Origin of the sequence: Rathayibacter sp. SD072, from assembly GCF_017355185.1 — a bacterium.
In the GTDB taxonomy this organism is placed as follows: Bacteria; Actinomycetota; Actinomycetes; order Actinomycetales; family Microbacteriaceae; genus Rathayibacter.
Map to the genome: position 1 here is coordinate 1 of NZ_JADILJ010000002.1, position 57012 is coordinate 57012.

Consider the following 57012-nt stretch of genomic DNA (forward strand, 5'->3'; position numbering starts at 1 on the left):
GGGGAAGGAGCACCCGGCATGGACGCCGTGATGCAGTACGCGTGGATCCTCTGGCTCGCACTGATCCTGATCTTCGTGGTCGTCGAGACGATCACCCTCGAGTTCACCTTCCTGATGCTCGCCGTCGGAAGCGTCGGCGGCCTCGTGGCCGCGCTGGTCGGAGCACCCTTCTGGGTGCAGGTGCCGGTCGCGGCCGTCCTCGCCGTGCTGCTGCTGCTCACGGTCCGGCCTCCGCTGCTCCGCCTCCTCGCCCGCGGCGGCGACCCCGCGCCGACCGGCGCCGACGCCCTGCTGGGCCTCGGCGGCAGCGTGGTGGTCGCCGGGCCCGGGCCCGGTCAGGTGAAGCTCGTGAACGGCGAGACGTGGACAGCGCGACTGTCCCCCCTCGTCGAGGAGCGTCCACTGGGTGTCGGCGAACGCGTCGTCGTCACCGCCATCGACGGCGCGACCGCTGTCGTCGTCCCCGCCGAAAGGAGCCGCTCGTGAATCCCTCCGCCGCAGTGACACTGGTGATCGTCGCGGTCATCGTCGTCCTCGCACTCGTCGTCCTCTTCAAGGCGATCCGGATCGTCCCGCAGGCGACCGCCGGCGTGGTCGAACGGCTCGGCAAGTACCACCGCACCCTGCTCCCCGGTCTGAACCTCGTCATCCCGTTCATCGACCGGGTGCGTCCGTCGGTCGATCTGCGTGAGCAGGTCGTGTCTTTCCCGCCGCAGCCGGTGATCACCGAGGACAACCTGGTCGTCTCCATCGACACGGTCGTCTACTTCCAGGTGACCGACGCCCGTGCCGCCACCTACGAGATCGCGAACTACCTCGGCGCGGTCGAGCAGCTCACGACCACCACCCTGCGCAACGTCGTGGGCGGGCTGAACCTCGAGGAGGCGCTGACCTCCCGCGACAACATCAACGGCCAGCTGCGCATCGTCCTCGACGAGGCCACCGGCAAATGGGGCATCCGCGTCGGTCGCGTCGAGCTGAAGGCGATCGACCCGCCGCTCTCCATCCAGGACTCCATGGAGAAGCAGATGCGCGCCGAGCGCGATCGCCGCGCGGTGATCCTCACCGCGGAGGGCACGAAGCAGTCGCAGATCCTCAACGCGGAGGGGCACCGCCAGGCCGCGATCCTGGCCGCCGAGGGTGACGCCAAGGCCGCCGTCCTCCGCGCCGAGGGCGAGGCGAAGGCCATCACCACCGTGTTCGAGGCGATCCACCAGGGTCGGCCCGACAAGGAGCTGCTCGCCTACCAGTATCTGCAGACGCTGCCGAAGATCGCCGAGGGAACCGCGAACAAGCTCTGGATCGTGCCGAGCGAGCTCACCGAGGCGCTCAAGGGCATCGGCACCGCGTTCGGTCAGAACGCCCAGCGCGCGGACCGCCCGCAGGACAGCGAGGCCGCTCCCCCGGCCCCGGGCTTCTAGAGCGCGCACGTGATCGATCGACGGCCGCCGTTCCTCGAGGGACAGCGGCCGCGCGTCATCGCCCACCGCGGCTTCGGCCCCGACCGGATCGGCAACACGCTCGAGTCCTTCGAGCGCGCGATCGCCGCCGGGGCGGATCTGCTCGAGACGGATGTGCGCGCCACTGTCGACGGCATCGCCGTGCTCGTGCACGACGCGGAGGTCCTCGACGGCAGCGGCATCGTCCACCGGATCGCCGACGAGCGGTGGGAGGACCTGGCGCGCGTGGTCCTGCCGGGAGGAGAGCGCCTGGTGAGCCTCGAGGACGCGCTCCGACGACTACCGCAGGCCCGCTTCAACGTCGACGTGAAAGCGCGCGAGGCCGTCGTCCCGACGGCGGACGCCGTCGGTCGTCTCGCGGCCGCCGATCGCGTCCTGCTGACCTCGTTCTCGGAGCGGCGTCGCGCCGCCGCGGTGCGGCTGCTGCCGGGAGTCGCGACGTCGGCCTCGGCGCCCCGGTTCGTCGCGGCCCTCCTCGGTGCGCACCTGGGGGCGCCGCTCCCCGTGCGCCTCGCCCTCGCGGGCATCGACGCTCTGCAGGTCCCGGAGTCCGCCCTCGGGCTCCGCGTCGCCACTCCCCCGGTCCTCGCCCGTCTGCGCGCCTCCGGAGCCGAGATCCACCTGTGGACGATCAACGATCCGGAGCGGATGCGGCACCTCCTCGCCCTCGGCGTGGACGGCCTGGTCACCGACCGGACCGACCTCGCTCGCGCGGCCGTCGACTCCCTCCGCGGCCGGGAACCGGAACTACCCCGATGACCTGAAGGTTCTCTGGCAAAGGTCCGGACCGCAAGACCACCTCCAGGTACGCGGTCGACACTTGTCGGAGCACAGCGAGAGGAGACCACACAATGGCAGATCGAAGCTTGCGCGGAATGAGGTTGGGCTCTCAGAGCCTGCAGAGCGAGGAAGGCGTCGTCTTCTCACCGCGGTCGACGCACACCTATCACTGCACCAACTGCGGCCACGACACCGACATGGTGTTCTCGGCCGACGCCGAAGCGCCGGAGACCTGGGAGTGCCGCTCCTGCGGTCACGAGGCCACCCTCCTGGTGGACTCGAAGCCCGTCGTGGTGGATCGCGGAGAGCAGAAGGCTCCCCGCACCCACTGGGACATGCTGCTCGAGCGCCGGACCCGTGCGGAGCTGGAGGAGCTGCTCGAGGAGCGGCTCGCCTATCTCCGTGCCCGTCGAGGCGAGCACAAGATCGGCGCTTAGCGCCGACCTGCGTCCCGGGGTCGGGGATCGCGCGTCCGCAGGACGAACGAGACCAGACCCGCGAGACCTGCGGCGAGGAAGTACCAGCCCAGGTTCCGGGACCACACGAGAGCCGGGGTCGTGGTGGAGGCGAGGGGGACCTCGTCCACCATGGCACCCGGCTCGAACCATGTCAGGGAGTCGAGCGTCGAGCCGTCGGGCGCGATGATGGCGCTCGTTCCCACCGTCGAGATGTTGACCACGCTGCGGCCCGTCTCGATCGCCCGCAGCCGGGCGATGGCCAGTTGCTGCACGCTCTCGTCGGTGCGGCCGAAGTCGGCGTTGTTCGTCTGCGCGAGGATGATCTCGGCGTCGCCGTCGATCATGGCGTTGGTCAGGGCGTCGTCCGAGATGTCGAAGCAGATCGCGATGCCAGCGAGCACACCGTCGATGTCGAAGACGTTGGGCTTCGTGCCGATCGAGTAGTCGCGGCTCACCAGGTCGACGAGGTCGGGCGCGAACATCCGCCAGAACGCCCGATCGGGCATGTACTCGGCGAAGGGCACGGGGTGCACCTTGTCGTAGACCTGGGTCGCCCCCTCCCCCGCCTTCCAGAGCAGCGAGCTGTTGTAGAAGACGTCCTCCTCGGGATTCGTGATGGTCCCGACGATGAAGGGCGCGTCCATGGTGCGGCTGAGGTAGTCGAGCACGGCGGCGGACTGGGCGTTCCTGGTCGGGTCGATGTCGACCCCGTTCTCGGGCCAGACGACCATGTCGACGTCCTCGTCGAGGACCGGCAGGGTGGCCGAGGTGTGATCCTCCAGGATCTGCCCCCGATAGCTCGCCGAGAAGAGCCCGGCGTCGGAGTCGCCCTGGATCGCGGCGATCCGCGTCGTGCCGTCGGTCGGCGCCGGCCACGCCGGGAAGACGAGCGCCGCGATCGCGAAACCGGCCACCGTCGCGACCCGCGCGCTCGCGGGCACGGTGATCTCGCGCACCGCCTGCGCGAGCACGGCCGCGAGGAAGGCGACCACGAAGCTCAGCCCGGTGAAGCCCACCCACGCCGCGAGATCGGCGAGCGGACCCGTCGACTGCGAGAGCGCGAGCCGCCCCCAGGCGAAGCCGCCGTACGGCCAGACGCTCGTGATCGTCTCGCGTCCCGCCCAGAGAGCGGCCAGCAGGGCGGGGATGCCGACCATCCGCCCGAGCGGACCGGTCCAGACCCGGTGCCCGCGGGTCGAGAGCATCGCCATGAGCCCCGCCGACAGGGCGAAGAAGATCGCCTGAAGACCGGCGAGAGCGAGCCACGGGACCGGGCCGAGGTAGAGCGTCAGCCACTCTATGTGCACGCCCCAGAAGACGCCGCCGCCGACGAGGCCGACCAGGGCTCCGCTCCAGAAGCCCCGGCCGGCCAGGGCGAAGAGGATCGCCGCGGCACCGAGGATCGCGAGCGGCCAGAGGTCGGTGTCCGGGAAGCCCCGATCCAGGACCGCTCCCCCGAGTCCGGCGAGGATCACTGCCGGCCACAGCGGTGCCGTGCGCCCGAGGGGCGCGGGAGTCGCTGCGATCATGCGACCGTCGAGTAGGCGACGATGCCCCGGCGGACGGAGTCGAGCGCCGTGCGTGCGGCACGGCCCACCTTGCCGTCGGCGACGACCGAGAGCTGGTCGAGGAGGTCGATGGTCTGCTTGGCCCAGCGCACGAAGTCCCCGGCGGCCATGTCGGCCTCGCGCAGCACCGCGTCCAGCGGCATCCCCCTGGCCCACATGTTCATGGCGAGCGCGAGACTCGTCGAGATCGGGTTGCTGCCGGGCAGCCGGTGGTCGCGCTCGACGTCGTCGAGGTGCGCCCACAGCAGCTGCGTCTTCTCGAGCGCCTCGGGGAACCCGCCGCGCGGCAGGAACTTCTCGTTGAGCGTGCCCTCCTCGCGTCGCGGCTCGAAGACGAGGCAGCAGGCCATGGCGGCGAGCCCCGCGGGGTCGAGCTCCGTCCAGGCCTGCTTGCGGAGGCACTCGGCGACCAGGAGGTCCCGCTCGCCGTAGATCCGGCGCAGCGTCCGCCCGTTCGGAGTCAGCGAGAGCTCGCCGGCCTCGTCGCGGCGGAAGTACCCCAGCTCGAGGAGCACCTCGGTGATCCGGTCGAAGACCTTCGCGACGGCACCGGTCCGCGAGCGGATCTGACGCTCGATCTCGTCCGTCTCCCGGCGGAGCTTCCACCAGCGCTCGGCCCAGCGGGCGTGCTGCTCGCGATCGGAGCAGGCGTGGCACGGATGGGCCTTCATCCGGCGGCGCAGGGAGTTCAGCTGGCCCTGACGCTTCTCGCGCTCGGCGTGCGAGGCCGATTCACCGCGGACGGCGCCCCGACGCTCGAGCTCGCCGATCTCGCGGCGGATCGCCGCGTACTGCTCGAAGTCGCCGAGGTGGCACTGCATCGCGGTCACGTACCCCGCGAGCGACTCCTCCTGCTGTCGCACCCGGCGGGCGAGGTCGACGACGGAGCGGTCGGCCTGGAACTGCGCGAACGACGACTCGAGGATCTCGCGGGTGCGCGTGCGGCCGAACTGCTCGATCAGGTTGCAGGCCATGTTGTAGCTGGGACGGAAGCTCGAGTTGAGCGGGTAGGTGCGGCGGGAGGCGAGGGAGGCGACCGCCTGCGGGTTCATCCCGGCCCGCCACTGGATGACGGAGTGCCCCTCGACGTCGATCCCGCGGCGACCGGCGCGGCCGGTCAGCTGCGTGTACTCACCCGGAGTGATCGGGACGCGCGCCTCGCCGTTGAACTTCTCGAGCTTCTCGAGCACGACCGTGCGCGCCGGCATGTTGATGCCGAGGGCGAGCGTCTCGGTCGCGAAGACCACCCGGACGAGCTTGCGGAGGAAGAGCTCCTCCACGACCTCCTTGAACGCGGGCAGCATGCCCGCGTGGTGGGCGGCGACGCCGCGCTGCAGGCCGTCGAGCCACTCCCAGTACCCGAGCACCGCGAGGTCCTCGTCGCGGATGGTTCGGCACCGCTCCTCGACGATCGCGCGGATCTCATCGCGCTCGTGCCGCTCGGTGAGACGGACACCGGAGCGGAGGACCTGCCGGACCGCCTGGTCGCAGCCGGCCCGGCTGAAGACGAAGAAGATGGCCGGGAGCAGGTTCTTGCCCTCGAGGATCTCGACCACCTCGGAGCGCGGCACGAGCTCCTCGGCCGGGCGGGTGTCGGCGAACCGCCCGCGGCCGCGGCCGCGCGGGCCCCCGCGCCCGCCCCGCTCGACGCGGGAGCCGCCCTGGGCCATCCTCGCCAGCTCGGGGTTGACCCGGTTGGTCGCTGCACGCCCGGACGAGTCGAAGAGGTCGACCAGCTTGCCGCCGACGAGCACGTGCTGGTCGAGCGGCACGGGCCGCTCCTCCGACACGATGACCTCGGTCTCACCCCGCACGGTCTGCAGCCAGTCGCCGAACTCCTCCGCGTTCGAGACGGTGGCGCTCAGCGACACCAGCCGCACCCGCTGCGGGAGGTGGATGATGACCTCCTCCCATACCGCCCCGCGGAAGCGGTCGGCGAGGTAGTGCACCTCGTCCATGACGACGTAGGCGAGGTCGCGCAGCAGATCGGAATCGGCGTAGAGCATGTTGCGCAGCACCTCTGTCGTCATGACGACCACGCGGGCGCGCGCGTTGATGTTCGAGTCCCCCGTGAGGAGTCCGACCTCGGAGGCCCCGTAGTCCTCGACGAACTCCTGGAACTTCTGGTTGCTGAGCGCCTTCATCGGCGTCGTGTAGAAGACCTTCGCCGTCGGGTCCTGCATCGCGAGGTGGATCGCGAACTCCGCCACCGCGGTCTTGCCCGCGCCCGTGGGCGCCGCGACGAGCACGCTGCGCCCGTCGTCGAGCGCGCTGCACGCCTCGTACTGGAACGGATCGAGATCGAAGGCGAGGGTCGAGCGGAACGACTCGACCCTCGCGTGGCCCTGACGGGTGCGGAAGGCGGCGAAGCGCTCCGCGGGGGACTGCTCGCTCACGCGGGCAGGTCGGAGGCGGTGCCGTCGTAGACCGGGATGCGCTTCGCCGCGCGCCGGTCGTGGAGGATCGCGATCCCGCAGGCGAGGAAGAACAGGAAGATGATCGGGATGGCCAGGAGGAACATCGAGATCGGGTCGGCGGCCGGGGTCGCGATGGCGGTGAAGACCACGATGACCATGATGGCGATGCGCCACGACTTCAGGATCAGCATCCCGGGCAGGATCCCGAGGAAGTTCAGCAGCACCAGGAAGACCGGCAGCACGAAGGCGATGCCGACCATCAGGACGAGCTTGAGGACGAAGTCGTAGTAGTACTTCGCATCGATGAAGCTCGCGGCGTTGTCACCGGTGAACCCGGTGAGCAGCTCCACGATGTGCGGGAAGACCAACCAGCCCGCGGCGCAGCCCGCGAAGAAGAGCGGGATCGCGGTCAGGATGAACCCGAGGCCGTACCGCATCTCCTTCTTGGTGAGACCGGGCACGAGGAACGCCCAGATCTGATAGAGCCACACCGGGCTCGCGATGACGATGCCGACGGTCATGGCGATCTGCAGCCGCAGATCGAAGGCACCGGCGATGGTCGGGAAGTTGAGGATCGCCTCTTTGCCCTGGGAGGACGCCACCTCGAGGATGGGCGCCTTGAGGGATTCGAAGACCCACTCCGAGACGAACCATCCGGCGATGCAGCCGAGGACGATCGCGATTGCCGACTTGAAGAGCCTGTTGCGAAGCTCGATCAGGTGAGCCCCGAGTGACATGCGCCCCTCGGGATCCTTCCCCGCTCGCTTCGTCCGTGGCTTCTTCGCTGCCACGGAGGTCATTACTTGAGCGGTGACTCGGGCGGCGTGGTCGTGCCGGTGCCGGTGGTCGATCCGGAGGTGGTGCCGGTCGTCGACGCGGGACCCTCGGTGGAGTCGCGGCGCTCGGGGCCGTCCTCCTCCTTCATGGTCTTGACCTCGCTCTTGAAGATGCGCATCGACTGTCCGACGCTGCGCGCGAGCTGGGGAAGCTTGGGCGCACCGAAGAGCAGGAGGATCACAGCGAGGATGATGAGGAGGTGCCACCCCTGGAGGCCAGCGAACATTGCAGACTCACTTTGCTTGTCGGTTGCGGTGTACGAGGAGCTTACCCCGTTCGACCCTCGCGGACCGTCGATCCTCGGACCTGTCACGGCGGGAGTCGCGACGCGACTCGTGGGCCCTGCGCACCGCATCGCGGTCGGCGAAGAGGGAGGACGGCGGCCGCTGCACCTGCGGAGCACCGTCGTCCGGCTGGATCTCGTCGAGCTTCGCCGTGAGCTCCTCGAGCTGCCGGAGGAGGACCCTTCCCTTGCGCCAGTACGAGACGAGGAACAGCGCGAGCACCGTCAGGGCGCCGATCGCGAGCAGCGTCCAGATCAGGATCCAGGACCACCAGGTCATGACCCGGCCTCCCCGTTCGCCCGGAGCGCGGCGCGCGTCCACTGGGCCACGGCCTCCCGCGCCGCCGGCGGAGCGACGACGGTGACGAGGCCGGGCAGGGACGCGACGAGGCGCGTGAGCCCCTCGAGGTGCGCGACGCGGATCCGCACGAGCACCCCTCGCCCTGCCTCATCGGCGGGAACGGGCGGGAACTCGGCGTCGACGGCGTAGTCCCCCAGGAGCGCCACCGAGCTCGGCGCCACGCGCAGGTCGACGAGCAGATCGCTGTCCGACGCCTCGAAGAGCCTCTCGGGCAGCGTCACCTCGTGCCGACGGCGCACGATCGGCGCTCCTGTGTCGGTGAGCGAGCGCATCCGATCGACGCGGAAGGTCCTCACCCCTTCCCGGAGGTGGCACCAGCCGCGGAGGTACCAGTCCCGGTCGACCGACTCGAGGAGGAACGGATCGACGAGGCGCGACTCCGTCTCGCCCCGCGCGTTGCGGTAGTCGAACGCGAGCTGCGTGCCGGCCGCCACTGCGGCCCGGATCACCTCGAGCCCGGCGTCCGCGCCGGTGCCGCGCGCGACGGCGACGGCGCTCGGGGCCGATGACGCTCCGCGCGACAGCTTGCCCATCAGGGTGGCGATGCGGTCGTTGCCCTGGTTCTCGGGCAGCGCGGCGAGGTACTGCATCCCGGCGATCAGCGCGGCCGCCTCCCTCGCCGAGAAGCGCGGGGAGTCGTCGATGGCCACCTGCTGGGTGAGCTCGACGTGGTCGTTCTCCTCGAAGTCGTCCCAGCTGATGTCGAAGAGGTCGTTGGCCTGGTACTGGGACGTCTCGCCGGGGATGCCGGAGACGGCGATGAGGCGGACCGCCCGGCGGACCTCCTCCGGCGAGATGTCGAAGTGCTCGGCGACCTCCTCGACCGCGACGCGGCCGCGGTCGAGGAGGTAGGGGACGAGCGAGAGCAGGACCGCGAGCCGATCGCGGGCCTGGAGCGTGCGGGGCCTAGCCATCGTGGCTCCCTCCGGAGTCGGACGCGGACTCGTGATCGGACAGGGAGCGCCGGAGGCGCCGGACCACCGCATCGCGGAGTTCGACCGGTTCGAGGACGACGACCTCGGGTCCGTATCCCGCCAACTCGTCGGCGAGGATGTCGGCGTCGGTGTAGTGCAGGCGGAGCACGTGCTCCCCCTCCCCCGACGTCTCTGCTCGGCGGCCGAGGCGCAGCGCCGCGTCGGAGTCGGCGGCGACCCGCAGGAGTGCGCTCGTGCGGCTCAGCACCTCGTCCAGCTGGGCGAGTGCCAGGACGGCCTGGTCCCCCTCCTCCGGCTCGAACGTCCGTCCGGTCGAGGAGACCGGTCCGACGATGCGCGCGAGCAGGAACGTGCGGGTCCCCTCGGCGCTCTCATCCCAGGCGTGTAGGTGCCAGCGACCCTGGTGGTTGACCAGCGCCCGCGGCCGGACGGTGCGGAGCCGCGGTTCGGCGCCGCCCGGCTTGAGGTAGGGGAACCGGACGACCTGGTTGCGGTCGAGCGCTGTGCTCAGCGGTTCGAACGATGCCTCGCGCACCCGGATCGAGGGGCTGATGCCGATGACCGGGTCCACGGACTCGACGCCGATGGAGCGCAGCTTGATCAGCGCGCGACGGGACTCGGCCGACAGGGTCCCCTCGCGCCACACCGCACCGGCGAGGCGGAGCAGCGCGACCTCCTCCGGGTCGAACGCGATGTCGGCGGGGAGGTCGTAGCTGCGCTTGGCGATCCGGTAGCGCACGGTCTGGGTGTTCCCGGGGTCGCCCGGGGCGTCGACCGTCTCGATCGGGATCCCGAGCTCGCGGAGGTCGTCCTTGTCGCGCTCGAACTGGCGCTCGAGGGAGGACCGGTCCCCCCGGTCGGAGCGCTGGCGGTAGCCCTGCACGGTCGAGAGCACGTCCGACTTCGTCAGCCCGTTCTCGGCCGCCACGAGGGCGAGCACGAGGTTGAACAGACGCTCCTCGGCCGGGATGCGGCTCGAGGGAGAGGCGTCGGCGGGCACGCCCTCCAGTCTAGGGCGCGGCCGACTCAGGCGATCCCGAGCACGTCGGCGACGAAGACCAGCGTCGAGCCGGCGGGGATCGTCGACTGCTCGGTGTCGCCGTAGCCCTGCTCGGGCGGGATGACCGCGATGACCTGCGAGCCGACGGGCTGGCCGATGAGCGCGTCGGCGAAGCCGGGGATCACGCCGCCCTGCGCGGTCGATCCGTCGGCCGCGGTGAAGACGACGGGCGCGCCCTTCTCCCAGCTCGAGTCGAACGACTCGCCGGTGCTCCAGAGCCAGCCGGTGTACGCGACGACGACCTGGTCGCCCTCCTCGACGACCTGCCCGTCGCCCTTCTTGAGCTGCGCGATCTCCAGCTCGGTCGGAGCGTCGCCCGAGGGCTTGGCGAGTCCCGGGGTGCCGTTCTCGTCGAGGGTGACCGTCGGGAAGCCGTTGGGGGCGGGCTGCTGGTCGCCGTCCGCACGAGCGAGGGACGCGCTCTGCACGTCGGCCACCAGCACGAGCGTGTCGTCGGGCGCGATGCCGAGCTGCGCGGAGGACTCGCCGAAGCCGTCCTCCGGAGCGATGGCGATCGCGACGCGGGAGCCGACCTGCGTGCAGAGGAGCCCGTCGTTCAGTCCGACGAGCCCGGAGCCGCCCACGGCGAAGCGCGCGGTGCTCTCGCCGTCGTAGGGCGAGGCCTCGAGGACGCTGCCGTCGGCGCCGTTGACGAGGGTGTAGTCGATCGTGACGAGCTGCCCCTTCTCGAGCGGGGCGCCCGTCCCCTCGATCAGGGTGCTGACCTGCGACGTGGTCGCCTTCAGCGGGCTGGGCACCGAGACCTCGGGCTGCGCACCGAAGTCGCCGCTGGCCTCGACCGCCGACGAGGAGTCCCCGGCGGTGAAGGGGGCGTCGCAGTCGGCGGTCGGCGAGGACGCGGAGCATCCCGCGAGGGCGACGACGATGCCGATGCTGGCGATGAGCGCGGTGGTGCGGCGCACGGGTCCTCTATTCGACGGGGTGGAGCGGAGCAGGAGGGGCCCGGCGGCGGGAGGACCGGGCAGCGGCCCGGAGGCCGCATCCATCTTAGACGATGCCCTCATCGCCCTCGGGGACCTCGTCGGACTCCTCGGCGCCGAAGCCGCGGGCGCGGGAGAGCTCGGCGCTGGTCGCCGACTCGCGCACGCGCTTGCGCAGGCTCTTGGGGCTCACGGCGCGCTCGCCGAGGGCGCCGGGCGTCCACGCCTCGACGTCCTCGTCGCTGAAGTCCGTCTTCGACGGACGGCGCTTGAGCTCGGGCAGCACGGTGTCCGGGGCGAGCCGGCGCGCGGTGATGAGGAAGCCGGTGTGCCCGATCATCCGGTGATCCGGGCGGACGGCCAGGCCCTCGACGTGCCAGCCGCGGACCATCGTCTCGTTCGACGACGGGTTGGTGAACAGCCCGGAGGCGCGGATCGCCTCCGCGACACGGGAGAGCTGCGTGACGGTCGCGACGTAGCAGAGCAGGACGCCGCCCGGGGTGAGCGCGTCGGCGGCGACGTCGAGGCACTCCCAGGGGGCGAGCATGTCGAGGACGACGCGGTCGGCCTCTCCCGGCGCGACCGCTCCGGGCAGTTCGTCGACGAGATCGCCGACGGTGACGCTCCAGTTGTCCGGGGTGTACCCGAGGAACGTCTCGACGTTCGCGCGGGCGACATCGGCGAACTCGTCGCGGCGCTCGAAGGACGACAAGCGCCCCGTCGGGCCGACCGCGCGCAGCAGCCACAGGGAGAGGGCGCCGGAGCCCACCCCCGCCTCGACGACGCGGGCTCCCGGGAACACGTCCGCCAGAGCGAGGATCTGCGCAGCGTCCTTCGGGTAGACGATCGCCGCGCCCCGGGGCATCGACATCACGAAGTCGGCGAGCAGCGGCCGCAGCGCGAGGTGCTCGACACCGACGGTGTTCACCACCACCGATCCGTCGGGGAGGCCGATGATCGTGTCGTGCTCGATGCCGCCCCGGTGCGTGTGGAAGACCTTGCCCGGGATCAGCGTGATGGTGTTCATCCGCCCCTTGGGGCCGGTCAGCTGGACGCGGTCGCCCGCGCGGAAGGGTCCGGAATGCTGCAGTGCCTCACCGGTCATCGGAGGGCCTCCGTCTCGGTCGTGCGCGGCCGGTCGCCGCGGTGCTCGGAGGACACCAGCGCGAGGTCCGCGAGAGTGCGGCCCGCGAGGGTGGGCCAGAGGGCGTAGGGGGCGCGCGCGTCGAGCTCGAGCTGGTGCGGGACGCCGATCGCGGCGGCGCCCGAGGCGACGGCGGCGGCGAGTCCGGCATGGGAGTCCTCGATGGCGACGCACTCGCCCACCTCGACTCCCAGAGTGCTCGCGGCGAGGAGGTACGCCTCGGGGTCGGGCTTGCTGCGCTGGACCATGTCCCCGCTGACGATCGTGGCGAAGGCGGGGAACGGCAGGCGGTCGACGACGGCGCGCGCCATGCGCCCGATCGACATGGTGACCAGCGCCTGCGGGACACCGGCCTCCCGGACGGCCGAGAGCAGCTCCAGGGCGCCGGGACGCCACGGGATCTCGACGGCGAGCTGCGCGACGACCTCGTCGGTCATGCGGTCGATGATCGCGTCGACGCTCAGATCGACGCCCTTGCCCTGCAGGATCCGCGCGGAGGCGGGGAGTCCGGAGCCGACGAGGCTCATCGCGTCCTCGTGGGTCCAGACGCCGCCGAACGACTCGACGAGCGCGTGCTCGGAGGCCATCCAGTAGGGCTCGGTGTCGACGAGGGTGCCGTCCATGTCCCAGAGGACGGCGGCCGGCGCCTCGGGGACGGCGTGCGCCCGGGGGGCGGAGGTGTCGGAAGTCACGAGCGACCATCGTACCGGCAGGCCCGGGAGCGGGCCCCGTACGCGGACAGCGGAAAGCGTCTGGCCCGCGCAGCCCCGGGTGGGCCGGGTCCTATCCTTGTGCAACGGGTGCCCGCGGACCGCGGGGAACCGGACCTCGAGCCGAACGCGGAGATCGTGCCTATGAACGTGATCAAGGGAAACGTCCTCGTCGTGGCCTTCGAAGGCTGGAACGACGCGGGAGACGCCGCGAGCGGAGCCGTCCGGCTCGTCAAGGACGACGGCGACTACGTGCCCCTGTTCGCGGTCGACGCCGAGCAGTACTACGACTTCCAGTACACCCGTCCGATGCTCTCGATCGGCGAGGACGGACGACGCACCCTCGCGTGGCCCGGCACGCAGATCTTCGGACCCGCCGACACCTCGGTCGACGCCGAGAGCGCCCTCTACGTGATGATCGGCACCGAGCCGTCGCGGAGCTGGAAGAGCTTCGCCGCGGAGGTGGTCGACGCCATGCTCGCGATCGACATCTCCTCCGTCGTGTTCCTCGGCGCGATGCTCGCCGACGTCCCGCACACCCGGCCGATCTCGATCTTCGCGTCGAGCGAGAACGCCGAGCTGCGCTCCGAGCTCGATCTGGAGCGCTCGAGCTACGAGGGTCCGGTGGGGATCCTCAGCGTGATCGGCGAGGCCGCGCAGAAGGTCGGCATCCCCGCCGTCTCGATCTGGGCATCCGTTCCGCACTACGTGCACAACGCCCCCTCTCCCAAGGCGATGCTGGCGCTGCTGGAGAAGCTCGAGGAGGTCGTGGGCCTGGTGATCCCCCGCGGCGACCTGGTCGAGGATGCCGAGGAGTGGGAGCGCGGGATCGACGCTCTCGCGAACGACGACGAGGAGATGGCCGCCTACATCGCGCAGCTCGAGCAGGCGCGCGACACCGTCGACTCCCCCGAGGCGAGCGGCGAGGCCATCGCGCAGGAGTTCGAGCGCTACCTGCGCCGCCGAGGCGACGGGCGCTCCGGCGAGGAGCCCTGGCGCCCGTGACCCGCTGACCCGCTCCCGCGAGCGGATCAGCCGAGCCTGACTCCCAGGAGGGCGTCGACCGCGTCGCGCAGCAGCGCCGGGTCGTCCACCCCGGTCGCCGCCACGGCGTCCAGGAGGGCGAGTGCCCCGGGGGTGTCCATGTCCTCCCGGAGGACGGCGCGCAGGCGCGCGAGGACCTCGACGGCCGACGCCGTCCCCGACTCGGCGAGCGACGCCTCCCACCGCTCCAGGCGCTCGATCGCGGCGGGCAGGTCCTCGGGCAGCCACTCCCAGTCGGAGCGGTAGTGGTGCGCGAGGAGCGCGAGACGGACGGCGCGCGGATCCGTGCCCTCTGCGCGCAGCCGCGAGACCAGCACCAGGTTGCCCAGCGACTTGCTCATCTTCTCGCCCTCGTAGGCGACCATGCCCGCGTGCGCGTACGCGCGGGCGAGCGGGCGGCCCGAGAGCGACGCGGCGTGCCCGGCACTGAACTCGTGGTGGGGGAAGACGAGGTCGCTGCCCCCGCCCTGCAGCGTGAAGTCGGGACCGAGGCGGTCGAGGGCGATCACCGAGCACTCGATGTGCCAGCCGGGCCGTCCGCGCCCGACGGCGGAATCCCACGCCGGCTCCCCCGGTCGCTCCGCCCGCCACAGCAGCGGATCGAGCGGGTGCCGCTTGCCGGAACGATCGGGATCGCCGCCGCGGGCCGCGAAGAGCTCGGCCATCGTCACCGGATCGAGCCCGCTCTCGCTGCCCAGGTGCCACACCTCGCCCTCGGCCGCCGAGATGTCGTAGTAGAGGTCGTCGGCGCCGTCGGCCGCGCCCTCGGGGGCCGGCACGCGGTACGCGACGCCGTCGCGCTCGAGACGGGCGACGGCCTCGGCGATCGGCTCGATCGTCTCGGTCACGCCGACGTAGTGGGCGGGCGGCAGGATGCGCAGCGCCGCCATGTCGCCGCGGAACAGCTCCACCTGCTCCTCGGCGAGCTCGCGCCAGTCGACGCCGGTCGCCGTGGCGCGCTCGAGCAGCGGGTCGTCGACATCGGTGATGTTCTGCGCGTACTCCACGGTGATACCCGCATCGAGCCACAGCCGCTGGACGATGTCGAAGGCGAGGTACGTGGAGGCGTGGCCGAGGTGGGTGGCGTCGTAGGGCGTGATGCCGCAGACGTAGAGGCGGGCCGTGCCCTCCTCGGCCGCGAGTTCGACGAGACCGCCGGTGGCGGTGTCGCGGACGCGGGGCACGGGTCCGGTGCCGGGGAGAGCGGGGACGGACGGGGAGTTCCAGGCGCGCATCTAGGCCGCGATGAGTCCGGTGCTGAGCGCGACCATGAGGACGCCGCCGAGCAGGATCCGGTAGATCACGAACGGGAGGAAGCTGCGGCGGGAGATGTAGCCCATGAAGAACGCGATCACGACGAAGCCGACCACGAAGGCGACGATGGTCGCGACCAGCGTCTCCATGCCGCCCACCTGGATCTGGTTGGGCAGCACCTCGGGATCGCTGATGCTCTTGTAGAGCTGGTAGAGACCGCTGCCGAAGACGGCCGGGATCGCCAGGAGGAACGAGTACCGCGCCGCGGCCTTGCGCTCGTAGCCCATGAAGAGGCCGGCCGTGATGGTGCCGCCCGAGCGGGAGACGCCGGGGATGAGCGCGAGCGCCTGGGCGCCTCCGTAGATGAGGCCGTCGCGGCCGTTGAGATCGCGCAGACGGCGCTTCTTCGCTCCGACGTGGTCCGCGATGCCGAGCAGGATGCCGAAGAGGATCAGCGTCGTCGCGACCACCCAGAGCGAGCGGAGCGTCGTCTCGATCGCGTCCTGGAAGATCAGGCCGAGCACGATGATCGGGAGGCTGCCGATGATGATCAGCCAGCCCATCCGGGCGTTCGGGTCGGAGCGGGGCACCCGGCCGACGAGCGACCGGCACCAGTTGCCGACGATCTTCACGATGTCGCGCCAGAAGTAGATGATGACCGCGGTCTCGGTGCCCAGCTGGGTGATGGCGGTGAACGCCGCTCCGGTGTCCCGGCCGTCGAGCCCCGGCAGCAGTTCGCTGACGATGCGCAGGTGGGCGCTGGAGGAGATGGGGAGGAATTCGGTCAGACCCTGGACGAGTCCCAGGATCAGCGCTTCGAGCAGGCCCATGCGTCACTTTCGAGGAGGGCTGGGGCGTCGTCGGCCAGCAGGCGGTCGGTGGCGGTCGGGAGGCTGACCTCAGGATCGCAGGAGCAGATCGGTCAGGACCTTCCTCCCGAAGACTAGTGCGTCGAGCGGAACCCGCTCATCGACCCCGTGGAACAGCGCCGGGAAGTCGAGCGACCCGGGCAGCTGCAGCGGAGCGAAGCCGTAGCCGGTGATGCCGAGCGTCGAGAGGGCCTTGTTGTCGGTCCCTCCGGAGAGCAGGTAGGGCAGCACCTCCGCGTCGGGGTCGAAGCGCCGGAGGGACGCGGCCATGCTCTCGACGAGAGGGCCGGCGAAGGGGACCTCGAGTCCGATGTCGCGGTGCTGCACCTCGATCTCGATGTGCTCGCCCGCGAGCTCGCGGATCCGCTCGAGCACCGCGTCCTCCTCGCCCGGCAGCACGCGGACGTCGACGACCGCCTCCGCGAACTCGGGGATCACGTTCGCCTTGTAGCCGGCGCTCAGCATCGAGGGGTTCGCGGTGGTGCGCAGCGTCGCCGCGATGAAGCGCGAGGCGGTTCCGGTGGCGATCGCGAGCTCCTCCGGAGTGCTGCGCTGGGGGTCGCGGCCGAGGATGCGGGCGACCTCGCCGAGGAGCTCCCGCGTGGTGTCGGTGAGGCGGGTCGGCCACTCCTCGCTGCCGATGCGCGCGATCGCCTCGGCGAGGCGGGTCACCGCGTTCTCGCGGTTGATCTGCGAGCCGTGCCCGGCGGTGCCGCGCGCCCGGAGCTTCAGCCACAGGAGCGCCTTCTCGCCGGTCTGCACGAGGTAGGCGCGCGTCCCGTCGAGGTCGATGGAGTAGCCGCCGACCTCGCTGATCGCCTCGGTGGCGCCGGCGAACAGGTCGGGGCGCGTCTTCACGAGGTGACCGGATCCGCGGACACCGCCCGCCTCCTCGTCGGCGAAGAACGCGATGACGAGGTCCCGCGACGGGCGCCGACCGGAGCGCAGCACGTCGCCGAGGGAGGCGAGGATCATCGCGTCCATGTTCTTCATGTCGACGGCGCCTCGACCCCAGAGCATGCCGTCCTTGATCACTCCGCCGAACGGATCGACGCTCCAGTCCTCGGCGATCGCCGGGACGACGTCGAGGTGGCCGTGGACGACGAGCGCGCCGCGGTCGCGGTCCTCCCCCGCGACCCGGGCGACCACGCTGGTGCGGCCGGGGTCGGAGTCCAGGAGCACCGGCTCGAGGCCGAGATCGCGCAGGTGCGAGGCGACGTACTCGGCGGCCTCCCGCTCGGGCTCCGCTCGGCCCTCGCCGTAGTTGCTCGTGTCGAAGCGGATGAGGTCGCGCGCGATCAGCGCGGTCTCGTCGAGATCCTGCTCGGGGACGGAGGAGGCGGAGGCGCTGGTCATGTCCCCACGCTACCGGCGGGGGCCTCCCTGCGCGGTGTCATCCACCCCTCTGAAACCGTGCTAATGTCTTCTTCGGCCGCGGAAACGCAGGTCGGAAAGCAACACTCGTCCGGGTGGCGGAAATGGCAGACGCGCTAGCTTGAGGTGCTAGTGCCCGTATAGGGCGTGGGGGTTCAAGTCCCCCCTCGGACACAGAAGGAAATCCCCGTCTCTCCTCGGAGAGGCGGGGATTTCGTCGTTCCCGGGTGCGGTTCGTCGGCCGGATGAGGCGGTCCGTGCGGCGGCGAGGCGGTTCCTGCGGCGGCGAGGCGGTTCGTCCGGCGGCGGCATCACTCCGTCGGGATCGTGCGCACCGCCCACTCGCTCACGGCGCGGTCGAACCTCTCGGGATCCAGGTTGTACTCGCCGCCGTGTGCGGCATCAGGGAAGGCGACCACCTCGACGACGCCGGGGTTCGCCGCGGCGAACCGCTCGGTGAGGGCGAACGGCACCTCCGGATCCCCGACCGAGTGCAGGACGAGAGTCGGCACCTCGACCCGCAGCCCCGAGACCCAGTCCAGAGCGTCGAGATCGATCGGCTCCGCGAGTCCGACGAGACGATGCAGGATCGGATCGCCGAGCGCCCACTCCGCAAGACGAGCCGCGACGACCGGCAGACCCGCGCGTCGGGCGCCGTGGCGGATCGCTCCGCGCCAGTCGGTCGCCGGGGAGACGAGCACGAGACCCGCGATGCGCCCCCGGTGCGGGGAGCGCTCGGCGAGCAGCAGCGCGATCTGAGCTCCCAGAGACCAGCCGACGAGGACGAGCGACCGTGCGCCGTGCGCGACGGCGTACTGCAGCGCTGCATCGACGTCCCTCCACTCGGTCTGCCCGAGGGTGGAGGCGCCCCGGGGAACATCCGGACCGTCGCCGTCCCCCCGGAACGAGGGGACGATCGACGTGGCGCCGAGGTGCTGGGCGACCGGCACCGATCGCAGGGCGGTGACCCTGCTCGTCCGGATGCCGTGCACGTGCACGAACCAGACGTCGGAACCGGAGAGCAGCCAGGCCGGAGCAGCCCCTCCTGGCACGGCGAGCTCGACGGTGAGGACCCCCGGGTCGACCTCCGAGGGGCCGGCGAAGACGTGGCCCGTCCAGCGCACCGGACCGGCTCGGAGCGGTAGACCCGTGGAGGTGAGGACCTCCCGCTCCACCCGGTTCCGCGTCTCATCGCGGCGGAGGACCGCTCCCACGCGCAGGTGTCCGTCGCGCTCGGGGGACCAGAGTCCGAAGGTCCCCGGGCGCACGGTCGAGGAGTCGGCGTCGAGCACCACCGTGGTCGCGGTCGCCGAGTGGAGGCGCACGAACCGCGGCCGGCCGGGGAGCACCACCCGGCGGGCGAGCAGGACGCCGAGCGCGGCCGCCCCTGCCGCCGTCGCCGCGACCGCTGCCGCCGTATCCGCGAGTCTCATCGCCTCCTCCGTCCCCGCGTCAGGACGCGGTGACCACCCGAGCGGATGTCCAGCCCAGCGCCGGGGCGACGGACTCCGCGATCGTCTGCAGGAGCCGGGCGTTGTACTCGACGCCGAGCTGATTGGGGACCGTCAGGAGGAGCGTGTCCGCCTCCTGCACCGCGACGTCGGCGGCCAGCTCCGCGGCGATCAGATCGGGCTCGCCCGTGTAGCTGCGGCCGAAGCGGGCCGCGACCCCCTCGAGCGACGCGACCTGGTCCTCTCCCCCGCGGCCGCCGAAGTAGAGGCGGTCGAGCTCGCTGGTGATCGGCAGGACGCTGCGCGAGACGGAGACGCGCGGCTCGCGCTGCCAGCCGGCGTCGGCCCAGGCGGAGCGGTACTCGCGGATCTGCCGGGCCTGCAGCTCGTCGAAGGGGATCCCCTCCTCTTCGAGGAGGAGCGTCGAGGACTGCAGGTTCATCCCCTGCTCTGCCGCCCAGCGCGCGGTGGCGAAGCTGCCCGCTCCCCACCAGATGCGGTCCTCGAGCCCCGGCGAGCGCGGCTCGATCGACAGCGGGATCGACTGACGCGTCATCGCCGGATCGGACTGGGCGACGGGCGCGCCGGCGAGCGCCTCGCGGAAGAGCTGGACCTTGTGCCGGGCCAGATCGGCGTCGGTCATGCCCTCGGGCGGCACGAACCCGAAGGCCTCCGAGCCGCGCAGAGCGGTCTCGGGCGATCCCCGGCTCACGCCGAGCTCGAGCCTGCCGCCCGAGATGAGGTCGGTCGCCGCCGCCTCCTCCGCCATGTAGAGCGGGTTCTCGTAGCGCATGTCGATGACGCCGGTGCCGATCTCGATCCGGCGGGTCCGCGCGGCGATGGCCGCCAGGAGCGGGAAGGGCGAGGCGAGCTGCGGCGCGAAGTGGTGCACCCGGACATAGGCACCGTCCAGCCCGATCTCCTCGGCCGCCTCGGCGAGCTCGATGGTCTGCAGCAGGACGTCGCGCGCGGTGTGCGTCATCGACCCCGGAACCGACTGGTAGTGACCGAAGGAGAGGAAGCCGATGCGCGAGACCATGCGTGCTTCAGCGTCGGAGAGGGCCGGGGTATTCCTCAGACCTCCGCCGACCGGTCACTACCGCCCTCACACCCGCGGCCATCCCCGGATTCTCCACAGTTCCACTCCCGCGCTTCCCGACCGCTCGCGAGGCTTCCTACAGTCGCTGGCACGAGCCGCTCGGACGACCACCATCCCGGTATGGTCTCCTTTGATGTGAGCCATGCTCATCACTCGTCGCATCGACCGACAGGAACACAGGTTGACCTCCCTTCTCCTCGCCCTCACCTCCGCCGTGGCCTACCGCGTCAGCGACTTCCTCGGCGGGTTCGCCTCTCGCGGCGTCGCCGCTCTGCGCGTCATCCTGGTGTCGTATCCGGTCTCGGCCGTCGTCATCGCGGTGATCGCTCCCCTTGCAGGAGGGTCGCCCAGCGGCTCCTCGCTCCTGTGGGGAGCCGCCTCCGGAGCCGTCATGGCGGTCGCGATGTGGTGGTTCTACCTCGCCCTCGCAGAGGGACCCATGAGCATCGTCTCCCCGCTGACCGCGGTCCTGGTGGCCGGCGTGCCTGTCGCTGTCGGACTCGCTCTCGGCGAACGGCCGTCGATGGTCTCGGGCGTCGGCGTTCTGCTGGCGATCGTCGCGATCGTCCTCGTGAGTCGCGAGTCCGCTCCGGCGCGGGACGGCCGCCGATTCACTCGGCGCGTCGCCCTCCTGACTCTCGGCGCCGGCACGTGCTTCGCCCTCAGCTTCGTTTTCACGGACCGCATCGACAGCGCTTCTGGTCTGTGGCCCCTCGTCGCCGCGCGGGTGACCGCATCCGCCCTCGTCCTGGCCGGCGCAGTGCTCGTCCGGCCGACCGGCGTCCTGCGCGGCCGGATGCTGCTCCTCGTCGTCGGCATCGGCCTCCTCGACGTCGTCGCGAACGTGACGATGCTCTCGGCCTTCCGAGGAGGGATGCTGTCGATCGTGAGCGTGCTGATCGCGCTCTATCCCGCCGTCACCGTCGCACTCGCCGTCGTGGTGATCCGAGAGCGGATCGGCATCGGGCAGGCTGCGGGCTTCGTTCTGGCAGCAGGCGCTGTGACCCTGATCGCGGTCGCGTCATGAGCGGCGCGCGGATCGGCGCAGATCTGGAATCGGTGGTCGTCGAGCACCGCCCTCTCACCAGGTCGGAAGCTCATCTCGTCGTCGAGGAGATCCGGTCGTCGACCACGATCACCGGCTACAGCCTGGAGGAGTGGTGCGGCCGTCGCGAGACTTTCGTCGCGCTCGATCGCCGATCAGGCGACGTGGTCGGTGCGGCGCTCGTGCACGCCTTCCTCGGAGGCTGGAGCGAAGTGGCGGTCCTCTTCGTGCGTGAGACCCACCGCGGTCGCGGGATCGGCCCTCGGCTCCTCTCGGAGATCATCGAGCAGCTTCACGGGCGACGCCTTCTCCTCTTCTTCTGCGAGGACACGATGCGTCGCATGGTCCTCCGCCACGGATTCACCGTGCACCGAACGCCTCACGATCTTCCAGGACGTCCACTCCTGCGTCGACTGTTCCTCTCCGTTCTCTACCCCCTCCAGTGGAAAGCGGATTCTTACCGGCGCCGCGAGATACGGCGCAAGCGGGCGCGGTACGGCTGCTCATTCGACTTCACCCTCTCCAGCCTGACCTCCTCCGACCAACGACCACGGAAGGACTTCTCATGACAGCATCCACGACGAACGACACTTCTGATCCGCTGCGCGCGCATCGATTCACCGGCGCCGTCCACCCTCTCCTCCTCGAGATCAACGCCTCGATCGATGTGGATGAGCGGCTCGCCCTGATCGATCTCGAGGGCTCGATCGCGCACGCTCGCATGCTCGGCGACAGGGGCATCGTCACTGCTCAGGAGTCCGAGATCCTCCGGCGCGGTCTTCGGACCATCGAAGCCGAGGTCGCCTCCGGCATCTTCCGACCGGACCGTGCACTCGAGGACATCCACATGAACATCGAAGCTCGACTGCACCGGCTCGTCGGACCGGTGGCGGGAAAGCTCCACACCGCTCGCTCGAGGAACGATCAGGTGGCGCTCGACTCGCGCCTCTGAGTGCGCCAGGCCACTCGCACGATGGACGACCTCCTGAAAGGACTCCTTCACGCGCTCCTCGACCGAGCTGAGAAGGAAGCGGCTTCACCGATGCCAGGATTCACTCACCTGCAGAGCGCCCAACCCGTGACGATCGGACACCATCTGCTCGCGTACGCGGAGATGCTGCACCGCGACAGGAAGCGCTTCGCCGCCGCCGAGGAGCGGGCGGACGAATCACCGCTGGGAGCTGCAGCGCTCGCGGGCTCCGGCTACTCGATCGATCCGGCAGCGACAGCCTCTGCGCTCGGATTCGCCGGCCCGATGCGGAATTCGATCGACGCGGTCTCGGATCGGGACTTCATGCTCGACTTCCTCCAGGCGGCTGCGACGCTCGGAATGCATCTGTCCCGTCTGAGCGAGGAGCTCGTGATCTGGAGTTCCACGCAGTTCGCGTACGTGCGACTTCCCGAGGGGCTCTCGGCGGGTTCGTCGATCATGCCGCAGAAGCGGAATCCGGACGCCGCCGAGTTGATCCGAGCGAAATCCGGACGATTGGTCGGCGACCTCGTGACGCTTCTCGTGGTGATGAAGGGCCTGCCGCTCGCCTACAGCCGAGACATGCAGGAGGACAAGGAGCCGGTCTTCGACGCCGCCGACACGATCGATCTCTGCGTGCGGACGATGACGGCACTCGTGGAGGGGCTCGAGTTCGATCGAGAGCGGATGAGACGGGATGCCGCACGCGGTGGAGCACTTGCGACCGAGATCGCCGATTGGCTCGTGGAGCAACGGCGCCTCTCCTTCCGGGAAGCGCACGGAGTCGTCGCTTCCCTCGTGTCGGCACTCGAGCAGGAGGGGCTCGAACTGCATGAGATCGACGCGGGATCGATCGTCGCGTACTCACCCGCGCTCGAAGGGATCCCGACCAGCGTCCTCGACCTCCAGCACGCTCTCTCGCGGCGCACCTCGACAGGGGGAACCGCTCCCGCCCTCGTTGCTCGAGCCGTGCAGGATCTGCGACGACGGACCGACGCACTCCGGCCCGATCGCAGCACCCTGAGCGAGAGGAGCGGATCGTGACGGCCGGACGGCGGGTCGTGCTCGCATACTCGGGCGGAGTCGACACCACTGCGTGCATCCCCTACCTCCGACACGCGATGGGGTGCGACTACATCGTGGCCATGGCCGCGGATCTGGGTCAGGGGGACGAACTCGAGCCGATCCGACGCAAGGCCCTTCTCGCCGGTGCTGACGATTCGATCATCATCGACGTCAAGGAGAGGTTCGTCGAGGAGTACGGCTTCCGCGCGCTTGCGGCCAACGCGGTGCACGAGCTGCACTACCCTCTCGCCTCGGCTCTGGGCAGACCTCTCATTGCGGAGCTGCTCGTCGACACCGCGGCGAGGACCGGCTGCGATGCCGTCGCGCACGGCGCGACCGGCAAAGGCAACGATCAGGTCCGGATGGACCTGGGGATCGCACTGAAGAACCCCGACCTCGTCATCCTGGCGCCTGCACGAGTGTGGCCCTTCACGCGAGCGGAAACGATCGCCTACTCGGAGACGTACGGCATACCTCCCCACGTCTCTCAGGAGCGCCCGTGGGCCATCGATCTCAACGTGCTCGGTCGCAATGTCGAGGCAGGTCCTCTCGAAGACCTCGACTGGGAGCCGACCGAGGATGTCCGGGCCCTGACGACAGCGGTGGAGAACGCACCCCACATCGCCGAATACGTCGACATCCGGTTCGAACGAGGTCGGCCCACGGCGCTCGACGGCCGGGAGATGTCCCCGTTCGACCTCGTGCAGCGGTTGAACGAGCGTGCTGGAGCACACGGGATCGGCCGCATCGACATGCTCGAGAACAGGGTCGTCGGCGTCCTCTCGCGGGAACTGTACGAGGCGCCGGCGATGACGGTGCTGCTCGCGGCTCACGCCGAGCTGGAGACGCTCGTGCTGCCTCCCGAGGTCCTGACCGAGAAGCGGAAGCTGGATACGGTGTACGGCCGGCTGGTGTACGACGGCTTCTGGCACGGGCCGCTCCGTGCGGCGCTCGACGCCTTCGTGGAGCACACCCAGCAGGCGGTCACCGGGACGATCCGGATGAAGCTGCTCGCAGGGAAGGCCGTGACCGTCGGACGCAGCGCACCGCGGCCCCTGTATCAGAAGGCGCTCGTCACCTACGGTTCCGGATCGCGCTTCGATCAGACCAGCGCCACCGGCTTCATCGACCTCTTCGGCCTGTCCGCCCGTACGTGGGCGGAACTCCAGCAGTCGGCGCCTGGGGAATGACCCGGTCCTCCCGACGAGCCGCTGCACATCTCGCAGAGGCGCCGTCGTCACTCCCTGCGGCCGCCGGGAGCTCCCGTCAGAGCGCCTCGAAATCCGCGGAGATCGAGGCGGAGACCTCGATGTCCTCGGGCTTGAGGGCGAGCGGCTCCTCCTGGGAGCTGAAGGCGGCCATCCGGCTCATCGCACCGTGGCCCCCTCCTGAGTTCGCGGTGTTCGGACGGAGGCCCGGCTCGAACAGCGTGAGCACGCGCACCTCACTGAGACCGAGGGCCGACGCATAGGCCGACGCGCGCTCCTGCGCATCCTTCACGGCCGCCACGCGGACCTCGCGCTCGAGGGCTGCACGGTGGTCGGCGGTCAGCGCCCACTCCACGCCCGAGATCACCACGCCGGGCAGCTCGGACACGGACGAGACCCAGCGGCCGAGGGCGTCGAAGTCGCGGTACTTCACCCTCGCGCTCGCGGCCGCGACGTGGAAGACCTCGGCGACGTCGGAGTCCTTGAGGAACCGGCGGACGGTCGAGACCGAGACCTGGTCGGCCGACCACCACGTCGCCGCTCCGGACTGCTGCTCCGATCGGGCCTGATCGCGCACGGTCGCGTGCAGCGAGACGACCTCGGCGAGCACGGCCGAGCGCGAACGCGACTCCCGGCGGATCTCGAGGCGGACGGTGCCCCGCTCTGCGGGATGGAAGTGCTGCGCGGTGCCGGCGACGGTGAGGGTGACCATGGGGCCATGGTGCCCCATCCGCCTCCCCACCGCCTCGATCCGCCGGGCGAGCGACGCCTCAGCGGCGCGACGCGAGCGCACTCCGGATCGTCTCGGCGAGGGCCCGCTCGACCGCCAGGTTGCTCAGGATCTGCTCGCGGTGCCCGCCCCGGGCTGCCGGGCGGCACTCGCCGGAGGCGGGGTCGATCGATCCGCGCAGAGCCCGCTCGCTCGCGGCGATCGACTCCTCGAGCAGGTCGAGACGCCGCAGCAGGCGCCCGGTCTCGAAGCCCTCGACGGTGATCCGCTCGTCGGAGGGGTAGGGGAAGGGCGAGGAGGTGGGGCTCATGGTGGTCCGATCGATCGGGGCACCCGGATTCGGCGCCGTCACCAGAGAGACACGCGAGAGCCGCGATCATGACGCCGTGGCGTGGAATGACCTGCGGCCCTGGCGTGAAGCGTCGCCTCGAGGCTCAGTCCTTGAACACCGACAAGTGCTGGTTCTCGACGATGGCGAGGGTGCGCACGAGGCGCGTGTAGCGCTCGACCAGCTCGCCCTCCTCCGCTCCGAGCCCCAGGAGCGCCGAGATACTCTCTGCCGGGAACAGTCCGACGATCTCCATCGCGACGGCGCGAGCGTGCTCGGAGGAGAGCCCGCGGGTGTACTCCAGAGCCCGGGCGAGCTGGGGGCGCTCGCCGTCGACGGCGGCCGCCTGCGCGCCTCCCGCTGCGGCGTGGGCGAGGACCGCGACGAAGACGCGGGCGATCTCGTCGACGCGCAGGGCCCGCACCAGCGTGAGCAGGCGGGAGGAGACCCTGGTCACTCCGCGGGCGAGGAGCTCGCCGCTCAGGGCCCGCACCTCGATGACGTCTCCCCCGCTGAAATCGCCCGACACCCGCTTGATGCCCGAGGCGAAGAGGCTGGAGCCCGAGTCGATGCTCCGCTCGGCCTCGAGGTTGATCTCGACGCGCCCCCGCGCCGTGGCCACACCCGAGATCCAGCGCTGCTCCACACCGGGGTGCCCGTGCACCGCGCGGACGAGGGTGCCGGGGCCCGGCCCGTCGATCGCGCCCAGGATCACGTCGGGGGTCCGAGCGCCGGCGATGCGCGTCGAGACGCCGTTGTGGGCGGCGAGCTCGGCGGCCTTGAGCTTGGAGCGGATGCCGCCCCGGCCGGTGCCGCCCTTCTGCACGCCGATTCCGCGCAGCTCCGCGATGCCCAGCTCGTCGAGGTGGACGCCCTCCGCGATGCTGCCGGCGAAGACGCCGGGCACGTCGGTGAGCAGGAGCAGGAGATCGGCTCCGAGGAGCATCGCCAGGCCGCCGGCCACCCCGTCGTTGTCGGACCCCGCGGAGTCGATGGTGTCGTTGCCGTTCACGATGGGGACGACGCCGGCGTCGAGGGCGTGGCGGATCGCTTCCGCGACGTGGGACATCTGGCGGGGCGACGCGAGGTCGGACTCGCCGATCAGGATCTGGGCGACGAGAGCGCCGGAGAGCTCGGCGACCGAGCGGTAGAAGCCCATGAGCACGGTCTGGCCGACGGCGGCGGCCAGCCGGGAGCTGATCGGCTCGTCCTGGGAGCGGGCGAAGAGGGCGCGGCCCGAGGACACGGCGCCGGAGGAGACGAGCACGACGTCCCAGCCGAGACCGCGCGCGGTGAAGGCGCTCTCGAGCGCGTTCGCGAGCAGGACGGGATCGGGTCCGGACTGCTTGGTCACCGAGCTGGAGCCCATCTTGACCACCAGGGTGCGCCTGCGCGGCGGGGCGGCCTGCTCGGTAGCGGAGGCGGCGGCGGTGTCGGGATCGGGCAGTGCGTCGGGCATGGCCCCCATGGTAGAGCGGGTGGTCTTCCCGCCGGTCCCCGAGGCCTCCGCCGGTCCTCCACAGGTGCCGATGACGGTGCTCGGACGTAGTCTTCGAGGACCCCGCCGCGGATGTCGGTGGCGATTGACATACTCGAACACATGTTCGAACATGGGCAGATGACAGCCTCCTCCTCCACCCTCTCCGAGGGGACGGCCGAGGCTGCGGAGCCGCTGCTGCGACAGCTCGCCTCGGTGAAGGAGCTGCAGTCGCGCATCCGCGACATGCAGGCGACGACGCTCGAGACGAAGAGCCTGGCCACCCTGCCCGCCTTCGCCGCGGCGCTGCCCGGCGGAACCCTGAAGCAGGGAGCCGCGTACTCCGTCGACGGGTCGCTGAGCCTGGCGATGGGGCTGCTCGCCGGCCCCTCGGCGGAGGGCGCCTGGTGCGGGGTCGTCGGCGTGCCCGAGTTCGGAGCCGAGGCCGCGGCGGGCATCGGCATCGATCTCGAGCGGCTGGTGCTCGTGCCGTCGCCGGCCGAGCACTGGCTCACCGTCACGGCGGCTCTCGTCGACGTCCTCACGGTCGTCCTGACCCGCCCGCCCGCCTCGGTCTCCTCGGCCGACGTCTCCCGACTCGGCGCCCGGCTGCGCCAGCGGGGTGCCGCTCTCGTCGTCCTCGGCGAATGGCCCCAGGCCGAGGCCCGGCTCAGCATCCGCAGCAACCGGTGGGAGGGGCTCGGGGCCGGCCACGGCTATTTGCGCTCCCGGGAGGCCCTGGTCGATGTGGTCGGTCGAGCCGGCACCCGGGTCCGCACGGTCCGGATGAGCATGCCGGGAGCGGATCCGGCCTTCGGAGTGCTCGACGAGCGCTCGCGCCTGCGAGAGCAGGCGGTCTAGATGGCGACCGCACCCGAGCTGCGCCGCACGATCCTCGTGTGGTGCCCGGACTGGCCGCTGCTCGCCGCAGCGGGAGACGCAGGCCTGCCGCCCGAGGCGCCGCTGGCGCTCACCGAGAAGAGCCGCGTCTTCGCCTGCTCCCCGGCGGCACGCTCCGAGGGCGTGCGACGGGGCATGCGGATCCGCGAGGCGCAGTCGCGCTGCACGGGCCTGACCGTCCTGCCCTACGACCCGGTCCTCGATCACCGCGCCTTCGAACCGCTCGTGCAGGCTCTGGAGGAGATCACGCCCGGTGTCCAGCTGATCCGCCCCGGGCTGTGCGCGATCCGCGCTCGAGGCCCCCGCCGCTACTACGGGAGCGAGCAGTCCGCCGCCGAGGCGATCCTCCGCCGCCTGGCCGGGCTCGGGGTCGAGCGCGCCCGCATCGGCATCGCCGACGGGCTCTTCGCCTCGGAGCTCGCCGCCAAGCACTCGGGTGAGCCGGTCGCGATCGTGGCGGCCGGAGCCACCGCGGAGTTCCTCGCACCGCTGCCCCTGGAGGCGCTCGGCACGGAGGCCGTCGGAGCAGCCGTCGTCCGTGCGAAGCCGGTGCGGGGCGAGGATCTGGTGACGCTCCTGCGCCGGCTCGGGGTGCGCACCCTCGGAGCCTTCGCCGCGCTGCCGGCCGAGGACGTCGCGGCCAGGTTCGGTCCCGAGGGCGCGCGCTCCCACCTCCTCGCCCGAGGAGCCGAGACGGAGGCCGTCGTCCCGCGGCTGCCCCCCGAGAGGCTCGACAGGTTCCTCGAGTTCGAGCCCCCGCTCGACCGCATCGACCAGGCCGCCTTCGCCTTCCGCATCGCGGCGGAGGAGTTCGTCGCGGGCCTCACCCGATCGCAGCTGGTGGCCACGGCGATCCGCATCGACGTCACCAGTGATCGCGGCGAGCTCTCGTCCCGCACCTGGCTGCACCCGCGCTGGTTCACCCCGGGAGACGTCCTCGACCGGGTGCGCTGGCAGCTGCAGGGCAGCGGAGCGATCGACACCGGCCTGCGCTCCCCGATCGCCCGCATCGGAGTCGAGCCCGAGGCCGTCGATGCGATCGGCAACCACGAGCAGGGACTCTGGGGCACCGCACCCGAGGAGCGGGTCCACCACGGCCTGAGTCGGGTGCAGAGCATGCTCGGGCACGAGGCGGTCGTGACCGCGTCGATCGGGGGCGGCCGGGCGCTCCGCGACCGGCAGCACCTCGTGCCCTGGGGCGATCGGGAGCCCGGGGACGCCCGGCCCAAGGAGCTGCCCTGGCCGGGCTCGCTCCCGCCGCCCCTGCCTCCCACGGTGTTCACCGAGCCCTCCGCGGCCCTGGTGCGCGGCCCGCGGGGCGAGCCCGTGTCGGTGGACGATCGCGGCGCGCTCGTCTCCGTCCCCGTCTACTTCGCGCTCGGGACCTCGCAGGCACGGCTCGAACCCATCAGCGGCTGGGCCGGCCCCTGGCCCGTGGACGAGCGGTGGTGGGACGCGAGGACGGCCACGCGCTACGACCGGTTCCAGGTCGTCGACGCGGCCGGCACCGCCTGGCTCCTGCTCTGCCGCGACGGGGAGTGGGCCGCGGAGGCCCGGTACGACTGACCCCTCCTCTCCTCGATCCGCGCTCGACCCCACCTCTCAGAAGGAGCCCCATGGGCTGGAACAACCCGCCGATCCCCTGGTCGGAGTTCGAACGACGCCTCTCCTCGGGGCGCAGGGCCGATGGCAGCCCCGTCCAGGGGGACGGCGGGGACAGCCCCGCGTGGTCGCACAAGCGGCCGGCCTACACGGCGGGCGACGACGTCCGCTCCCCCGATCGGAAGGTGCCCTACGCCGAGCTGCACGCCCACTCCAACTTCAGCTTCCTCGACGGAGCGAACCGACCCGAGCAGCTGGTGGAGGAGGCGGTCCGTCTCGGCATCGACACCCTCGCCCTGACCGATCACGACGGCCTGTACGGGATCGTCCGGATGGCCGAGGCGGCGCAGGGCCACCCCGTCCGGACCGCCTTCGGCGCCGAGCTCTCGCTCGGACTGCGCGCTCCCCAGAACGGCGTCGCGGATCCCGAGGGCTCCCACCTGCTGGTGCTCGCGCGCCGCGAGGAGGGCTACCACCGGCTCGCCCGCGCCCTGACGACCGCCCAGCTCGCCGGCGCCGAGAAGGGCAAGCCCAGCTACGACCTCGAGGAGCTCGCACAGGCGGCAGGGGGCCACTGGATCGTCCTCACGGGATGCCGGAAGGGCGCTGTGCGCCAGGCGCTGGTCGCGAGCGGGGAATCGGCGGCCGAGGAGGAGGTGCGCGAGCTCGTGCGCCTCTTCGGAGCCGCCAACGTGATCGTCGAGCTGTACGACCACGGCGATCCGCTCGCCTCGCTGCACAACGACCAGCTCGCCGGCATCGCGGAGCGTCTCGGAGTGCGGCGGGTGGCGACCGGGAACGTCCACTACGCCCGCCCCGAGGACCGTCCGCTGCAGACAGCGCTGGCGGCAGTCCGAGCACGGCGCAGCCTCGACGAGATGGACGGCTGGCTGCCCGCCGCCGCAGGAGCGCACCTGCGCTCCGGAGCCGAGATGGCCGAGCGGTTCGCGCGCTACCCGGGCTCCGTCGAGACCACGGTCCTCGTGGCCGACGAGATCGCCTTCGAGCTGGGCCGGGTCAGACCCCGGCTCCCCCGCCAGGAGGTCGGGGACGGGCACACGCCGATGAGCTGGCTGCGCGAGCTCGTGCGCCGGGCCGTGCCCGACAAGTACCCGCAGGCCGACTCCGACGTGCTCGACCGGCTCGAGAAGGAGCTGGCGGTCATCGAGGCCAAGGACTTCCCCGGCTACTTCCTGATCGTCCACGACATCGTGCACTTCGCCAAGGGGAAGGGGATCCTCTGCCAGGGCCGCGGTTCGGCCGCGAACTCCGCGGTCTGCTACGTCCTGGGCATCACGGCGGTGGACTCGATCTTCTACGACCTCCCGTTCGAGCGCTTCCTCTCGAGCATCCGCGACGAGGAGCCCGACATCGACGTCGACTTCGACTCGGAACGGCGCGAGGAGGTCATCCAGCACGTCTACGAGAAGTACGGCCGGCTGAACGCCGCACAGGTGGCCAACGTCATCACCTACCGGCCCAAGTTCGCCGTCCGCGACATGGCGAAGGCCCTGGGCTACAGCCCGGGCCAGCAGGACGGCTGGTCGAAGCAGGTCGAGTCCTGGGGCGCGATCGTCGAGAGCACCGACCACGACATCCCCGACGACGTCGTCGCCCTCGCCACCCGCGTCCTCGGCGCGCCGCGGCACCTCGGGATCCACTCAGGAGGCATGGTCCTCACCGACCGCCCGGTGGGCGAGGTGTGCCCGATCGAGCCTGCGCGGATGGAGAAGCGGACCGTGCTGCAGTGGGACAAGGACGACTGCGCCTGGATGGGCCTCGTCAAGTTCGACCTGCTCGGTCTCGGGATGCTCGCCGCCCTGCAGTACACCTTCGACCTCGTCGCCGAGCACGTCGGCGAGAAGTGGGACCTCTCCACCATCCCTCGGGAGGAGAAGGGCGTCTACGACCAGCTCTGCCGCGCCGACTCGATCGGGGTGTTCCAGGTCGAGAGCCGCGCCCAGATGGGCACCCTGCCCCGGCTGCAGCCGCGCCGCTTCTACGATCTGGTGATCGAGGTCGCCCTGATCCGTCCCGGACCCATCCAGGGCGGAGCGGTGCACCCCTACATCCGGCGCAAACTCGGCGAGGAGCCGGTGACGTACCAGCACCCCCTTCTCGTCACCCCTCTCAAGCGCACCCTGGGCGTCCCGCTCTTCCAGGAGCAGCTCATGCAGGTGGCCGTCGCGGTGGGCGACTGCAACGCCGAGGACGCCGACCTCCTGAGGCGGGCCATGGGGTCCAAGAGGGGCACGGAGAAGATCGAGACCCTGCGCGAGCGGCTCTACCAGGGCATGGAGCGCAACGGCATCACCGGCGAGGTGGCCGACGACATCTACACCCGGATCCAGGCGTTCGCGAACTTCGGCTTCGCCGAGAGCCACGCGATCAGCTTCGCCCTGCTCGTCTACGCGAGCGCATGGCTGCGGCTCCACTACCCGGCGGCGTTCACGGCGGCTCTGCTCCGCGCGCAGCCGATGGGGTTCTACGCTCCGCACACCCTCGTCGCCGACGCCCGGCGGCACGGGGTGCGCGTCGAGTCCCCCGACGTGAACCGGTCGCTCCCGCACCCCGGGCTCGAGGCGGCGGAGGAGGCACCGCGCCCCCGACGTCGCGGGGCGGCGTACGGCCGTGAGGAGTGCCTCTCGCCCCACCAGCCGCCGACCGGCCTCTTCGACGGGTCGGAGCACTTCGACACCGACGACCACCGCCGCGACGCGCACTTCGTCATCCGCCTCGGGCTGGCCGGTGTGAAGGGCATCGGGGACGCCCTCGCCGAGCGCATCGTGGCCGAGCGCGAGCGGGGAGGCGCGTACGCGAGCATGTCCGACCTCTCGCGGAGGGTGGGGGCGAACGCGACCCAGCTCGAGGCGCTCGGCGCCGCGGGGGCGTTCGACTCCCTCGGGCTCGATCGTCGCCAGGCCCTCTGGGAGGCCGGGACGGCCGCCTCGGACCGCGAGGAGTTCCTCGCGGGATCGGTGGTCGCGGTCCAGCCGCCGCTGCTGCCGATGCTCTCGGCGCAGGAGCGTGTCGTCTTCGACTTCTGGGCCACCGGCGTCTCGCCCGACGACCATCCGCTCCGCCACCTCCGCACCGATCTGCAGGCTCGTGGAGCCCGCTCGACGGCCGACCTGCCCGGCACCTCCTCCGGGACGCGGATCGAGGTCGCCGGGGTGGTGATCCACCGCCAACGTCCCTCCACAGCCGGCGGAGTGACCTTCATGAACCTCGAGGACGAGCACGGGATCCTCAACGTGATCTGCTCCGTCGGAGTATGGAACCGCTACCGGCGCATCGCCCGGGAAGCGCCCGCCCTGCTCGTCCGCGGAATCCTCGAGCGCTCCCGGGAAGGCGTCACCAACCTGATCGCCGACCGCTTCGAACCCCTCTCGGTCGGCGCTCGAACGACCTCCCGCAACTTCCGATGACCACCGGCAACCGGCGACGACCGCTCCCGCGATCGCACGCTCCACGAGAAAGCGATCCCATGACGACCACCCACTCCGCCGGCCCGCTCCCGCACCTGGACGCGCCGCTGCTCGACGACAGGGATCTGCGCGAGCGGGTCTCCTCGCTGATCGGCCCGGCCTACCGCCGAGCCCTCTGGCCGATCCTCCTCGACCGCGAGGGCTTCCAGCTGCCGATCCTCTACCCCGTCGACGGGCTCCCCGTGCACCCCGACGAGGCGCGCACCGAGAGGATCGTGGCGACGCTCGCCAAGGCGGTCGCCCATCAGGAGGTCGGCTCGCTCGCCTTCGCGCTCGAACGGCCGGGTCGGGCCTTCCTCGGCGAGACCGATCGGGTGCTCGCCCGCTACCTGGCCGCCGCGTGCCACCGCCGCGCCATCCCGCTCCGAGCGCTGCTGCTCGTGCACGACGACGGCGTGCGCGTCGTCGCCGCCGCCGAGTACGCGGCACCGCTGCGCTGAGCGCACGACGGCGGAGGGACGACCCGCCGCGAGGCGAGCCGTCCCTCCGGGAGCCCGACGGTTCGAGGAACCCCGGATCAGTCCGCGGTCGTGAGGGTGATCAGCAGCGACGAGGCGCCCAGATCGACCTCGGTGTCGCCCGGCTGCGCCGCGTACTCGCCGACGCCCAGGAGCGACTCGGCGACCTCGGGCAGCGGCACGCGGGTCGCCGCGTCGCCGACGTTGATCGCGATCGTCACCCGGCCGCGGCCCAGAGTCAGCCAGCGCTGCTCCTCATCGAAGTCGACGACGAGCGAGCCGAACCGCGGGTCGGTCAGCTCGGGGAACCGACGGCGCAGAGCGCCGAGCTCGCGGTACACACCGAGGATCCGGGCGTGGCGCCCCTCCTGGGCCTCGGACCAGTCGAGCCGGGATCGGGTGAAGGTCTCGGGGTCCTGCGGGTCGGGAACGACCTCGGGATCCCAGCCCATCTTCGCAAACTCCGCGATGCGGCCCTTCGCCGTCGCCTCGCCCAGGTCCTTCTCGGGGTGCGAGGTGAAGAACTGCCAGGGAGTCGATGCGGCCCACTCCTCGCCCATGAAGAGCATCGGAGTGAACGGGCCCAGCAGGGTGAGCGCCGCAGCGATCGCGAGCCGGCCCTCGTCGAGGGTCGCCGTGAGGCGGTCGCCGATCGCCCGATTGCCGATCTGGTCGTGGTTCTGGCTGCAGACCACGAGGCGCCACGCGGGCATCCGCTCCGTGTCGATCGGCCGACCGTGGTGACGGCCTCGGAAGGTCGAGAGGGTGCCGTCGTGGAAGAACCCGCGGGTCAGCACCTTCTCGAGGGATCCGAGCGGGGCGAAGTCCTCGTAGTAGCCGGTGGTCTCGCCGGTCAGGGCGACGTGCACCGCGTGGTGGAAGTCGTCGCTCCACTGCGCGTCGAGACCGTAGCCGCCCGCCTCGCGCGGGGTGATCAGCGTCGGATCGTTGAGGTCGGACTCGGCGATCAGGGTGAGCGGGCGTCCCACGTGCGCCGAGAGGACCGCCACCTCGGACGCCATCTCCTCGAGCACGTGCACCGCCCGCTCGTCCACGAGCGCGTGGACCGCGTCCAGCCGCAGCGCGTCGACGTGGTAGTCGCGCAGCCACATCAGCGCGTTGTCGATGATGTAGCCGCGGACGACGTCCGAGCCCTCACCGTCGAGGTTGACGGAGCTGCCCCACGTGTTGGCCTTCTCGTTCTTGAGGTAGGGGCCGAACTCGGGGAGGTAGTTGCCACTGGGGCCGAGGTGGTTGTAGACCACGTCCTGGATCACGCCCATGCCGGCGCGGTGCGCCGCGTCGACGAAGCGCTGGTACGCCTCCGGTCCCCCGTACGGCTCGTGGACGGCGTACCAGAGCACACCGTCGTAGCCCCAGTTGTGCGTGCCGTTCACCGCGTTGACGGGCAGGATCTCGATGAAGTCCACGCCCAGCGAGCGCAGGTGGTCGAGCCTGCCCGCCGCGGCGTCCAGCGTCCCCTCGGGGGTGAACGTGCCGATGTGCAGCTCGTAGATCACCGCTCCGGCCAGCTGGCGGCCCGTCCAGGCGCCGTCCTGCCACGCGTGCACGGCGGGGTCGTAGGTGCGCGACAGCTCGTGCACCCCGCCGGGCTGGCGACGCGAGCGCGGGTCCGGGAACGGGCCGGAACCGTCGACGCGGTAGCCGTAGTCGACCTCACCGGCGGGAGCGGAGCCGGAGACGCGCCACCAGCCCTCCTGACCCCTCCTCGTCATCGCGACGGGGTCGCCGCCCTCGATCACGAGCTCGACGGTCGAGGCCTCGGGGGCCCAGACGTCGAAGCGGTCCGGCCCGGCGGTGGCGAGGGCGTAGCGGTAGGGGGTCGTACTGATCACGGGGAGCTCCTGAGCGGGTCGGGCAGACGGGAGGTGGGGCGCCGGCCGGGGCGGAGAGCCCCGGCCGGAGGGTCAGGCGACCGGGACGAGCAGCGCGACCGGGAGTCCGCCGCCGAGGATCTCGGCGACGGGAGTGGTGCCTCCCGCGAAGGTGCGCCCGGTGAGCAGGTCCTGCACGGGGTGCCCCGGCAGCACGAGCACGGTCCCGCCCCAGCCGCCGGCCTGCTCGAGGCCGTGCGGGAGCCGCGTGGCGACGGTCAGGGCGCCTCCGCGATCGAAGGCGATGACGTTCTCCCGTGCCTCTCCGATGGCGAAGACCGGGGCGTAGCGCGTGAACAGCTCCGGACGGTCGCGGCGCAGCCGCAGCGCGCGAGAGGTGACGAGCAGCTTCGCCGCGCCCTCCTGGTCGATCCCGGGGACCCACCCTCCGTCGATCCGCTCGAGCAGGGAGCGCCGCTCGGCGAAGTCGACCGGACGGCGGTTGTCCGGATCGACGAGGGAGGTCTCCCAGAGCTCGCTGCCCTGGTAGACGTCCGGGATCCCGGGCGCCGTCAGCTGCACGAGCTTGGCCGAGAGGCTGTTCGACCAGCCCGTCGCCTGCACGCGGGCGACGGTCTCCTCGATCAGACGGCGGACCTCGGCGTCGTCGAACGCGGCGTCGACCGCCGCGTGCATCCGCTTCTCGAACGCCTCGTCGGGAGCGGTCCACTTCGTCGAGCTGCCCGCCTCGCGGGAGGCCTTCTCGGCGTACGCGTGCAGCCGCTCGCGCGACGCGGGCCACGACCCGACGACCGCCTCCCAGAGGAGGTGCTCGACGGGTCCGTCGCCGAATCCGACCAGCGAGTGCAGCGATCGCAGGGTCCCGGCCCAGACCTCGGGCTCCTCCGCGAGGGCCGTGATGCGCGCCCTCGTGTCCTCGCCCCGCTTCGTGTCGTGCGTCGAGAGGGTGGTGAGCGACGCCGGGAACGAGGCCTGGCGCACGCCCTGACGGCGGTGGAACTCCTCGAGCTCGATGGAGAACTCGTCGGGGTCCGCTCCGACCTCGTTCAGCGACGTGAGCCGGCTGTACCGGTAGAAGGCCGTGTCCTCGACGCCCTTGGCCATCACCATGCCGGAGGTCTGCTGGAAGCGCACGGAGACGGGAGTGCCGGTCTCGCCGAGCAGCTCCGCGACTCGATCGATCGTGCGGGCGATCTCCGGGCGCCGGTGCACGGCGTCGACTCGGGCGTGCTCGAGGTGCTCCGCTCCGTACGGCAGGTAGCTGCGGTACACCGGGAACGTCGCGAGCAGCTCGGCGATCGCGTCGTCCGCCCCGTCGACCTCGGGGATCAGTCGGGCGAGCCGCAGGACCTCGGAGCGGAGGATCCCGTCCGCGATGCCGCGCTTGGTGTCGTGGATCAGATCGGCCCAGACGACGGGCGAGCCGCCGCCGCCGAGCTCCGCGTCCAGACCCTCCAGCACGTGCCGCGAGTCGGCGTCGACGAGGATCCGATCGATGTCGGCGAGGGCGTCGTAACCGGTCGTGCCCACCGTCGCCCAGTGCGCCGGAAGGGTCTCGTCGCCCTCGAGGATCTTCTCGACCCACACCGGCGCTCCGCCGATGGCGCGAGCGAGGTCGTCGAGGTACCCGCCCGGGTCGGCGAGGCCGTCCGGGTGATCGACCCGGAGGCCGTCGGCCAGTCCCTCGGTGAACCAGCGGACGATCTCGCGGTGCGAGGCGTCGAACACCTCGGGTCGTTCGACGGTGATGGCGGCGAGGGTGTTCACCGCGAAGAAGCGGCGGTAGTTGAGCTCCGCGTCCGCTCGGCGCCAGTTCACCAGCTCGTAGCTCTGACGCTCGTGCACCACGCGACCGGAGTCGCCGGGCTCGGCGGTGCCGGGCGCGATCGGCAGGCGGTTCTCGTAGTAGTGCAGCTCGTCGCCGACGACCTCGAGGGCGTCGAGCTCGCTGTCGCTGTCGCCCTCGCTCGCGCCGTCACCCAGGATCGGGACGCGCAGCCTGCCCCCGCCTGCCTCCCAGTCGATGTCGAACGCGGTCGCGTAGCGGGACGACTTCCCGTTCTTCAGGAGGTCCCACCACCAGGAGTTCTTGCTCGGCGTCGCGACGCCCATGTGGTTCGGCACGATGTCGATCAGGACGCCGAGACCCTCGGCCTTGGCGGCGGCCGCGGCGCGGGCCAGGCCCTCGCCTCCGCCGCGCGCCGGGTCGACCTGCGAGTGGTCGACGACGTCGTAGCCGTGGTCGGAGCCGGGCTCGGCCGTCAGCAGCGGGGAGAAGTAGAGCCAGTCGGCGCCGAGCGAGCGCACGTAATCGGCGATCTGCGCCGCCTCGTCGAGATCGAAGCCGGAGCGGATCTGGAGTCGGTAGGTCGAAGCGGGCAGTCGCACGTCAGGCTCCTGTCGAAGAGGCGGTCGCGGAGTCGGTCGACTCCGCGTGGGGGCTGGTGGTCCCGACGATCGGGATCGCCGAGGTGGCGGCGAGCGAGGCGAGGGAGGCGGCGACGGAGTGGTCGACCTCGGGCTCGGGTGCGCTGTGCTCCTGGAGGATCACGAGCGACTTCGCCTGGACGGTCAGCATCGCCCCCGCCGGACGCGGCACGGAGTCGGCCTCGGCGCCCGCCGTGTCGACGAGCACCGCCCACGCCAGCGCGTACTCGTCGCTCGGGACCCTGAACTCGACGTCGACGTCATCGGCGTTGAAGTAGAGGAGGAAGCTGTCGTCGGTCACGGGCTGGCCGCGCTCGTCGCGCTCGCGGATGCCGTTGCCGTTGAGGTAGATGCCCACCGAGCGGTCCAGACCGGAGTCCCAGTCCGACGGGCTCATCTCGGTGCCGTCCGACTTGAACCAGACGATGTCGGGCAGCGGCTCCTCGGAGCCGCGCAGCACGGGGCGCCCGTCGAAGAAGCGGCCGCGTCGGAAGGTCGGGTGCTCGGCGCGGAGGCGGATCAGCGCCGCCGTGAACTCCAGCAGCGGGCGGTCGGCGGTCGACCAGTCGATCCAGGTCAGCTCGCTGTCCTGGGCGTAGGTGTTGTTGTTGCCGTTCTGAGTGCGCCCGAGCTCGTCGCCGTGCAGGATCATCGGGACGCCCTGGGAGATGAGCATGGTCGCCAGGAAGTTGCGCTGCTGCCGAGCGCGCAGGCCGAGCACGGTCGGGTCGTCGGTGGGGCCCTCGACGCCGTGGTTCCACGAGCGGTTGTGGGACTCGCCGTCGTTGCCGTCCTCCCCGTTCGCCTCGTTGTGCTTCTCGTTGTACGAGACCAGGTCACGCAGGGTGAAGCCGTCGTGAGCGGTGACGAAGTTGATCGACGCGACCGGGTAGCGGCCCGAGCGGGCGTAGAGGTCGGCCGAGCCTGTGAGGCGCGAGGCGAACTCGCCCATCGTGGAGGGCTCCCCGCGCCAGAAGTCGCGCACGGTGTCGCGGTACTTTCCGTTCCACTCCGTCCACTGCGGGGGGAAGTTGCCCACCTGGTACCCGCCGGGGCCGACGTCCCAGGGCTCGGCGATGAGCTTCACCTGCGAGACCACCGGGTCCTGCTGCACGAGCTCGAAGAAGGTGGAGAGGCGGTCGACATCGTAGAACTCCCGCGCGAGCGCCGAGGCGAGGTCGAAGCGGAACCCGTCGACGCGCATCTCGGTCACCCAGTAGCGAAGCGAGTCCATGATCAGCTGCAGCGAGTGCGGGTGCCGGACGTTCAGGGTGTTCCCCGTGCCGGTGTAGTCCATGTAGTAGCGCTTGTCGTCGTCGACGAGGCGGTAGTACGCCTCGTTGTCGATCCCGCGGAAGGACAGCGACGGACCGAGGTGGTTGCCCTCGGCGGTGTGGTTGTACACCACGTCGAGGATGACCTCGATGCCGGCCGCGTGCAGCGCGCGCACCATGCTCTTGAACTCCTGGACCTGCTGGCCCTGGTCGCCCGTGGAGGAGTAGGTGTTCTGCGGCGCGAAGAAGCCGATGGTGTTGTAGCCCCAGTAGTTCGACAGCCCCTTCTCGATCAGCGTCGAGTCGTTGACGAACTGGTGCACGGGCATCAGCTCGATCGCCGTGATGCCCAGGTGCTTGAGGTGCGCGATGACCGCGGGGTGCGCGACGCCCGCGTACGTGCCGCGCAGCTCCTCCGGGATGTCGGGGTGGCTCTTCGTGAGCCCCTTCACGTGCGCCTCGTAGATGACCGTGCGGTCGTACGAGATGCGGGGACGGCGGTCGCCTGCCCAGTCGAAGAACGGGTTGATGACGACGCCCATCATCATGTGCGGCGCCGAGTCCTCGTCGTTCGTCGAGTCGGGGTCGCCGAAGGTGTACGAGAAGAGCGACTGGTCCCAGTCGATCTCGCCCGCGACGGCCTTCGCGTAGGGGTCGAGCAGCAGCTTGTTGGGGTTGCAGCGCTGGCCGGCGGCCGGGTCGTACGGACCGTGGATGCGGTAGCCGTACTTCTGGCCGGGCTGCACCTGCGGCAGGTAGCAGTGCCAGACGTAGGCGTCCGACTCGAGCACGTCGACTCGCGTCTCGGTGCCGTCGTCGTCGAACAGGCAGAGCTCGACGCGATCGGCGATCTCGCTGAAGAGAGCGAAGTTCGTGCCGCTTCCGTCGAAAGTGGCGCCCAAGGGGTAGGCGGTTCCGGGCCAGGTCTCCACGAGACTCCTCTGGGGTGTGGTCTCGGGCGATCCGGATGAGGCCGTCGTTCGGTCCGCGGATGCCCGACGTCGGGGGTGATGGTCCATCACCTTCGCGACGGACCGACTGCCCACCTTAGCGAGGGCCTCCTCCGACTCAGCCGGGAGGCCCGGGTCGGAGGGGTTCACAGGTCGCCGTCCCGGCTCACGTTCTGCGCCGCGGAGCGCGGGCTCGACGGTCGGATCGGGAGCAGCGGCGAGGTCACGCTTGGAACAGTACGGGCGGCACCGATCCTGCCGGAGGGGCTGGCGCCGCGCCCGGATGATCGGCTAGCGAGGCGCTCCGGATCAGTGCGAGCCGATCCTGCGCCGCAGGAGGTCGATGCGGGCCTGCAGCTGCGTCACGCTGGCCTGCGCGACCGCCGGGCCGCCGCAGAGCCGTCGCAGCTCGGTGTGGACCTGCCCGTGGGTCTCCCCCGTGTTGCGGGCCCACAGCCCCACCAGCGAGTTGAGGAGGCTCCGCTGCTCCTTGAGCGTGCGGTAGAGCGGGGCCGGGATCTCGCTCTCCTTCGCCTCCGGTGCGGCAGCGGCCGCTCCCGGCCGCGTTCCTGCGCGCTTCGCCTGGCGCTGCTGGCGGTGCTGCAGGAGCTCGCGCACCTGATCCGGCTCGAGGAGCCCCGGCAGGCCGATGAAGTCGAGCTCCTCCTCGCTCTCGACCTCGACCTCCATGCCGAACTCGGCGCCCTCGTAGACGACGCGGTCGAAGGTCGCGGCGGAACCGAGCGACTCGAAGCGCCCCTCCTCGAGGAGCTCGGAGGACGCCTTCTCCTGCCGCTCGGCGTCGGCCATCAGGTCGGCCTCGGGGTACTCCTCGTCGTCCGAGCTCTTGCGGTCCAGCGCGTGGTCGCGCTGCTGCTCCATCGAGCTCGCCAGCGCCAGCAGGCCCGGCACGTTGGGGAGGAAGATCGACGCGGTCTCGCCGCGGCGGCGGGCGCGCACGAACCGGCCGATCGCCTGGGCGAAGAACAGCGGAGTCGAGGCCGACGTCGCGTACACGCCGACCGCGAGTCGCGGCACGTCGACGCCCTCCGACACCATGCGCACGGCGACCATCCACCGGCTCGTGCCCTTCGAGAACTCCTCGATCCGGTCGCTCGCCTCCTTCTCGTCCGACAGGACGACGGTCACGGGCTCGCCGCTGATCTCGCGGAGCATCGCGGCGTAGGCGCGGGCCGCGTAGTGATCGGTCGCGATGACCAGTCCGCCGGCGTCGGGGATCGCCCGGCGCACCTCGCTCAGCCGCGTATTGGCGGCCCGCAGCACCGAGGGGATCCAGTCGCCCTTGGGGTCCAGCGCCGTCCGCCAGGCCTGCGAGGTGATGTCCTTCGTGTTGCCCTCGCCCAGCCGCGCCTCCATCTCGTCGCCCGCCTTCGACTTCCAGCGCATCTGCCCGGCGTAGACCATGAACAGGACGGGACGGACGACTCCGTCGGCGAGCGCGCGGCCGTAGCCGTAGGCGTAGTCCGTCAGGGAGGTGCGGATGCCCTCCTCGTCGGGGAGGTAGCTGACGAAGGGGATCGGCGCGGTGTCGGAGCGGAACGGCGTGCCCGTCAGGGAGAGCCGGCGCACCGCGGGCTCGAAGGCCTCGCGGATCGCGTCGCCCCAGCTGAGCGCGTCTCCGCCGTGGTGGACCTCGTCGAGGATCACGAGGGAGCGACCCGAGAGCGTGAGTTCGCGATGCAGCTCGGGGCGGACCGCGATCTGGGCGTACGTCACGGCGACGCCGTGGTAGTGCCGGGCGTGGCGCCCCATCCTGTTCGTGAAGGTGGGGTCGAGCCGGATGCCGACCCGGTGCGCGGCCTCGGCCCACTGGCGCTTGAGGTGCTCGGTCGGCGCGACGACCGTGATGCGGTCGACCGTGCGGTTGTGCAGGAGTTCGGCCGCGAGGCGGAGCGCGAAGGTCGTCTTGCCGGCGCCCGGCGTCGCCGCGGCGAGGAAATCGCGCGGCTCGGTCTGGAAGTAGGCCTCGAGGGCCTCCGCCTGCCACGCGCGGAGCTTGTTCGCCGTGCCCCACGGAGCGCGTCCGGGGAACGACGGGGACAGGTGCTCCGCAGCGGAGGTGCCGACCTGATGACCGAAGCTCGAGGGACTGTTCACGTGCGCCAACGCTAGCCGACGGCACCGACACCGGCTCCCCGACCGCGCGATCGAGCGCAGCACGGCGCAGTCGGCGGGCGTGTCGTGATCGTCCGCACGACGGATCCCGCCGCAGTGGCGCCGGAGCAGAATGGAGGGATGGTCGAGCAGCGTCATCCGTGGTCCCGCTACGTCGCCCTCGGCGACTCCTTCACCGAGGGGATCGGCGATCCCGAACCCGCGAGCCCCGGCGGGCACCGCGGCTGGGCCGACCGGGTGGCCGAGGTCCTCGGCAGCCAGGTCGACGACTTCGCCTACGCCAACCTCGCCGTCCGGGGGAAGCTGCTGCAGCAGATCCTCGACGAGCAGATCGAGCCGGCGCTGGAGTTGCGCCCCGACCTGATCACCATCTCCGCAGGCGGCAACGACGTCATCCGCCCGGGGACCGACCCTGACGACATCGCGTCGCGCTTCGAGTCGGGGCTCGCCCGCCTGCGCTCGGACGACGCCACCGTGGTGCTCTTCACGGGCGTCGACGTCGGCTTCTCCCCCGTCTTCGGGCGGATCCGCGGCAAAGTGGCGATCTACAACGAGAACCTGCGCGCTCTCGCGAAGCGCTACGACTGCATCGTCGCCGACCAGTGGTCGCTCCAGGAGATCCAGGACGTGCGGATGTGGGCGCCCGACCGCCTGCACCTCAATCCGCACGGTCACCACGAGGTCGCGCGGATGGTCCTCGACGCGCTCGCCGTCGAGAACTCCCTGAGGCCCCTCGCGCCCGAGCCGCTGCCGACGCCCACCTGGCGCGCCGCACGGACGGAGGACGTCAAGTGGGCGAGGGAGTACCTCGTCCCGTGGGTGCTGCGCCGGGTGCGGCACCAGTCCTCGGGAGACTTCATCACGGCCAAGCGGCCGTCGGCCGAGCCCTACCGCGCCGGTGCCGACCGGGCGCAGCCGGCTCCCTCGGCCCCGGGCACCGCCGCCCCCGGCAACGCGACGCCCGAGCAGGTCGCCGCCGACATCGCGACCGCCGGTGTCCGCATCGTCGTCGACGGAGTCGACTAGCCGAGCAGCTCGGCCGGGTGCGTCAGGCGCCAGCCGAATCCGGGGTCCTCGATCGCGCCGTCGGCCACGAGGGGCAGCTCGTACGGCGTGCCGTCGACCTCGACGGTGACGGTCCCCACGCTCGATCCGTCCTCGACGGTGTCGAGCGGATCGAGGGCGACGGTCGTGCTCGTCGTCGCGGCGCCCCAGGTCAGGACGGACCGCGCCTCGGCGGTCTCGGCGACGGCGGAGTCGCCCCAGAGGCTCGTGTACGAGCCGAAGTCCTGCCCCTCCGTCGTCAGCGGCACCGTGCGGAAACCCGCCTCGACGCTCGGGAGCAGCGTCAGGACGTCGGCGGCGAGCTGAGGATGGGTGCGCGCACCCACGACCACCCCGACGAGGGTGACCGGCTGACCCTCGACCGTCGTGTCGACCGAGAACAGCAGGCAGGACCCCGCCTCGTCCGTCGTCCCGGTCTTGATCCCGTCCACTCCCCCGCGGCCGAGCAGGGTGTTCGTGTTCTCGATCGTGCCCACTCCCGGGATGTCCGCGGTGGGCAGGGCGACGATCGGCGCCAGCACCGGATCGGCGACCAGCAGCTCGCCCAGCCGCACCATGTCGGCGGTCGTGCTCACCGTGTCCGGGGAGAGCCCGCTCGTGTCGGTGACAACGGTGCGGGTGAGGCCCTGCCCGTCGAGCCAGGTGCGCGCGGCGGCGAGGTACGCCTCCTCCGATCCGAACGCCCAGATCGCCAGCGACTTCGAGTAGTTGTTGGCGGAGGGGAGCATCAGCACCGTCAGAGCCTCGCGCTGCGTCAGCTCGAGGCCCGCCGACACCGGTGCGACCGAGCCGTTCTCGGCCAGGGACTCGGCGTAGTAGCCGACGTCCGCGTCGGTGAAGGTGATCGTCTCCCCGTCGGTCCCCTCGGCGATCGGCTTCGCCGCGAGGATCACGAGCGCCGTGACGACCTTGGCGATGCTGCCCGTCGGCACGGGTTCGGTGGAGCCGTAGCGCGCGAGGACGCCGTCCTCCTCCGCACCGTCGAAGCCGAGCGCGGTGATCGCTCCCGAGCCGTACGACGGCCAGGCGAGGGCGGGAGCATCGAGCACCGCCGGGGACGTCCGGGCCACCAGTGCGGTGGCCTCGGGCAGATCGGCGCTCGCCGCCGTGGCCGCGTAGGCCCCGCCACCGCCGACGAGGACCGCTGCGAGCACGGCGCCCACGATCGCGCCCGGGCGCATCCGGCGGCGAGGCGCGGGGGCGGGAGGCGCCGGGTTCTCCGCCTCCACTGCTCCGAAGACGTCGAGCGGCGAGTTGTCGGGTCGCGTCGGGGAGCTCACCCCGTCATCGTAGGCGGGGCGCGCCGCGCTGCCGGGGACCCCGCCGGGGCGGTCGCGACTCAGCGTCCGCCCGGTCGCGTCAGCGCCCAGAGCGCCACCGCGCCCGCGGAGGCCACGTTGAGCGAGTCGACCCCGTGCAGCATCGGGATCGTGACGACGGTGTCCGCCGCGTCGAGCGCCGCGCGGCTCAGCCCGTCGCCCTCGGCTCCGAGCACGACGGCCACCCGCTCGGGCCGCCCGGCCGCGTACACGTCCAACGGCACCGCGTCGGGGGCGAGCGCGAGCGCCGCGATCGAGAACCCCGCCGCCAGCAGCTCCTCGCGCGCCGGTCCCCACTCGGGCGTCCTGGTCCACGGCACCTGCAGCACGGTCCCCATGCTGACCCGGACGCTCCGGCGGTAGAGCGGATCGGCGCAGCGCGGCGTCACGAGGACCGCGTCGGCCCCCATCCCCGCGGCGGCGCGGAACACGGCGCCGACGTTCGTGTGGTCGACGAGGTCCTCCAGGATCACCACGAGCCGCGCGTCCGCGAGCAGCTCGGTCACGGAGGGGAGCACCGGCCGGTGCATCGAGGCCAGCGCCCCGCGGTGCAGGTGGAAGCCCGTGAGCTCCTCGATCATCGCGTCCGGTGCGACGAAGACGGGGACCTCGGGGAAGCGCTCGAGCACCTCCGCGGCGTCCGGCAGCCGCTTCTCCTGGACCAGGACCGACCGCGGACGGTGCCCTGCGTCGAGCGAGCGTCCGATCACCTTCGACGACTCCGCGATGTAGAGGCCGCCCTCCGGCTCCAGCACCCGCCGCAGGGCGACATCGGTCAGCCGGTGGTAGTCGGCGAGGAGGGGGTGGTCGAGGTCCGCGATGTGCACGATCGGCATCCCGGCACCCTAGGGCACCGGGGCGCTCTAGACTTCGAGACGGGCCCCTCGCACTCGCGGGGCCCGCTGACGGGAGGCGCGGATGGAGTCGAGTCCGACACCGGACGCCGACGGCACGCGTGCCGAGGCGATCGAGCAGGCCGTCGAACTCCTCAGCGGACGCCGCATCGCCGCCGTCACGGGGGCGGGCGTCAGCACCGACTCCGGCATCCCGGACTACCGCGGGGCGGGAGCGCCCGTGCGCACTCCGATGACCTACTCGCAGTTCGTCGCCGACCCGGAGTACCGCAAGCGCTACTGGGCGGGCAGCCAGATCGGCTGGCGGCGCTTCACGAGCACCCTGCCCAACGACGGGCACCGCGCGCTGGCGCGCCTGGAGGAGAACGGCGTGCTCACCGGGGTCGTCACGCAGAACGTCGACGGTCTGCACGTGCGCGCCGGGTCGCGTCGCGTGGTCGATCTCCACGGCTCCGCCGACCGGGTGCGCTGCATGACCTGCGGGCAGTACTTCGCCCGAGACGCCGTGGCCGACCGCATCGCCGAGGCGAACCCCTGGCTCGACGACCCCGGAGTGTCCTCCCTCAACCCCGACGGCGACGCCGAGGTCCACGACGTCTCGGCCATGACCGTGCCCGCGTGCACCGTCTGCGGCGGGATCCTCAAGCCGGACATCGTCTTCTTCGGCGAGTTCATCCCGACGGAGCGTTTCCAGGAGGCGCGCGCCATCGTCGCCGGCGCCGACGCCCTCCTGGTGGCCGGCTCGTCCCTGGTCGTCAACTCCGGCATCCGCTTCCTCGAGATCGCCCGTCGCGGCAAGATGCCGATCGTCATCGTCAACCGCGGCACCACCAAGGGCGACTCCCGCGCCGCGATCAAGATCGACGGCGGCACGAGCGAGGTCCTCCGCGCCCTCGCCGACCGCCTGCCCGCCCGCTGACGAGGGCGTCGCCCTCCCCGCTCCTCGAGAGGCTCCCCGTGACCCAGCTCACCCTCGTCCGCCACGGTCAGACCGACTGGAACGCCGCCCGCCGCATCCAGGGCGCCAGCGACATCCCCTTGAACGACATCGGCCGGTCCCAGGCCCGCGCCGCCGCGCGGATCCTGGGCGAGCGCTCCTGGGACGCGGTCGTCTCGAGCCCGCTGCAGCGCGCCCACGAGACCGGCGCGATCATCGCCCGCGGACTCGGACTGCCCGAGCCGGTCGTGGTGCCCGGCCTCGCCGAGCGCGCCTACGGCGAGGCGGAGGGGATGACCGGCGACGACCTCCGGGCGCTCTTCCCGGGCGGCATCGAGGGAGCGCGGATCCCCGGCTGCGAGACGCGGTCCGAGGTGGTCGCCCGGGCCACGGAGGCTCTGCTCGAGGTCGCCGAGCGCTTCCCCGACCAGCGGGTGATCGTCGCGACGCACGGAGCCGTGATCGGCAGCCTCCTCCGCTCGCTCAGCGAGGACGCTCTGCCACCCCAGGGCATCACCGTCGGCAACGGCTCGCGGCACGACTTCGCGATCGTCGACGGCGCGCTGCGGATCGTCGCGTTCGACGATTCCGGCGACGTGGTCGTGGTGGACGCCGATCTCGAGGACGTCCTCAGCCCGACCGCGGGCTGAGGACCCCGGCTCTCAGCGGCGGCCGAGGTCCCTCAGCAGCTCGAAGAGCGTGCGGGCGGAGTCCCGCCACGAGTACGCCGCGGCGCGCTCGCGCGAGCGGGCGGACCGCTCCCGCCAGAGCACCGGGTCCTCGAGCGTCCGCACGCCCCGCGCGACGTCCTCGGCGCTCGTGGGATCGACCAGCACCGCGGCGTCTCCGGCGATCTCGCGGAAGATCGGGATGTCGCTCACCACGACCGGTGTGCCGAGCGCCATGGCCTCGACCAGAGGGATCCCGAAGCCCTCGTCCCGGCTCGCGCTCACGAGGGCGCTCGCGCGGGCGAGCACCGACCGGTAGGTGACGTCGTCCGCCCCCTGGTGGAACACCAGCTTCGCGGTCGGAGCGAGCGAGCGAAGCGTCTCGACGGTCTCCTCGCTCGCCCGGCTCATCAGGTGCAGTTCGTAGTCGGGCAGGAGCCGCATGGCGCGGGCCAGCGTCTCGACGTTCTTGTAGGGCATGTACGAGCCCATGTAGACGAGCGAGCGCGCTCCGGAGCGGTCGGGCAGCGAGGCGGCGAGGGCCGCGCTGGCCTCGTCCGGGGCCGACGCGGCGTTGGGAACGACGACGACAGGTCGCGTGGTCAGGCGGTGCTCCCGGATCAGGGTGCGGGTCGTCTCCGACACCGTCACGACGGCGTCCGCGCGCTGCAGTAGCCGGCGCTGCGGCCACCAGGCGAGGTGGTACAGCCGCCACAGTCCCCGCACGGGCAGCGGCAGATCGCGCGGAGGCGTGCGGTGGCGGTAGTAGATGAGGTCGTGGACGGTGAGCACGAGCCGGTAGCGGCGACCGAGCGACCCCATGGTCTGCATCGGCGAGAAGACCACGTCGGGCTTCAGCCGGTTCACGAGCAGCGCGACGAACGGCTCGAACGGGCCCGTCGGCGAGGTCACCCTCTCCCACGGCAGATCGGGCAGCATCGCGAGCTGCCGGCGATCGCTGATCAGCATCGTCACGTCGTGCAGAGCCGACAGCTCGCGCACGAGCTCGGCCGTGTAACGGCTGATGCCGTCGTGGCGCTCGAGGCGGGTGTACCGGCAGTCGACGACGATCCTCATCGGTCGATCCCCTCCTCGAGGGCACGGCGGACGACGGCGGCGGCCTCGTCGGGGGCCTCGTAGTGGATGAGGTGGCCGACGCCGTCGATCACGTGCAGCCGCGCATGGGGCAGCGCCTCGAGGAGCCGGTGCTGCGCGGCGATCGGCGTGATGTCGTCCTGTGCGGCGGCGATGAGCTGCGTCGGCACCGTGATCCGGGCGGCGTACTCGCTCACATCGTGCGAGACGGAGGCGCGGAACGCCTCGAGCACCGTGTCGCGCGACGCGAACGCGCTGAAGTAGCGGTCGTGCTGATCGTGCACGAAGCGCCGCAGAGCCGGCTCCTTCGTCTTCACCATCGAGAGGCTCATGATCCGCACGACGAGAGGATCGCGCAGGAGCCGGTAGCCCAGCGCCCGCGGGAGCACGGCGCCGAGTCGGTAGTAGAGGACGGCGAGCCGGGTGAGCACCCCGCGGGGCCCCGCGAGCGCGGGGGCGGAGATCGGGTTCACCAGCACGAGCAAGGGGGTCGGCAGCCCGCCCGCGACGGCGGCGGCCGCGACGATCGAGCCGAAGGAGTGACCGAGCACGACCGCCTCGCCGCGCAGCCCCAGCGCGTCGAGGAACTCCCCGAGCCAGACCGCGTAGCCGTCGACGTCGTGCGCGTGGGCCGTCATCGGCGGCGAGGCGCCGAAGCCGGGCAGGTCCGGGGCGATCACCCGGACGTCCGCTCCGCCGGCCAGCAGCCGGGCGATCACGGGCTCGAGGCCGTGGTGCTCGCCGCGGAAGCCGTGCACCAGGACGATCACCGTCGCAGCGTCGTCGGAACCGTAGGTCCAGTAGGCGGTGGACACCCCGGAGACGGCCGCGGAGGCCTCCCGGATCGGGAGTCGTCCGAGGTCGGCGGCGTAGGGCGAAGCGACGGTCATCTCGGTACCCCATCGTAGGCAAAGCTCCCCGAACTTCTCGCCGCAACGCCTTGCGTGGCCGCGATCCGAGCCGGGAGCATGAACACGCGCTCGCATCGCGACGCACCGCCCCGTCCTCGTGACGGTCATCCGCTCAGGCAGCAGCAGAAGGAGCACCGTGAGCTTCACGTCGCCGATCCAACTCCCCGGACTCGCCCTCGATCCCCAGTGGTACCGCCGTGCGGTGTTCTACGAGGTCATGATCCGGTCGTACTACGACTCGAACGGGGACGGCGCCGGCGACATCAACGGACTGGCGTCCAAGCTCGACTACCTGCAGTGGCTCGGCATCGACGCGCTCTGGCTCCCGCCCTTCTACATGTCGCCGCTGCGCGACGGCGGCTACGACGTCTCGGACTTCAAGGCGATCCTCCCCGAGTTCGGCACGATGGAGGACTTCCGCGATCTGGTGCGCAAGGCGCACGAGCGCAACATGCGCATCGTCATGGACTTCCCGCTGAACCACACCAGCGACCAGCACGAGTGGTTCCAGCAGTCGCGATCCGACCCCGAGGGGCCCTACGGCGACTTCTACGTCTGGAACGACACCGACGACCGCTACCCCGACATCCGCATCATCTTCGTCGACACCGAGGACTCGAACTGGGCGTTCGACTCCGAGCGCCGGCAGTTCTACTTCCACCGCTTCTTCTCGCACCAGCCGGACCTCAACTTCGAGAACCCGGCAGTCCACGAGGCGATCCACGACGTGGTCAAGTTCTGGCTCGACCTCGGTGTCGACGGCATCCGCCTGGACGCGATCCCCTATCTCTACGAGTCCGACGAGGGCAACGGCGAGGGCGAGCCGCCGACGCACGACTTCATCAAGAACCTCCGCCAGATGGTCGACCGCGACTACCCGGGCCGCATCCTGATCGCGGAGGCGAACCAGTGGCCTCGCGAGGTCGCCGCGTTCTTCGGCACCGAGGAGGAGCCGGAGTGCCACATGGCCTTCGATTTCCCGGTCATGCCCCGCATCTTCTACTCGCTCCGCGCGCAGACGGCCAACGAGTTGAAGAAGGTCCTGTCCGAGACCTTCGACATCCCCACCGGAGCCGCGTGGGGCGTGTTCCTGCGCAACCACGACGAGCTCACGCTCGAGATGGTCTCCGAGGAGTACCGCCAGGCGATGTACGGCTGGTACGCCTACGACCCGCGGATGCGCTCCAACATCGGCATCCGGCGCCGCCTCGCACCGCTGCTCGACAATTCCCGCGCCGAGCTCGAGCTGATCAACGCGCTCCTGTTCTCGCTCGCGGGCAGCCCGTTCCTCTACTACGGCGACGAGATCGGGATGGGCGACAACATCTGGCTCAACGACCGCGACGCCTCCCGCACGCCGATGCAGTGGACGCCCGACCGCAACGCCGGCTTCTCGGCCGCCGACCCCGGCAAGCTCGTGCAGCCGATCGTGCAGTCGCTCGTCTACCACTACAACCAGGTGAACGTGGAGGCGCAGCTCGCCCAGTCCCGCTCACTCCTGCACTGGATGCGGAACGTGCTGCACGTGCGCCGCGGGCACCCGGCCTTCGGCCTGGGCTCCATGCGCGTGCTCGAGACCGACCACGAGTCGGTGCTCGCCTTCGTCCGCGACTACGCCGGCTCCGGCTCCGCAATGGGCGACCAGCCGGAGGAGGTGCTCTGCGTCTTCAGCTTCAACCACAACCCGGTCTCGGTCACCATCACGGACCCCGAGAACCCGGGATCGACGCTCAGCGACCTCTTCGGCGGCGGCCGCTTCCCCGGCTTCTCCGAGGACGGCACTCTGACCATGACGCTGGGCACACAGGGCTTCTTCTGGCTGCACGTCGCCAAGGCGGGTCACGAGCGCTGACGCACGCCCGCGGGGCTTCCGGCCGATGTCGGAGGCCCCGCCTAGGCTGTCCGCGTGAGCATCACCGCAGCGACCGAGCCGACCCTGTTCGATGACGACGCGTTCGATGACGCCCCGTTCGCCGACCGCGTCGTCGGGCATGACGGGGTGCCCCTCCGCGGCGGCGCGGAGCTCGCTCCCGCGGAGGATGCGCCCTGGTTCGATCTGCTGGCCGTCTTCGACCTCGAGACCACCGGCATCGACGTGCGCACGAGTCGCATCGTCACCGCGCACGTGGGTGTGATCGGAGCCGACGGCGAGCCGATCGAGGGCACCACCTGGCTCGCCGATCCCGGCGTCGAGATCCCCGCAGGCGCCAGCGCGGTCCACGGCATCAGCACCGAGCACGCCCGCGCCCACGGCCGTCCCGCCGGCGAGGTCGTCGCCGAGGTGTCGGAGGCCCTGCGCTCCCTGCTCGCGCGGGGCGTCCCGGTCGTCGTCTACAACGCTCCCTACGATCTCTCGCTCCTGGCTCACGAAGCGCGCCGGTGGGGCGTGCCGGTGCTGATCGATCCGAGCCCCGTCATCGACCCGCTCGTCATCGACAAGGCGGTCGACCGCTACCGCAGGGGCAAGCGCACCCTCACCCTCGCCGCCGAGCACTACGGAGTGAGCCTCACCGAGGCGCACGACGCCGGAGCCGACGCCGTCGCCGCCGGCCGGGTCGCCCAGGCGCTGGGTCGCGCGTTCGCCGACGAGCTCGGAGTCGGTGCCGACGCCCTGCACGCCCTGCAGGTCGACTGGTGCCGAGACCAGGCCGAGTCGTTCCAGGAGTACATGCGCCGCGTGCGCGACGAGGCGTTCGTCGCCGACGGAGCGTGGCCCGTCCGCCACTGACGCGTCCCGCTCAGGTGAGGGTGCGGCCGTCGTGCAGCAGCTCGACGTACTCCCTGATCCTGCGCTCACGCGACTCCGGGCGCTTGAGCTGCTGCAGTCGGAAGAGGAACGCGAAGCGCTTCTGCCCGCCGACGGTGTCGAAGAAGGCGCCGGCCGTCGGATCCGACTCGAGCGCCGCGAGCAGGTCGGGAGGCACCTCCGCGCCCTTCTGCCGGTACGCCGCGTCCCAGCGCCCGTCGGTCTTCGCCCGCTCGATCTCGGCGAGACCGGCGGGCCGGATGCGCCCCTCCTCGAGCAGTCGCGCGACGTGCTCGCGGTTCACCTGCGACCAGGGGCTCGCCCGCCGTCGAGGAGTGAACGCCTGGAGCTTGAACTGCTCGTCGAAGGCTCCCGCCTGCCCGTCGATCCAGCCGTGGCAGAGCGCGACGTCGAGCGCCTCTGCGTAGGTCAGACCGGGGTCGACGGCAGCCTTCTTCCGCAGCTTCAGCCGCACGCCGCCGGGGTCGGGCGCGTCCGCGAGGTACCCGTCCCACTGGGCTGCGGTGACGAAGGGCAGGATCGGCTTGTCGGCGAAGGACACCATGCCCGGACGCTACCACCGCCCGACGGGACGACGAAGGGCCCCCGACCGCGAGGTCGAGGGCCCTTCGGAGGACGTGCTACTTGCCGAAATTCTTGTAGCGGCTGTTGAACTTCTCGACGCGGCCGGCCGAGTCCATGATGCGCTGCTTGCCCGTGTAGAACGGGTGCGAGGCCGACGAGATCTCGACGTCGATCACCGGGTAGGTGACGCCGTCGAGCTCGATGGTCTTGCTGCTCTTCGCGGTCGAGCGGGTGAGGAAGGTCTCACCGGAGGCGAGGTCGCGGAAGACGATCGCGGAGTACTCGGGGTGGATGTCGGTCTTCATGGTCGTGTCCTGTCGCTCGTTGGTCCTGAACCGCACCTGTCGTCGACGGGAACGGGTGGAAGAGGTGGTGGGCGCACGAGAACGGGCCCGAACCAGCTACCGAGAATAGCAGATCTGAGGGGTCCCCAGAAGGAGCGCCCGACCCGATCTCGGCGAGTCGCTCAGCTGCGGGCGCGAGCGGAGTAGCGGCCGTCCTCGCGGGTGAGGGCGATGTCGAGGCCGAAGGTGTCCGACAGGGTCTGCTCGGTCAGAGCCTCGGCGAGCGGACCGGACGCGACGACCGCGCCGTCGCGCAGCAGCAGTGCGTGGGTGAAGCCCTCGGGGATCTCCTCCACGTGGTGCGTCACCATGACGATCGCCGGGGAGGCAGGGTCCTTCGCGAAGCCTCCGAGCAGCTGCACGAGCTCCTCGCGGGCGCCGAGGTCGAGACTCGCAGCGGGCTCGTCGAGCAGGAGGAGCTCGGGGTCGGTCATGATGGCGCGCGCGATCTGCACGCGCTTCTGCTCACCGTCCGAGAGGGTGCCGAAGGTGCGCTCGGCGAGGTGGTCGAGCTTCCACTCGGCCAGGACCCGACGCGCCCGTCGCTCGTCCACCGCGTCGTACGACTCGTTCCAGCGTCCGGTGACCGAGTAGGCGGCGGTCATCACGACGTCGAGCACCGACTCGTCGGCCGGCAGGCGACGCGCCATCGCGGTCGACGCGTAGCCGATCCGGGGGCGCAGCTCGAAGACGTCGACGCGGCCGAGGGTCTCGTCGAGGATCTGCGCCGTGCCGCTGGAGGGGTAGTTCTGCGCCGCGGCGACCTGGAGGATCGACGTCTTGCCTGCACCGTTGGGTCCGAGGACGACCCAGCGGTCCTCCTCGGCCACGGCCCACTCGATGTGATCGAGGATCCGCTTGCCGTTCCGGACGAAGGAGACATCGGAGAACGAGACGACGCTGGGCATGCGTCCAATCCTAAAGGGAGCCGGCCGAGGGATCAGACGAGCGACTCGTAGATCGCCCGGGTGTCGCGCGCGATCTGCGTCCAGCTGAAGTCGCTCTGCGCGCGCTCGCGACCCGCCGCGCCCATCCGCTTGGCCGCTTCCGGGTCCGCCACGACCTCGGCGAGGACCGCCGCGAGGTCGGCGACGTACGTGTCGGGGTCCACCGGCGTGCCGGTCCCGTCGGTGACCTGCTCGATCGGGACCAGGCGCCCGGTGACGCCGTCGACGACGACCTCCGGGATGCCTCCGGTCGCGGTGCCCACGACGGCCGCTCCGCACGCCATCGCCTCGAGATTCACGATGCCCAGCGGCTCGTAGATGGAGGGGCAGACGAACGTCGTCGCCGCGGTCAGCACAGCGGAGAGCTCGTGGCGGGGCAGGTGGCGGTCGATCCAGACGACGCCGGTCCGCTCCTCCTGGAGTCCGCGCACCAGGGCCGTGACCTCCGCCATGATCTCGGGGGTGTCGGGGGCTCCCGCGCACAGCACGAGCTGCACCTCGGGAGGCAGGGTCGCCGCCGCGCGCAAGAGGTAGGGCAGCCCCTTCTGCCGCGTGATGCGGCCGACGAAGACCACGGAGGGGCGCGACGGGTCGATCCCGAGTCCCTCGAGCACGGTCGTGTCGTCGACGGGGTGCCAGGCGTCGAGGTCGATGCCGTTGTAGACCACGTGCACCTTCGCCGGGTCCAGCGCGGGGTAGGAGCGGAGGATGTCCGCGCGCATCCCGCCCGAGACGGCGATCACGGCGTCCGCGTTCTCGTACGCCTCGCGCTCGATCCAGCTCGAGACGCGGTACCCGCCGCCGAGCTGCTCGGCCTTCCAGGGTCGCAGCGGCTCGAGGCTGTGGGCCGAGACGACGTGCGGGATGCCGTGGAGCAGCTGCGCCAGGCGGCCGGCCGCGTTCGCGTACCAGGTGTGGGAGTGGACGAGGTCGGCGCCCGCCGCGTCCTGCGCGATCTGCAGATCGACGCCCAGGGTCTGCAGAGCTCCGTTGGCCTGCGCGAGCTCCGCCGGCACCGGGTAGGCGAACGCACCCGGCTCGTCCCGCGGGGCACCGAAGCAGCGGACCACGACCTCGAGGTCGCTGCGCAGCGCCTTGGTGAGCTCGGCGACATGGACGCCCGCTCCCCCGTACACCTCGGGCGGATATTCCTTGGTCAGCAGATCGACTCGCACACCCGAACCGTAGTACAGCGGATTCCCTCGCGACAGCCGTGGTCCCGCGCACTGCCCCACCCCCTACTGTTGAGCCATGCAGTCAAAGAAGATCTTCGGCATCGTCCTCGCCGGCGGCGAGGGCAAGCGGCTCATGCCCCTGACGGCCGACCGGGCGAAGCCCGCGGTCCCGTTCGGCGGCCAGTACCGTCTGATCGACTTCGCGCTGTCGAACCTGATCAACTCGGGGCTCACGCAGATCGTCGTGCTGACGCAGTACAAGTCGCACTCGCTCGACCGCCACGTCTCGCAGACCTGGCGCCTGTCCGGCCTCCTCAACTCCTACGTCGCCTCCGTGCCGGCGCAGCAGCGTCTGGGCAAGCGGTGGTTCAGCGGCTCGGCCGACGCGATCCTGCAGAGCCTCAACCTCATCCGCGACGAGAAGCCCGACATCGTGGTCGTGGTCGGCGCCGATCACGTGTACCGCATGGACTTCTCGCAGATGATCGCCGCGCACATCGCGTCGGGGGCGAAGGCCACGGTCGCCGCCATCCGCCAGCCGATCGAGCTCGCCGACCAGTTCGGCGTCATCCAGCTCGCGGGAGACGAGGCGGGCGACGGGATCGTCCCCACGAAGATCGCCGAGTTCCTCGAGAAGCCCAAGGACCCGGTCGGTCTGGCCGACTCCCCGCACGAGGTCCTGGCCTCGATGGGCAACTACGTCTTCGACGCCGACGCCCTCATCGACGCGGTCATCCGCGACGGCGAGCTCCCGACCTCCGCGCACGACATGGGCGGCGACATCATCCCCGACTTCGTCGCACGCGGCGAGGCGGGCGTCTACGACCTCAAGCTCAACGAGGTCCCCGGGTCCACCGATCGCGACCGCTACTACTGGCGCGACGTGGGGACCATCGACTCCTTCTTCGAAGCGCACCAGGACCTCATCTCGGCCCTGCCCGTCTTCAACCTCTACAACCAGCAGTGGCCCATCTTCTCGTCGCAGCTGAACTCGCCGCCGGCGAAGATCGTCCGCGACGGCAAGGGCAACATGGGATCGACCGTCGACTCCGTCGTCTCGCTCGGCACCGTGATCTCCGGAGCGCACATCGAGCGCAGCGTCGTGGGCCCGTGGACCGTGATCGAGTCGAACGCGACAGTGAGCGACTCCGTGGTCTTCGACAAGGTCCGCATCGGCCCGGACGCGCTGGTGGTGCGCGCTATCCTCGACAAGGACGTCGTCGTCGAGCCCGGCGCGCGTGTCGGCGTCGATCACGGCCACGACCGCGAGCGCGGGTTCACCGTCACCGACTCGGGGATCACCGTCGTCGGCAAGGGCGTCGTCGTCCGCCCGTAGCACCCCAGCGGGCCGAGAGCACTGCGCCTCCGCGCGACCGGCGAGACCGGCACGCGGCCGACCGATTGGCCCCTCATGAGTGAGCGTCCCGCGACGCCTGCCCGCTTCCTCGTCGTCCTGGACGCCGATTCCACTCTGCTGCAGGACGAGGTGATCGAGCTCCTCGCCGCTCACGCGGGATCCGAGGAGCAGGTCGCCGAGGTCACCGAGCGCGCCATGCGCGGCGAGATCGACTTCGGCGAGAGCCTGCGCGAGCGCGTCGCGACGCTGGCGGGCGTCCCCGAGAGCGTCTGCGCGAGCGTGCGGGCCGGACTGCGGGTCACGCCCGGGGTGCAGGAGCTGATCGCAGGAGTGCACGCGGCGGGCGGCCGGATCGGCGTCGTCTCCGGCGGGTTCCACGAGGTGCTCGATCCCGTCGCCGAGGAGCTCGGGCTCGACTACGCCCGGGCGAACCGCCTCGCCCAGCGCGACGGCGTGCTGACCGGAACGGTCGACGGGCCGGTCGTCGACGCCCACGCGAAAGCCGCGGCCCTCCTCGAGTGGGCGGCGGACGCCGGCGTCCCCGTCGGGCGGACCATCGCGATCGGCGACGGAGCGAACGACCTCGAGATGATGGCGACCGCCGCCCTCGCCGTCGCCTTCAACGCCAAGCCGCTGGTGCGCGAGCGCGCCGACCTGGTGGTGGACGGCATCGATCTCAGCCAGCTGCTGCCGGTCCTGGGCCTGCGGGGCTGAGGGCGGGCGTCACGCTCCCGCGAGCGCGACGAGCGCGGCGCATCCGAGGGCGAGCGTCCAGCTGACGAGCGAGCCGACCAGGAAGTACTCGGCCTTCGAGCCGCGATCGCCGTCCCGGGAGATCTCGGGGAAGCGCACGATCCCCTTGGCTGCGAAGACGGCGCCGGCGAGCCCGATCGCACCGGACAGCGTGAGTCCGGCGACCAGGATCCGCTCGAGAGGACCGATCGCGCGCCCGCCCCGGAGATCGGGCTGCGGCACCTCCTGCTCCGCTGGACGCGAGAAGCGGGCCCGGAGCGAGAAGCCGCGGCGGACGGTCGCGCGCTCGGTGCCCGG

Annotated in this window: 50 protein-coding genes, 1 tRNA gene and 1 pseudogene (1 of these 52 only partly in view); 21 read left to right on the top strand and 31 right to left on the bottom strand. The window is 71.2% G+C overall.

Going from position 1 to position 57012, the window contains the following annotated elements; all coding sequences use genetic code 11:
- Window positions 1–30: 30 nt before the first annotated feature.
- The 4 genes from IOC53_RS01095 (at window position 31) to IOC53_RS01110 (ending at window position 2677) form a co-directional block, all read left to right on the top strand.
- Complete coding sequence (locus tag IOC53_RS01095; protein ID WP_307786025.1) at window positions 31–486, top strand: NfeD family protein; 456 nt, start codon at window positions 31–33, stop codon at window positions 484–486.
- Window positions 483–1421, top strand: a complete 939-nt coding sequence (locus tag IOC53_RS01100) for an SPFH domain-containing protein (protein ID WP_207402554.1) — start codon at window positions 483–485, stop codon at window positions 1419–1421. The genes IOC53_RS01095 and IOC53_RS01100 overlap by 4 nt, the downstream gene beginning before the upstream one ends.
- A 9-nt stretch (window positions 1422–1430) precedes the next feature.
- Window positions 1431–2219, top strand: coding sequence for a glycerophosphodiester phosphodiesterase family protein (locus tag IOC53_RS01105; RefSeq protein ID WP_207402555.1), 789 nt, complete (start codon window positions 1431–1433; stop codon window positions 2217–2219).
- Between the two features lie 92 nt (window positions 2220–2311).
- Window positions 2312–2677 carry an RNA polymerase-binding protein RbpA gene (locus tag IOC53_RS01110; RefSeq protein ID WP_207402556.1) on the top strand — a complete coding sequence of 122 codons (366 nt, stop codon included), beginning with the start codon at window positions 2312–2314 and terminating at the stop codon, window positions 2675–2677.
- Here the strand turns inward: IOC53_RS01110 and lnt are convergent.
- From lnt to IOC53_RS01160, 10 genes are all read right to left on the bottom strand, one after another.
- Window positions 2674–4227: an apolipoprotein N-acyltransferase gene (gene lnt, locus IOC53_RS01115; RefSeq protein ID WP_207402557.1), complete on the bottom strand. Its 1554-nt coding sequence runs from the start codon at window positions 4225–4227 to the stop codon at window positions 2674–2676. The two genes, IOC53_RS01110 and lnt, sit on opposite strands and share 4 nt — an antisense overlap.
- Window positions 4224–6662, bottom strand: a complete 2439-nt coding sequence (locus IOC53_RS01120; protein ID WP_207402558.1) for an RNA helicase — start codon at window positions 6660–6662, stop codon at window positions 4224–4226. The genes lnt and IOC53_RS01120 overlap by 4 nt, the downstream gene beginning before the upstream one ends.
- Complete coding sequence (gene tatC, locus IOC53_RS01125) at window positions 6659–7420, bottom strand: twin-arginine translocase subunit TatC (RefSeq protein WP_207402559.1); 762 nt, start codon at window positions 7418–7420, stop codon at window positions 6659–6661. The genes IOC53_RS01120 and tatC overlap by 4 nt, the downstream gene beginning before the upstream one ends.
- Before the next feature lie 62 nt (window positions 7421–7482).
- Window positions 7483–7746, bottom strand: coding sequence for a Sec-independent protein translocase subunit TatA (gene tatA / locus IOC53_RS01130; RefSeq protein WP_207402560.1), 264 nt, complete (start codon window positions 7744–7746; stop codon window positions 7483–7485).
- Between the two features lie 7 nt (window positions 7747–7753).
- The gene (locus IOC53_RS01135) at window positions 7754–8083 is read right to left on the bottom strand and encodes a hypothetical protein (protein ID WP_207402561.1); all 330 of its coding nucleotides are present in this window, start codon (window positions 8081–8083) and stop codon (window positions 7754–7756) included.
- On the bottom strand, window positions 8080–9078 hold the full coding sequence (locus IOC53_RS01140; protein WP_207402562.1) for a YafY family protein: 999 nt from the start codon (window positions 9076–9078) through the stop codon (window positions 8080–8082). Before IOC53_RS01140 ends, IOC53_RS01135 begins: the two co-directional genes overlap by 4 nt.
- Window positions 9071–10099, bottom strand: coding sequence for a YafY family protein (locus IOC53_RS01145; RefSeq protein ID WP_207402563.1), 1029 nt, complete (start codon window positions 10097–10099; stop codon window positions 9071–9073). The genes IOC53_RS01140 and IOC53_RS01145 overlap by 8 nt, the downstream gene beginning before the upstream one ends.
- A gap of 26 nt (window positions 10100–10125) precedes the next feature.
- On the bottom strand, window positions 10126–11082 hold the full coding sequence (locus IOC53_RS01150; RefSeq protein WP_207402564.1) for an FKBP-type peptidyl-prolyl cis-trans isomerase: 957 nt from the start codon (window positions 11080–11082) through the stop codon (window positions 10126–10128).
- A gap of 85 nt (window positions 11083–11167) precedes the next feature.
- On the bottom strand, window positions 11168–12205 hold the full coding sequence (locus tag IOC53_RS01155; protein ID WP_207402565.1) for a tRNA (adenine-N1)-methyltransferase: 1038 nt from the start codon (window positions 12203–12205) through the stop codon (window positions 11168–11170).
- Window positions 12202–12936 carry an HAD family phosphatase gene (locus IOC53_RS01160; protein ID WP_307786016.1) on the bottom strand — a complete coding sequence of 245 codons (735 nt, stop codon included), beginning with the start codon at window positions 12934–12936 and terminating at the stop codon, window positions 12202–12204. The genes IOC53_RS01155 and IOC53_RS01160 overlap by 4 nt, the downstream gene beginning before the upstream one ends.
- A gap of 162 nt (window positions 12937–13098) precedes the next feature.
- Here IOC53_RS01160 and IOC53_RS01165 point away from each other — a divergent pair, with 162 nt between their 5' ends.
- On the top strand, window positions 13099–13959 hold the full coding sequence (locus IOC53_RS01165; RefSeq protein WP_207402675.1) for a proteasome assembly chaperone family protein: 861 nt from the start codon (window positions 13099–13101) through the stop codon (window positions 13957–13959).
- Between the two features lie 26 nt (window positions 13960–13985).
- Here IOC53_RS01165 and mshC read toward each other — a convergent pair whose 3' ends face one another.
- The 3 genes from mshC to IOC53_RS01180 all read right to left on the bottom strand — a co-directional run bounded on the left by mshC (window position 13986) and on the right by IOC53_RS01180 (window position 17477).
- Entirely contained in the window at window positions 13986–15233 is a 1248-nt protein-coding gene (gene mshC, locus IOC53_RS01170) for a cysteine--1-D-myo-inosityl 2-amino-2-deoxy-alpha-D-glucopyranoside ligase (RefSeq protein ID WP_207402566.1), read from the bottom strand.
- A complete protein-coding gene (locus tag IOC53_RS01175) occupies window positions 15234–16082 on the bottom strand; it encodes an undecaprenyl-diphosphate phosphatase (RefSeq protein WP_207402567.1) in 849 nt (282 codons plus the stop codon).
- 69 nt (window positions 16083–16151) lie between these two features.
- On the bottom strand, window positions 16152–17477 hold the full coding sequence (locus IOC53_RS01180) for a M20/M25/M40 family metallo-hydrolase (protein WP_207402568.1): 1326 nt from the start codon (window positions 17475–17477) through the stop codon (window positions 16152–16154).
- A 107-nt stretch (window positions 17478–17584) separates the two neighbouring features.
- Between IOC53_RS01180 and IOC53_RS01185 the strand changes: the two genes are divergently transcribed.
- A tRNA-Leu gene (locus IOC53_RS01185) sits at window positions 17585–17669 on the top strand.
- Between the two features lie 137 nt (window positions 17670–17806).
- On the opposite strand, the gene IOC53_RS01190 is transcribed toward IOC53_RS01185, so the two are convergent.
- Together IOC53_RS01190 and IOC53_RS01195 are read right to left on the bottom strand one after the other, a co-directional pair.
- On the bottom strand, window positions 17807–18928 hold the full coding sequence (locus tag IOC53_RS01190) for a S9 family peptidase (RefSeq protein WP_207402569.1): 1122 nt from the start codon (window positions 18926–18928) through the stop codon (window positions 17807–17809).
- Window positions 18929–18947: 19 nt separating this feature from the next.
- Complete coding sequence (locus IOC53_RS01195) at window positions 18948–19985, bottom strand: LLM class flavin-dependent oxidoreductase (protein WP_207402570.1); 1038 nt, start codon at window positions 19983–19985, stop codon at window positions 18948–18950.
- 241 nt (window positions 19986–20226) lie between these two features.
- Here IOC53_RS01195 and IOC53_RS01200 point away from each other — a divergent pair, with 241 nt between their 5' ends.
- The 4 genes and pseudogenes from IOC53_RS01200 (at window position 20227) to IOC53_RS01220 (ending at window position 24315) form a co-directional block, all read left to right on the top strand.
- Window positions 20227–21072 (top strand): EamA family transporter, encoded by an 846-nt coding sequence (locus tag IOC53_RS01200; RefSeq protein WP_207402571.1) that lies wholly within the window; start codon window positions 20227–20229, stop codon window positions 21070–21072.
- Complete coding sequence (locus tag IOC53_RS01205; protein WP_207402572.1) at window positions 21069–21659, top strand: GNAT family N-acetyltransferase; 591 nt, start codon at window positions 21069–21071, stop codon at window positions 21657–21659. Before IOC53_RS01200 ends, IOC53_RS01205 begins: the two co-directional genes overlap by 4 nt.
- Window positions 21656–23104: pseudogene (argH, locus tag IOC53_RS01215) on the top strand (argininosuccinate lyase). The gene IOC53_RS01205 and the pseudogene argH overlap by 4 nt, the downstream one beginning before the upstream one ends.
- Before the next feature lie 17 nt (window positions 23105–23121).
- A complete protein-coding gene (locus IOC53_RS01220; protein WP_307786026.1) occupies window positions 23122–24315 on the top strand; it encodes an argininosuccinate synthase in 1194 nt (397 codons plus the stop codon).
- A 76-nt stretch (window positions 24316–24391) separates the two neighbouring features.
- On the opposite strand, the gene IOC53_RS01225 is transcribed toward IOC53_RS01220, so the two are convergent.
- The 3 genes from IOC53_RS01225 to proB all read right to left on the bottom strand — a co-directional run bounded on the left by IOC53_RS01225 (window position 24392) and on the right by proB (window position 26850).
- Entirely contained in the window at window positions 24392–25045 is a 654-nt protein-coding gene (locus IOC53_RS01225; RefSeq protein ID WP_207402576.1) for an SIMPL domain-containing protein, read from the bottom strand.
- A gap of 58 nt (window positions 25046–25103) precedes the next feature.
- Window positions 25104–25373, bottom strand: coding sequence for a hypothetical protein (locus tag IOC53_RS01230; protein WP_207402577.1), 270 nt, complete (start codon window positions 25371–25373; stop codon window positions 25104–25106).
- A 124-nt stretch (window positions 25374–25497) separates the two neighbouring features.
- A complete protein-coding gene (gene proB, locus IOC53_RS01235; RefSeq protein WP_207402578.1) occupies window positions 25498–26850 on the bottom strand; it encodes a glutamate 5-kinase in 1353 nt (450 codons plus the stop codon).
- A 159-nt stretch (window positions 26851–27009) separates the two neighbouring features.
- Here proB and IOC53_RS01240 point away from each other — a divergent pair, with 159 nt between their 5' ends.
- From IOC53_RS01240 to IOC53_RS01255, 4 genes are read left to right on the top strand one after another with little or no spacing between them, the layout of a single operon-like run.
- Window positions 27010–27729, top strand: a complete 720-nt coding sequence (locus tag IOC53_RS01240; protein WP_242682756.1) for a hypothetical protein — start codon at window positions 27010–27012, stop codon at window positions 27727–27729.
- A complete protein-coding gene (locus tag IOC53_RS01245; RefSeq protein ID WP_207402579.1) occupies window positions 27730–29334 on the top strand; it encodes a DNA polymerase Y family protein in 1605 nt (534 codons plus the stop codon). It begins immediately after the preceding gene.
- Window positions 29335–29384: 50 nt separating this feature from the next.
- Window positions 29385–32798 carry an error-prone DNA polymerase gene (locus IOC53_RS01250; protein WP_207402580.1) on the top strand — a complete coding sequence of 1138 codons (3414 nt, stop codon included), beginning with the start codon at window positions 29385–29387 and terminating at the stop codon, window positions 32796–32798.
- 59 nt (window positions 32799–32857) lie between these two features.
- Window positions 32858–33298 carry a hypothetical protein gene (locus tag IOC53_RS01255; protein WP_207402581.1) on the top strand — a complete coding sequence of 147 codons (441 nt, stop codon included), beginning with the start codon at window positions 32858–32860 and terminating at the stop codon, window positions 33296–33298.
- Between the two features lie 77 nt (window positions 33299–33375).
- Here IOC53_RS01255 and treZ read toward each other — a convergent pair whose 3' ends face one another.
- The 4 genes from treZ to IOC53_RS01275 form a co-directional block, all read right to left on the bottom strand.
- On the bottom strand, window positions 33376–35172 hold the full coding sequence (gene treZ / locus IOC53_RS01260; RefSeq protein ID WP_307786019.1) for a malto-oligosyltrehalose trehalohydrolase: 1797 nt from the start codon (window positions 35170–35172) through the stop codon (window positions 33376–33378).
- A 72-nt stretch (window positions 35173–35244) separates the two neighbouring features.
- Window positions 35245–37560: a malto-oligosyltrehalose synthase gene (gene treY, locus IOC53_RS01265; RefSeq protein WP_207402582.1), complete on the bottom strand. Its 2316-nt coding sequence runs from the start codon at window positions 37558–37560 to the stop codon at window positions 35245–35247.
- 1 nt (window position 37561) lies between these two features.
- Complete coding sequence (gene glgX / locus IOC53_RS01270; protein ID WP_207402583.1) at window positions 37562–39805, bottom strand: glycogen debranching protein GlgX; 2244 nt, start codon at window positions 39803–39805, stop codon at window positions 37562–37564.
- Between the two features lie 327 nt (window positions 39806–40132).
- Window positions 40133–41941 (bottom strand): DEAD/DEAH box helicase, encoded by a 1809-nt coding sequence (locus tag IOC53_RS01275; RefSeq protein WP_307786020.1) that lies wholly within the window; start codon window positions 41939–41941, stop codon window positions 40133–40135.
- Between the two features lie 138 nt (window positions 41942–42079).
- Between IOC53_RS01275 and IOC53_RS01280 the strand changes: the two genes are divergently transcribed.
- The gene (locus IOC53_RS01280; protein WP_207402585.1) at window positions 42080–42985 is read left to right on the top strand and encodes an SGNH/GDSL hydrolase family protein; all 906 of its coding nucleotides are present in this window, start codon (window positions 42080–42082) and stop codon (window positions 42983–42985) included.
- On the opposite strand, the gene IOC53_RS01285 is transcribed toward IOC53_RS01280, so the two are convergent.
- Together IOC53_RS01285 and IOC53_RS01290 are read right to left on the bottom strand one after the other, a co-directional pair.
- Window positions 42982–44304, bottom strand: coding sequence for a D-alanyl-D-alanine carboxypeptidase family protein (locus IOC53_RS01285; protein ID WP_207402586.1), 1323 nt, complete (start codon window positions 44302–44304; stop codon window positions 42982–42984). The two genes, IOC53_RS01280 and IOC53_RS01285, sit on opposite strands and share 4 nt — an antisense overlap.
- Before the next feature lie 59 nt (window positions 44305–44363).
- Complete coding sequence (locus IOC53_RS01290) at window positions 44364–45179, bottom strand: RNA methyltransferase (protein ID WP_207402587.1); 816 nt, start codon at window positions 45177–45179, stop codon at window positions 44364–44366.
- 82 nt (window positions 45180–45261) lie between these two features.
- Here IOC53_RS01290 and IOC53_RS01295 point away from each other — a divergent pair, with 82 nt between their 5' ends.
- Both IOC53_RS01295 and IOC53_RS01300 read left to right on the top strand, forming a co-directional pair.
- On the top strand, window positions 45262–46116 hold the full coding sequence (locus tag IOC53_RS01295; RefSeq protein ID WP_207402588.1) for a Sir2 family NAD-dependent protein deacetylase: 855 nt from the start codon (window positions 45262–45264) through the stop codon (window positions 46114–46116).
- Between the two features lie 38 nt (window positions 46117–46154).
- Complete coding sequence (locus IOC53_RS01300) at window positions 46155–46784, top strand: histidine phosphatase family protein (RefSeq protein WP_207402589.1); 630 nt, start codon at window positions 46155–46157, stop codon at window positions 46782–46784.
- Window positions 46785–46796: 12 nt separating this feature from the next.
- Here the strand turns inward: IOC53_RS01300 and IOC53_RS01305 are convergent, their stop codons facing one another.
- Window positions 46797–47879: a glycosyltransferase family 1 protein gene (locus tag IOC53_RS01305; RefSeq protein WP_207402590.1), complete on the bottom strand. Its 1083-nt coding sequence runs from the start codon at window positions 47877–47879 to the stop codon at window positions 46797–46799.
- Window positions 47876–48787, bottom strand: a complete 912-nt coding sequence (locus tag IOC53_RS01310; RefSeq protein WP_207402591.1) for an alpha/beta fold hydrolase — start codon at window positions 48785–48787, stop codon at window positions 47876–47878. Before IOC53_RS01310 ends, IOC53_RS01305 begins: the two co-directional genes overlap by 4 nt.
- Window positions 48788–48944: 157 nt before the next feature.
- On the opposite strand from IOC53_RS01310, the gene treS reads away from it, so the two are divergent.
- On the top strand, window positions 48945–50660 hold the full coding sequence (gene treS, locus IOC53_RS01315) for a maltose alpha-D-glucosyltransferase (RefSeq protein ID WP_207402592.1): 1716 nt from the start codon (window positions 48945–48947) through the stop codon (window positions 50658–50660).
- 147 nt (window positions 50661–50807) lie between these two features.
- Window positions 50808–51536, top strand: coding sequence for a 3'-5' exonuclease (locus IOC53_RS01320; protein ID WP_207402678.1), 729 nt, complete (start codon window positions 50808–50810; stop codon window positions 51534–51536).
- Between the two features lie 10 nt (window positions 51537–51546).
- On the opposite strand, the gene IOC53_RS01325 is transcribed toward IOC53_RS01320, so the two are convergent.
- The 4 genes from IOC53_RS01325 to glgA form a co-directional block, all read right to left on the bottom strand.
- Window positions 51547–52119: a YdeI family protein gene (locus IOC53_RS01325; RefSeq protein WP_207402593.1), complete on the bottom strand. Its 573-nt coding sequence runs from the start codon at window positions 52117–52119 to the stop codon at window positions 51547–51549.
- Window positions 52120–52195: 76 nt separating this feature from the next.
- The gene (locus IOC53_RS01330; protein WP_068253003.1) at window positions 52196–52444 is read right to left on the bottom strand and encodes a type B 50S ribosomal protein L31; all 249 of its coding nucleotides are present in this window, start codon (window positions 52442–52444) and stop codon (window positions 52196–52198) included.
- Window positions 52445–52605: 161 nt separating this feature from the next.
- Complete coding sequence (locus IOC53_RS01335) at window positions 52606–53391, bottom strand: ABC transporter ATP-binding protein (RefSeq protein ID WP_207402594.1); 786 nt, start codon at window positions 53389–53391, stop codon at window positions 52606–52608.
- A gap of 32 nt (window positions 53392–53423) precedes the next feature.
- Complete coding sequence (gene glgA, locus IOC53_RS01340) at window positions 53424–54605, bottom strand: glycogen synthase (protein WP_207402595.1); 1182 nt, start codon at window positions 54603–54605, stop codon at window positions 53424–53426.
- A gap of 76 nt (window positions 54606–54681) precedes the next feature.
- Between glgA and IOC53_RS01345 the strand changes: the two genes are divergently transcribed.
- Together IOC53_RS01345 and serB are read left to right on the top strand one after the other, a co-directional pair.
- Window positions 54682–55941 (top strand): glucose-1-phosphate adenylyltransferase, encoded by a 1260-nt coding sequence (locus IOC53_RS01345; protein WP_207402596.1) that lies wholly within the window; start codon window positions 54682–54684, stop codon window positions 55939–55941.
- Window positions 55942–56016: 75 nt separating this feature from the next.
- Window positions 56017–56676: a phosphoserine phosphatase SerB gene (gene serB / locus IOC53_RS01350; protein ID WP_207402597.1), complete on the top strand. Its 660-nt coding sequence runs from the start codon at window positions 56017–56019 to the stop codon at window positions 56674–56676.
- 9 nt (window positions 56677–56685) lie between these two features.
- Here the strand turns inward: serB and IOC53_RS01355 are convergent, their stop codons facing one another.
- A protein-coding gene (locus IOC53_RS01355; protein ID WP_207402598.1) for a hypothetical protein crosses the window boundary here: on the bottom strand, window positions 56686–57012 show its 3' end. It continues 450 nt past the right edge of the window; 327 of the gene's 777 nt are visible here — the last part of the coding sequence; the start codon falls outside the window, past its right edge — the gene reads right to left on this strand; its stop codon occupies window positions 56686–56688.

Bases quoted from the DNA above. Each gene is read 5' to 3' on its own strand.
- IOC53_RS01110 (WP_207402556.1), top strand. From the start codon at position 2,312: ATGGCAGATCGAAGCTTGCGCGGAATGAGGTTGGGCTCTCAGAGCCTG.
- IOC53_RS01310 (WP_207402591.1), bottom strand. From the start codon at position 48,787: ATGACCGTCGCTTCGCCCTACGCCGCCGACCTCGGACGACTCCCGATC.
- IOC53_RS01245 (WP_207402579.1), top strand. From the start codon at position 27,730: ATGGCGACCGCACCCGAGCTGCGCCGCACGATCCTCGTGTGGTGCCCG.
- IOC53_RS01290 (WP_207402587.1), bottom strand. From the start codon at position 45,179: ATGCCGATCGTGCACATCGCGGACCTCGACCACCCCCTCCTCGCCGAC.
- IOC53_RS01135 (WP_207402561.1), bottom strand. From the start codon at position 8,083: ATGACCTGGTGGTCCTGGATCCTGATCTGGACGCTGCTCGCGATCGGC.
- IOC53_RS01305 (WP_207402590.1), bottom strand. From the start codon at position 47,879: ATGAGGATCGTCGTCGACTGCCGGTACACCCGCCTCGAGCGCCACGAC.
- tatC (WP_207402559.1), bottom strand. From the start codon at position 7,420: ATGTCACTCGGGGCTCACCTGATCGAGCTTCGCAACAGGCTCTTCAAG.
- IOC53_RS01240 (WP_242682756.1), top strand. From the start codon at position 27,010: ATGACAGCCTCCTCCTCCACCCTCTCCGAGGGGACGGCCGAGGCTGCG.
- mshC (WP_207402566.1), bottom strand. From the start codon at position 15,233: ATGCGCGCCTGGAACTCCCCGTCCGTCCCCGCTCTCCCCGGCACCGGA.
- lnt (WP_207402557.1), bottom strand. From the start codon at position 4,227: ATGATCGCAGCGACTCCCGCGCCCCTCGGGCGCACGGCACCGCTGTGG.
- IOC53_RS01165 (WP_207402675.1), top strand. From the start codon at position 13,099: ATGAACGTGATCAAGGGAAACGTCCTCGTCGTGGCCTTCGAAGGCTGG.
- proB (WP_207402578.1), bottom strand. From the start codon at position 26,850: ATGCCCGACGCACTGCCCGATCCCGACACCGCCGCCGCCTCCGCTACC.
- serB (WP_207402597.1), top strand. From the start codon at position 56,017: ATGAGTGAGCGTCCCGCGACGCCTGCCCGCTTCCTCGTCGTCCTGGAC.
- IOC53_RS01330 (WP_068253003.1), bottom strand. From the start codon at position 52,444: ATGAAGACCGACATCCACCCCGAGTACTCCGCGATCGTCTTCCGCGAC.
- IOC53_RS01325 (WP_207402593.1), bottom strand. From the start codon at position 52,119: ATGGTGTCCTTCGCCGACAAGCCGATCCTGCCCTTCGTCACCGCAGCC.
- IOC53_RS01095 (WP_307786025.1), top strand. From the start codon at position 31: ATGCAGTACGCGTGGATCCTCTGGCTCGCACTGATCCTGATCTTCGTG.
- IOC53_RS01175 (WP_207402567.1), bottom strand. From the start codon at position 16,082: ATGGGCCTGCTCGAAGCGCTGATCCTGGGACTCGTCCAGGGTCTGACC.
- IOC53_RS01195 (WP_207402570.1), bottom strand. From the start codon at position 19,985: ATGGTCTCGCGCATCGGCTTCCTCTCCTTCGGTCACTACCAGTCGGTT.
- IOC53_RS01250 (WP_207402580.1), top strand. From the start codon at position 29,385: ATGGGCTGGAACAACCCGCCGATCCCCTGGTCGGAGTTCGAACGACGC.
- IOC53_RS01345 (WP_207402596.1), top strand. From the start codon at position 54,682: ATGCAGTCAAAGAAGATCTTCGGCATCGTCCTCGCCGGCGGCGAGGGC.
- tatA (WP_207402560.1), bottom strand. From the start codon at position 7,746: ATGTTCGCTGGCCTCCAGGGGTGGCACCTCCTCATCATCCTCGCTGTG.
- IOC53_RS01335 (WP_207402594.1), bottom strand. From the start codon at position 53,391: ATGCCCAGCGTCGTCTCGTTCTCCGATGTCTCCTTCGTCCGGAACGGC.
- IOC53_RS01140 (WP_207402562.1), bottom strand. From the start codon at position 9,078: ATGGCTAGGCCCCGCACGCTCCAGGCCCGCGATCGGCTCGCGGTCCTG.
- IOC53_RS01155 (WP_207402565.1), bottom strand. From the start codon at position 12,205: ATGACCGGTGAGGCACTGCAGCATTCCGGACCCTTCCGCGCGGGCGAC.
- IOC53_RS01190 (WP_207402569.1), bottom strand. From the start codon at position 18,928: ATGAGACTCGCGGATACGGCGGCAGCGGTCGCGGCGACGGCGGCAGGG.
- IOC53_RS01295 (WP_207402588.1), top strand. From the start codon at position 45,262: ATGGAGTCGAGTCCGACACCGGACGCCGACGGCACGCGTGCCGAGGCG.
- IOC53_RS01230 (WP_207402577.1), bottom strand. From the start codon at position 25,373: ATGAGCCCCACCTCCTCGCCCTTCCCCTACCCCTCCGACGAGCGGATC.
- IOC53_RS01180 (WP_207402568.1), bottom strand. From the start codon at position 17,477: ATGACCAGCGCCTCCGCCTCCTCCGTCCCCGAGCAGGATCTCGACGAG.
- IOC53_RS01225 (WP_207402576.1), bottom strand. From the start codon at position 25,045: ATGGTCACCCTCACCGTCGCCGGCACCGCGCAGCACTTCCATCCCGCA.
- IOC53_RS01205 (WP_207402572.1), top strand. From the start codon at position 21,069: ATGAGCGGCGCGCGGATCGGCGCAGATCTGGAATCGGTGGTCGTCGAG.
- IOC53_RS01255 (WP_207402581.1), top strand. From the start codon at position 32,858: ATGACGACCACCCACTCCGCCGGCCCGCTCCCGCACCTGGACGCGCCG.
- IOC53_RS01280 (WP_207402585.1), top strand. From the start codon at position 42,080: ATGGTCGAGCAGCGTCATCCGTGGTCCCGCTACGTCGCCCTCGGCGAC.